Source organism: Asticcacaulis aquaticus, assembly GCF_028550415.1.
GTDB lineage: Bacteria > Pseudomonadota > Alphaproteobacteria > Caulobacterales > Caulobacteraceae > Asticcacaulis > Asticcacaulis aquaticus.
On sequence record NZ_JAQQKX010000013.1, the window covers coordinates 57,672 to 115,342 of the forward strand.

A 57,671-nucleotide genomic window follows, 5' to 3' on the forward strand; every position below is an offset into this window, starting at 1 on the left:
TAATGCTGTTGGACGTGCCCTGCCAGACCCACCCCGTGCTGAATATCTTGTTCGCCGGGGACGGGGTAACCGTATAGCTGAAGCGGTCGAGGTCACCGAAACCGGTGGTGATCGTGCCGCTGAGGCCGTTGGTGCCGGTGGTCGCCGGATTGGTTTGCAGGTTCAGTTCGGTCTCGATCGACGAATTTTCCCCCTTGGACAGGGCCAGCACGGCATCGAGTTTCCAGCCTTCGTGGCTCCATTCAGCATTGGCGACGATACCGCCCGCCTTCTGGTGCTGACCGTACTGGCGCGTCGAGATCTTGCCCGGGAAGTTATTGTGGGTCACCGTCTCATAGACCCAGCGACCGTCCGACGTCTGGACCGGGGCGCCCGACGGCGTCATGGTGCCCGCGCCCGCCCATACGGCATTGATCAGGAAGTGCTGGGTAGTCTTCGGCAGATCGCGATCGGTATAGTAGCCGACAAGGCCCACCTTGGTGTTGGCGTTCGGCTTCCATTCGACACCGCCGGACGCGGTCCACAGATCGCCTTCGTTGGTACGGGTATATTGACGGATGGAATCGAGCGCATAGACGCCGGTATTGCCCTTCGAGCCGGTCGTGGATGTATTGAAGGCTGTGGTGCCGAGCACGCCGGACAGCGTCTGACAGAACGAACCCGAGGTCGGGCAGGCCGCTGCCGAATAATAGTCGCCATAGGTGGCGGCGAACTGTGCATTGGTCAGGCCGGTCAGGGTCGGCGTCAGGCGGCTGTAGCCGTTGAAGCGCAAGGTGTCGCGGCGGAAGTTTTCTTTCTTGTAAGCGATGGTGCCGAACACGGCCAGGGTATCGCTGAAATGTTTGTTGTAGCCGACGGTGAACGCCGGGGCGACCTTGCCGCCCAGCTCGTTATATTCGTAAGACGCCTTGAAAATACCGCCATCCTTGCGGCTGAGCGCCGGGGCGATCTGCATATCGACATTCCCGCTCAGGCCACCCGACGGCGCATTGGCCATCGGTGATTTCTCAACCACAAAGGCCGAAAAGATATCCGAGTTGAACGCACCCAGCGGCGTACCCTGATCGTTGGCCAGCGACGGCGGCGGGGCAAAAGCGACGCCGTTCAGGGTCGTTTGCGCATAGGAACCCGGCATGCCGCGGACGTTGATCGTAGCGTTGCGACCTTCGGCTTCGCGGTTGATCTGCACGCCCGGTATGCGTTGCAGCGCCTCGCCCACATTCAGGTCGGGAAAGCGGCCCAGACCGTCCGACGAGATGCCGTCGGTGATTTCGATATTGTTCTTCTTGGCGCGCAGCGCGTCGGCATAGCTCTTCTTGAAGCCGGTGACGACGACGGTCGTGGCGTCGTCCTGAGCCGGGGCGGCTTCCTGCGCCAGAGCCGCAAACGGCAGGCCGCCGATGACGGTGGCGCCGAGCAGTGCAGCCTTCCAGGCGGCATGGGCACGGGGATTGAACGGGTACATCTAGGTTCCTTTCCTGATCGTCCGGCGGGGCCGGTTTTATAATTATGCCTGTCGGTCATGTGGGCGCCGACGGGTCTCGTTTTTCGAACTAACAGCGTCGCTTCACGCCGTCAATTTCAGCTAACCTACACGCATTTCTATTTTTGACAATGAGGCAAAAAAGCAACATAAATTACTTATACATTTGTTTTATAATGATTTTTATAATTACATTTAAAATATTTATTTTTAAGATATAAAAAATGACCTCGCCATCTTGAAGCGGGCGCAACCCTTCGTTACGCTGGCGTCAAAAATAGAATAACCGTCTTTCCCGCGTATCCGGGACAGGCCTACACGTCAGGAAACCGCGTTCCATGCTGTATATCGGTGTCGATTTCGGAGGCACGAAAATAGAGGCGGCCGCGCTCGATTCCAGCGGCGCGGTTCTGGCGCGTGAGCGAAGCCCGAACCCGGGCGCCTACGAAGCGGCTCTGACGGTGATTCGCGACCTCACCCTGTCGGTGGAACAACAGGCGCGCGCCCTGCCCGCCTGCCGCAACCTGCCGGTGCCGGGCATAGGCGTCGGGATTCCCGGTTCCCCCTCGCCGCGTACAGGCACGATCCGCAACGCCAATGCGGTATGGCTGAACGGCAAGCCTTTCCTGCGTGACCTCGAACGGACTCTGGGGCGTCCGGTCCGTCTGTCCAACGACGCCAATTGCCTCGCCCTTTCCGAAGCGCTCGATGGCGCCGCCGTCGGACACGACAGCGTGGCCGCCGTCATTATCGGCACCGGCGTCGGCGGAGGACTGGTTCTGGGCGGTCGTCTGATAGGCGGTGCCAATGGGATCGCCGGAGAAATAGGACACTTCGGTCTGCCCTGGGCGACCGCGGCGGAAACCCCCGGCCCGGCCTGCTGGTGCGGTCAACGGGGATGCGTCGAGACGTGGGTGTCCGGGACGGGCTTCGCGCGCGACCATGCCGCGCAAACCGGTCGCCACCTGACGGCGGAGGCCATCATCGACGACATGCGCGCTGGCAATCCCGACGCTCAGGCAACCTTTACGCGCTTCCTGTCGCGTCTCGGGCGGACCATAGCGGCCATCGCCAACCTCTACGATCCGGAGGTCTTCGTTTTCGGCGGTGGCTTGTCGAATGTGGCGGAAATCTATGAGCATCTGCCCGCGCAGGTCGCCGCGCATGTGTTTTCCGACGCCTGGGACGCCCTTCTGGTTCCGGCCCGCTGGGGCGATTCCTCCGGGGTGCGCGGCGCCGCCTATCTGTGGCGGGATATCCATGCCGACACGGTGCCGCACAGCCCCGCCCGCAAAACCATGGCGGGGTGAGAGCCCGATTGACTCAAGAGCCCCGATTGACTCAGGGGGCCCCGATTGACTCAGGGGACAAAGTCTGGCCATGACTTGTGACGATAAGGGGCGAATATGGACTGGGTGCAAAAAACCCCGGCTTCGGCAGACGGGCTATCGGGGACGAATCTCGAACGGGCGGGCGAGCATAATCAACGGGTCATCCTTCAGGGTATCCGCGCCAACGGTCCCGTTACGCGCACCGATCTGTCCGCATTGAGCGGGCTCACCCCCGCCGCTGTCGCCAAGATCACCAACCGCCTTCTGGATGAAAAGCTGATCAAGCGCGACGGCAAGATTCTCGGCGGGCGCGGCCAGCCGGCCAGCAAATTCGTCATCCGGCCCGACGGAGCCTATGCGCTGGGGCTGAATATCGACCGCGATCATACGACGCTGGTGACGATGGATTTCGACGGAGGCGTCGTCGATCGCACCGCCATGGAAACGCATTTCGCCCTGCCCGAAGACGTGCTCGACTTCGTCCTGAAAACCATCGAGCGCCTGAAACGCGAAAAGCCCTTCATCATGAAGCGCCTGAGCGGCATCGGTATCGGCATTCCGGACCGGCTGGGCGATATTCCCTTACCGAATAAACCCCCCAGCTACGAAGCCTGGTCGCGGATCGACGTGTGCGCCGTCTTTGCCGAGGCGCTGGGCCTGCCGGCCTTTTCCGAAAACGATGCCACCGCCGCGGCGATCGGCGAGCTTCATTTCGGCAGCGGTCGGATGCACCAGCATTTCATCTTCACCCTGATCAGCGCCGGTCTGGGGTGCGGTCTCATCATCGGCGGGCAACCCTACCGGGGTGCGGACGGGCGGAGCGGCGAAATCGCCTTTCTGAGCCGAAATCTGTTCAGCGACCTGCCTGGCGACGGCATCGTTCAGGACCATGTGTCGCTCTATGCCCTCTATGCCTATCTCGCCGAACAGGGCGTCAAGGTCGCCACTCCCGGTGAGATCAGCCCCGACGATCCGCGTCAGGCGGCGGCCATTGCGGCCTGGACCGATCGGGCGGCGACGGAACTGCTGGGCACGGCGGCGGTGATCAATGGCGTGCTGAACCCCGAAGCCCACATCATCGGCGGCCGTCTTCCGGCCGCGCTGGCCGAGCGCTTGTGCGAGCGACTGAACGCTCTCATGGCGGCGCGCCTGCCGCAGGCCCCCTGCATCGCGCCCTTCCGCCCGGCGAAAGCCTCAGAGGACGCGGCCCCCATGGGTGCCGCCATGCTCGTCTTTCAGAACCGCTTCCTGCCCAAGCCGGAAGTGCTGATGAAAACGGGCACCGTCTGAGCCTCCCCTTTGTTGCATTATATTCAGTCGGAACTGGACTCTCCGATCCGGACACCGGCGGGGGCACCGGAAAGCTGGGTGACAGGTTCGATGTCCCGCAACGGCGCCTTACCCGACAGGGTGGCCTGAAACAGCGGCAGGTCGAGCGACTTTTCCCAGCGCGAGACGACGACGGTGGCGACCGCATTGCCGATGAAGTTGGTCAGTGAACGGCATTCGGACATGAAACGGTCGACGCCCAGAATGATCGCCATTCCGGCCACCGGCACGCTCGGCACGACCGAGAGCGTCGCGGCCAGCGTGATAAAGCCGGCGCCGGTAACGCCCGCCGCCCCCTTGGACGACAGCATGGCGACCGACAGGAGCAACACCTGTTCCCCCAGCGACAGGTGGGTATTGGTCGCCTGTGCGATGAACAGCGCCGCCAGAGTCATGTAGATATTGGTGCCGTCGAGATTGAACGAATAGCCGGTCGGCACGACGAGGCCCACGACCGAGCGTTTGCAGCCTGCCGCCTCCATCTTCTCCATCAGGCTCGGCAGGGCCGATTCCGACGACGAGGTTCCAAGTACCAGCAGCAGCTCAGCCTTCAGATAGGCGATCAGCCTGAAGATCGAGAAGCCGTTGACAGCGCACACCGCCCCCAAAATGACGACCACGAACAGGGCCGAGGTAGCGTAAAACGTGCCGACCAGCGCCGCCAGATTGAGAATCGAAGCGATCCCGTACTTGCCGATCGTGAAGGCGAAAGCCCCAAACGCGCCGATGGGCGCGGCCTTCATCAGGATCGACACCATCCTGAAAATACCGTGGCTGACAATCTCCAGCATATTGACCAGCGGCTTCGCCTTCTCGCCGATCAGGACCAGCGAAATACCGAACAGGATAGCGATAAATAGCACCTGCAATATGTTCCCCTCGACGAAGGCCGAGGTGAAGGTGGTCGGTATGATGTCCATCACGAAGCCGGTCAGGGTCGAATCGTGGGCCTTGGCGGCGTATTCGGCCACCTTCGGGTCGTGCAGCGAGGCGGGATCGATATTCATGCCCCGACCCGGTTGTACGACATTGGCGACGATCAGCCCGACGATCAGGGCCAGGGTCGAAAAGGTCAGAAAATAGCCGAAGGCCTTGGCAGTGACCGAGCCTACGCCCCTGAGGCTGCCCATACCGGCGATGCCGGTGACGAGGGTGAGGAAGATAACCGGGGAAATGATCATCTTGACCAGCTTGATGAAGCCGTCGCCCAGCGGTTTCAGCGCCTCGCCTGTGGTCGGGTAAAAATGCCCGATGGCCGCGCCCAGTGTGATCGCCACCAGCACCTGAACATACAGATGGGTATAGACGGGGGATTTCCGGGGCGGGAGGGCGTCGTGAGATAGGGACATCGGTGCCTTCGGGGGCGTGGGATCAGGGACGGCCGACCATAACGCGCCCGACGATAACCGCAATATTTCAATCGCCGACAGGGCGATACCCAAGGGGACGACTGGATCGTCACAATGTTAACAAAAAGCAACTTGACGCCTGTCTGAGGCAAGGCGATGGTCTCAAACGAAACGGCGTCGGGGGCCTTAGCGGCGGACGCGGTGACCCTGTACTTTTTATTCCGCCTTCCATCATTCCGGAGACACGCCTTGCAAAGACGAGATTTCCTTGCCTTGACCGGCTTCACCGCGGGCAGCCTGCTGATCCCGTCATTCCAGGGGCGGGCCATCGCCGCCGAGGCGTTGCAGAGCACGCTGGACGTCAAGATCAAGAAGACTCTGGCCGATGCGGCGCTCGGTGCCGCCACCGGGTCGGGCGCTTCCTACTGCGACGTGCGCGTGGGCCGTTATCTGCGTCAGTTCGTCATCACCCGCGAAGACCGCGTGGAAAACGTCGTCAACACCGAATCGACCGGCGTCGGCATCCGCGTCATCGCCGATGGCGCGTGGGGCTTCGCCGCGACCAATGAACTGACCACCGATGCGGTCGCCAAGGCCGCCAAGCAGGCCGTCGCTATCGCCAAGGCCAATGCCACGATCCAGACCGCACCCGTGCAACTGGCCCCGGTCAAGGGCGTCGGCGAAGTGTCGTGGAAGACGCCGATCAAGAAAAACAGCATGACCGTGCCGATCAAGGAAAAGGCCGAGATGCTGATCGACGTCAATACTTCGGCGCTCAAGGCCGGGGCCGATTACGTCAATTCGATCCTGTTCCTAGTCAACGAGCAGAAATATTTCGCTTCGACCGACGGCTCATATATCGATCAGGACATCCACCGCATCTGGGCGCCGATGACGGCCACGGCCATCGACAAGACGACCGGCAAGTTCCGTACCCGTGACGGCCTGTCGGCGCCGATGGGTCTGGGCTACGAATATCTCGACGGCGACAAGGCGCAGAAGTTCACCTCGCCTAACGGTGTCGTCAATTACGGCCTCAGCTACGACCTCAAGGAAGACGCCATCGCGGCTGCCAAACAGGCGCGTGAAAAGCTGAAAGCGCCGTCGGTCAAGCCGGGCAAGTACGACCTCGTCCTCGACCCATCGCACACCTGGCTGACCATCCACGAATCGGTCGGTCACCCGCTCGAACTCGACCGCGTACTGGGGTACGAGGCCAACTATGCCGGGACGTCGTTCGCGACGCTCGACAAGCGTGAGGCGAAGTTCCAGTACGGCTCGGACAAGGTCAATATCGTCGCCGACAAGACCCAGTACGGCAGCCTCGGCGGCGTCGGCTACGACGACGAAGGCGTCAAGACCAAGGAATGGGACCTCATCAAGGACGGCAAGCTGGTCGACTATCAGGCCATCCGCGATCAGGCGCACATCCTCGGCAAGAAAGAATCTGACGGCTGCTGCTACGCCGACTCGTGGTCCAGCGTGCAGTTCCAGCGCATGGCCAATATCTCGCTCAAGCCCGGCAAGGAAAAGCTTTCCGTCGCCGACATGATCAGCAAGGTCGAAAACGGTATCTATATCGTCGGCGACGGCTCCTTCTCGATCGACCAGCAGCGCTATAACGCCCAGTTCGGTGGCCAGCTCTTCTACGAAATCAAGAACGGCAAGATCACCCAGATGATTGAGGATGTGGCCTATCAGATCCGCACGCCGGAATTCTGGAACGCCTGTACAGCCATTTGCGACGAAAGCGACTACCGCATGGGCGGCTCGTTCTTCGACGGCAAGGGCCAGCCGGGGCAGGTTTCGACCGTCTCGCACGGTTCGTCCACCGCCCGCTTCAACGGCATCAACGTCATCAACACCGCAAGGTCGTTGGGTTAATTGGCCCTCGGTTAAGATCAGGAATTTACATTATGAGCATGCTCACTGAAGCCGAAGCCAAGGCGATCCTCGACAAGGTCATCAAGCTGTCCACCGCCGACGAATGTACGGCGACGCTGGACGGTTCGATCAACGGCAATATCCGTTTCGCGCTGAACAACGTCTCGACCAGCGGCGTCATCACCAATACGCAACTGGGGGTGCAGGTCGCCTTTGGCAAGCGCGTCGGCATCGCCACGATCAACGAGTTCGATGACGCGGCGCTGGAACGCGTCGTCCGCCGCGCCGAAGATCTGGCCAAACTGGCACCGGAAAACCCGGAATTCATGCCGGCGGTCGCCAAGCAGACCTATACGCCGACCAAGACCTTCTCGGAAACGACCGCCGCCATCACACCGGAGATGCGCGCCAAGGTCGCCGCCGCCTCGATCACGCCGTGCAAGCAGGCCAAGCTGATCGCTGCGGGCTTCCTGTCGGATGGTCAAAGCTTTGCCGCCTTCGCCAATTCCAACGGCAATTTCGGGTACCAGAAGTCGACCGGCATGGACTATACCTGCACCGTGCGCACCGAAGACGGTCGCGGCTCGGGCTGGGTTGCGCGCAACCTTCAGGATGTCAGCGCCTTCAAGCCCGACAGCGAAATCCAGATCGCCATGAAAAAGGCCGCGGAATCAGCCGAAGCCAAGGCGCTGGAGCCCGGCAAATATACGGTCGTCATGGAACCGGCGGCCTCGGCGGGCCTGATTTCGTTCATGATGGGCTATTTCGATGCCCGCCAGGCCGACGAAGGCCGCAGCTTCCTGTCGAAAAAGGGTGGCGGCAACAAGCTGGGTGAACAGGTCTACGACCCGCGCGTCACCCTCTATGCCGACCCGAACCATCCGGAAGCCTCGGTCCTCCCGTGGGATGGCGAAGGCCTGCCGCGCAAACGCCTGCCGATCATCGATAAGGGCAAGGTCGTCAACCTGCAATATTCGCGTTTCTGGGCGCAAAAGCAGGGCAAGACCGCCGATGCGTCGCCCGGCAACCTGATCATGGAAGGCGGCACCAAGTCGACCATGGACCTTGTCAAATCGACTCAGAAGGGCATTCTGGTCACGCGGACCTGGTATATCCGTATGGTCGATCCGCAGACCGTGCTGCTGACCGGCCTGACGCGCGACGGCACCTTCTATATCGAAAACGGCGTCATCAAGCACCCGGTGAAGAACTTCCGCTTCAACGAGTCGCCGGTGATCATGCTCAACAATATCGAGGAACTGGGCAAGCCAGTGCGCGTCGGCGACGATGAATCGCCGTTCGTCATGATGATTCCGGCGATGAAACTGCGCGACTTTACGTTCACGTCGTTGTCGGATGCCGTCTGACGGCAATATACCTCCCCTCTCCCTTGAGGGAGAGGGTGGTCCGAAGGACCGGGTGAGGGGGAAATGTCTGCCGCGAGTACGCTGTAATAGTTCCCCCTCACCCCAACCCTCTCCCTCAAGGGAGAGGGAGTTTAGTCGCGCCACGTTTCTAAAGCTCCTTTTCGGTGGCCTGACCGGTCTGGCCCTCCCTGCCCGCGCTGCCGCCTACGATTTCTGGTTCACACGTCTGAAATATGACTCTGGTGACTGGGACGTCGATCAGCGCATGCCCGCCAATCTGATCACGTCGCTGATCGACTACACCACCCTGCGCGTCGATCCGAAAGAACACGTCCTCGATCTCTCGGACCCGAAGATGCTGACCGCGCCGTTCTGCTATCTGGCCGGACACAAGCTGGTCGAGTTCAATCCGGCGGAGCGGCGCAATTTCGAGACCTATGTCAGGAACGGCGGCTTCGTCTTTGTCGATGACTGCAACCACGATATCGACGGTCTGTTCGCCAAATCGTTCGAGCGGCAGATGGCGTCGATCTTCGGCCCGTCCGCGCTTAAGGTCCTGCCGAAAACGCACGGAATTTACAGAAGTTTCTTCACCTTCGATGGCCCACCCAATACGTCATTTGAGTTGAACGGCTGGGGTGACGACCTGATCCACGACTACCTGAAAGGGATCGAGATTAACGGTCGTCTGGGGGTGCTCTATTCCAACAAGGACTATGGCTGCGAGTGGGACTACGACTGGCGCAACAAGCGCTTTCTGGCCGAAGACAACACCAAGTTCGCCGTCAATATCGTTATCTATGCTTTAAGTAATTAGTCGCCTCATCTGATCCGAAAACCGCCGCGGCCCTGATACGGAGCTTGGCACTTTTCGGGATGAGGCTCCATTTAGGAGACGGGTCGCATGTCGATCACCGAAAGCGAAATCAAAGAATTGCTGTCGCGGCTGGGTCACCTGCGTCAAGCCATCGCTCAGGCCATCGTCGGTCAGGCCGATGTGGTCGAACAACTGCTGATCGGCTTGCTGGCGGGCGGGCACTGCTTGCTCGAAGGCGTGCCGGGGTTGGGCAAGACCCTGCTGGTGCGCTCGCTCAGCCAGGCGCTGGAACTGCAATTCCGCCGCGTGCAGTTCACCCCGGACCTGATGCCGAGCGATATCCTCGGCACCGAACTGCTCGAAGAAGACCACGGCACCGGTCATCGCCATTTCCGTTTTCAGCCGGGACCGGTCTTCACCAACCTGCTGCTGGCCGACGAACTGAACCGCACCCCGCCCAAGACTCAGGCCGCTCTGCTGGAGGCCATGCAGGAAAAGACGGTGTCCTATGCCGGGGTGACGCACACCCTGCCCGCGCCGTTCTTCGTGCTGGCGACGCAGAACCCCCTCGAACAGGCCGGCACCTATCCTTTGCCCGAGGCGCAGTTGGACCGCTTCCTGCTGCATATCCGCGTCGATTATCCGACCGAGGCCGAGGAACACGATATCCTGAAGCAAACCACGGGTGTGGCATCGGGCGTCGTTCCCAAGGTCATGCACGCCGAGGATATCTTGCTGCTGCAAAAGCTGGTTCGCGACGTGCACCTCGGCGAAGACTTGCTAATGTGGATCACGCGGCTGGTGCGTGCCACGCGGCCGTCGGATACGTCGCCGCAAGAGGTCAAATCCTACGTCAAATGGGGCGCCGGGCCGCGCGCCGGGCAGTCGCTGGTGCTGGCGGCCAAGGCCCGCGCCCTGTTGCAGGGGCGTCTGGCGGCGACGCGCGAGGACATCATGGCCCTGGCCGCGCCGGTCATGCGCCACCGCTTGCTGCTGTCGTTCGCCGCGGAGGCCGAACAGGTCAGCGCCGACACGGTCGTTGCAGCGCTTCTGCGGTCGGTAAAGCTGTAGAGAAATGATGTTCGACCCGATCCCGCCCGACGTGCGTCACAGGCTGAAAGGCCTGCGCCTCAGTGCGCGTCGGGCGTCGGGCGCGTCGGGCATCGGGCTGCACGCCAGCCGGTCGCGCGGCGCCGGGCTGGAGTTCGCCCAATACCGCGCTTATGAGCCGGGCGACGAATTGCGGCAAATCGACTGGAAGCTCTATGGCCGGTCGGACAAGTTTTTCGTCCGCGAATCCGAGCGCGAAAGCCCTCTGGCTGTGTGGATCATCGTCGATGCCTCGGCCTCGATGGGGCAATCGGACGCCGTTCGTGCGGCGTATTCACGCCTCGATGCCGCCAGGGCCATGGCCGCCTGTATCGGCGAACTGGCCCTGCGCCAAGGCGACCGGTTCGGCCTGATCAGCTTGAGCGACACCGGCATACGCGTGGCCGATCCAGCCACGGGTTTGCGGCAACGCGATCGACTGCGACTGGAACTCTACGGCCTCAAAGCCGCCGGTGAATTTCCCGCCGCGAATACCTTAGCGCCCGTGTGGGAACGCATCCGGGCGCAGGATCTGGTCATCGTCCTCAGCGACGGTTTCGACGAGGCGTGCATCGCCTTGATGGAACGGTTGTCATCGGCGGGCCGCGAAGTCCTGTTCATTCAGACCCTTACCGCCGAAGAGCGCGACTTCCCCTTCGACGGCGGCTATCGTTTCGAAGACCCGGAATCACGCGCCGAATTACTCGGCGACGGCAAGGCCCTGCGCACCGACTTTTTGCGTAAATTCGCCGCCGCCCGACAAGCGCTGGAAGCGCGTCTGACGGCGTCCGGCATTCGCCACACGCACTACTGGCTCGATGAGGCCGTCGATGCGCCGCTTGCGCGTCTGTTCGGCGGGGGCGCCTGATGCCGGGTTTGCTGTTCCCGCTCGGCCTGGCGGCGCTGACCGCCGTGATTTTGCCACTGGTGATCCACCTGATGCGGCGCGACGAAGCGCGCCCCGTGATGTTCGCAGCCCTGCGCTGGCTGCAAGCCAAACCGAAACCACGCCAGCGCATCCAGTTCAGCGAATGGCCCTTGCTGCTGATGCGGCTTGTGTTGCTGATCCTGCTGGCGCTCTTTCTGGCGCGTCCGGTATTGAATAGCGTGGTCGATCGCACGCCGTATGTCGCCGTCATGCCGGGTCTTGATCCGAAAACGATCGGGTCGGACAATGTGCGTCTGCACTGGCTGGCCCCGGATTTTCCCTCGACGGATAGTCCCGCGCCGAAAGCGCCTGCGGATTTTACCAGCCTGATCCGGCACCTGGATGCCGACCTGCCGAAGGGCGTCAAGCTGACCATTGTCGTGCCGGAAACCCCGCAAGGGGCGGATGCCGAGCGCCCGATCCTGTCGCGTGAGGTCGACTGGCGCGTCATGCCGGGGGCCATGCCCGCGCCGCAACCCGTGGCTGCCCGTCCTCTGGCTCTGTCCATGCGCGCCGCAACTGATCAGCCGGGTGCGCGTTATTTCCGCGCCGCAGCCGCCGCGTGGGAAGGCAATGCAACAACGGGCACATTGACCGATCCGTTGCCGCCGAAAGATACGGTACTGGTCTGGCTGAACAGCGGGCCGTTGCCGGACGCGGTGACAGGCTGGATCAAAACCGGCGGGACGATCATCGTCTCAAAAGACGTGCAAACGCCGAAATCCAATGCGCAAACCGTCCTGTGGCGTGACGATGTTGGCGGCCCGCTGATCGACAGCGCATCGCTGGGCAAAGGCCGCTGGTTAAGGTTCACTCGCCCGCTGATCCCGGCTGAGATGCCGGAACTGCTTGAGCCCGACTTTCCCGATCAGTTGAAAGCTCTGCTAACCACCCCGCCCGCCCCGTCGCGGGTCGCCGCACGAGATTACGCGCCCTTGACCGGACGTCCGGCCTTTGCGCAGGCTGCCATCGACCTGCAACCGTGGTTAGCGGTTCTGGTGGCGCTGGTGTTCGGGCTTGAACGCTGGCTGGCGACATCGTCGCGCCGGAGGGCCGCGCCATGACCCACATCAGTCCGTCACGGTTTTCACGACCGGCGCAGGTACGCAGCCTGCTCAATGATGCCCTGATCTATGCACCCCTGGCGGGGTTTGTTTTTACAACCTTCGCCGTACTATACCCTCATATGCGCACCGCTATCGTGCTCGGGGGCGTCGGTCTTTATGGCGCGGCATTGCTCATCGAAGGGCTGCGCCTCGGACGTTTCAATCGCGACTGGGTGATCAGCGCTTTGAACGAATTTTATCCCGATCTTGAGGACAGCGCCGACCTTCTGTTCACGCCGGACGCCAATCTCAACAGCCTGCAGGTCTTGCAGCGTAGTCGTCTGATCGAGCGACTGCCGCCCGCCACCGCCCTGCGCGAACCGTGGCGCTGGGGCACGGTCATCATCAGCACGATTGTGGCCATTCTCATCGTCGTGGCCGGGCTTTGGGCCTCAACTCTGAACGATGCCGGAGAGCGTCGACCCGCCCCTAAGACCTCAGCCATCAGCGGGCCCGTAAAACTTGCCGAAGCCCGGATCGATGTTACGCCGCCCGCCTATACCGGCCAGACGCGACATACGGAATCGGCACTGGATATCAAGGCACCGCAGGGGACGCGACTGGTGTGGCGGCTGCGGTTTGCTCCGGAAACCGAAGCTGTCGATCTCGTCCTGCTCGACGGGCGCAAAATCGCCCTGACGCGAGATAATGGCATGTGGACGACGCAACTGACGCTCGACAAATCAATGCTTTACCGGATCGTGTTCAAGGGCATGACCGGCACAGTACCGCTGCACCGACTGGAAGCCACACCCGACCTGCCGCCGAAAGTCGAGGTCGTCACGCCGGATCGTTCGCTATCCATCGTCAGCGAAGGCCAGACCGTCTGGCCGTTGGTTTTCGCCGTCAGCGACGACTACGGCGTCAATGCGACCGCCGAACTGCGGCTGACGCTGGCGCAGGGCGAAGGCGAAAATATCACCGTGCGCGAAAAGGTCGTGACCCTAACCGGTTCCGGCAGTGCGCGGGAAAAGCGCTTTGCCACGCAACTGGATATCAAAGGCCTCGGATTTGCCAAGGGCGACGACCTGATCGCGCAATTGACGGTACGCGACAATCGCGTCCCCTCACCGCAAAGCGTGCGTTCGCCTAGCCTGATCCTGCGCTGGCCGTCGGATCTCGGTAACGAAAGTACCGGCCTCGAAGGCCTGGCGCGCAAGACCCTGCCCGCCTATTTCCGCAGCCAGCGTCAGATCATCATCGATATCGAAGCTCTGCTAAAAGAAAAGAAAAAGCTGTCACCCGACGCCTATCTGGCGCGCTCCGACTCCATCGGCGTCGATCAGCGGCTGCTGCGTCTGCGTTACGGACAGTTTCTGGGCGAAAGCGCCGAGGGCGAACCTGAAAACCCGACCGGCGACGGCGAAGCGCATCACGCCAACGACGGGCACGACCACGGCGACGATAGCTCAGCCGCCTTCGGTGACGGCGCCAACATAACCGCCACCTACGGCCACGTGCATGATGAGGCCGAGGCCGCGACCCTGCTCGATCCGGAAACGCGCGCCCTGCTCAAAAAGGCGCTCGATGCCATGTGGCAGTCGGAACTGCACCTGCGTCAAGGGCGACCGGACCTCGCCCTGCCCTACGCCTATACAGCGCTCAACTATATCAAGCAGGTCCAGCAGGCGACGCGTATCTTCCTGTCGCGCGTCGGACCGGAACTGCCACCGATCGACGACACCCGGCGCATGACCGGCAAGCGCGAGGGCATCATCGGCAACCGTCTGAGCCTCGATCCCGTCCCCGGTCCCGATGCCCCCGTGGTCGCGGCGTGGAGCGCTTTGGCCGAGGTGCCGGGCCGCCCGGTTGACGTGCCGCTGGGGCCTCTGGACACATGGATAGGCGCAAACGAAGCCCGGATTGGCGATCCTCTGGCCCTGTCCGCCGCCATCGACGCCGTACGCGGCGATTCCGCCTGCGCCAAATGCCGCCGCACCCTGCGCGGCCTGTTGTGGGGCGTGCTGGCGAAACCGCCCGCGCAGGTGATGCGGCGTGACGCGGCAACGGCTTCCGGCGGGCGCTATCTGGATGCCCTGGAGCGTCAGCCATGACCCCCTCGCTGATCACCGCGTCTGTTTTGGGCCTGATCGTTCTGATCGGGATGGGGCGCTTGCTGTGGTGGTGGCACACCGCGCCGCGCGACCGGCGATCCAGTGTGCGGCTAGGCGTGCTGCTGATTGGGCAGCCGCTGTGCGCCGTATTGCTCTATCTGACCCTGTTTCCGCCGCCGCTGGCCTCGGCGCCCGGCACGCTGATCGTGGCGACCTACGGAGCGCGTCAGGTCTCTGCCCGTGCCGGAGACCGACTGATCGCCCTGCCCGAAGCCACGGTCAGCGGGGCGGAGCGCGTGCCCGATCTGGCCGCGGCCTTGCGCCAATACCCGGCGACACGGCTCCTGATCGTCGGCGACGGCCTGACGGCGCGGGACCGTGACGCCGCAAGCGGCCTTAAGATCGATTTCGAACCCGCCCCCCTGCCGCGCGGCCTGATCCGGCTCGACCTGCCTGAGCGCGTCTCCCCCGGCGGGAGGTTCCACATCGGTGGACAGGTGCACGACCTCAAGGGCGGCACGGTCGATCTGATCGACCCGGCGGGTAAGCTGGTCGAAACACAGCCTGTGCCCGCCGACGGCGCCTTCGTCCTCAGCGGCACGGCGCGCGCCGCCGGACCCGCCACCTTCACGCTCCGCCTGCGCGACGCCGGCAAATCGGTCATTCAGACGGTCGAGGCCCCCCTCTGGATCGCCGACGGCCCGCCGCCGCGTGTGCGCGTCATGGCCGGCGCGCCGGGACCGGAGATCAAGTATCTGCGTCGCTGGGCGACCGACGCTGGCGTGACCTTGCATACGCAGACCATGCTCGGCGGTGGCATGGCGGCGGGCGACCCGCCTTTGCCCGTCACCGCCGCAGCCCTGCGCGAGGTCGATCTGCTGGTGCTCGACGAGCGCAGCTGGGAGACGATCGGCGCTTCGGGCCGTTCGGCGGTGCTTGAGGCCGTACACGGCGGCATGGGTCTGCTCCTGCGCCTCACGGCACCGCCGTCTCCTGATACGCGTACTCAGTGGGCGGCACTAGGCCTGCGCCTGTCCGGTAGCGGCGAGGCGAAACCAGTCATTTTGCCGCCCACCGGCACAGAAACCGTAAAACCCGTACCGCTCACACGGCTCGACTATCGTATCGAGGGGGCGGATGCCGTTCCCATTGTGCCCAGTGCCCCCGCGGTCGGTCTATGGCGCGCCGAAGGCCGCGGTCGTGTCGGTGTCTGGACGGTCACCGACAGCTTCGGCCTGACGCTCAGCGGGCAGGACGGGCACGATATCCTGTGGGCCGGGGTGTTTACGACTCTGACGCGCCCGCCCGCCGGGGCACCGCCGGTCAGGCACGCCATGGCACGGGTCAATGAACGCCTAACCCTGTGCGGCCTCAACGGAACGCTGGAATGGCTGGATGCTGAAGGCGGTTCGGTAACGCCGCTGATCGATCCGGCGACCGGAGCGGAACGCTGCGCCGCCGTCTGGCCCCGTCAGGCAGGCTGGCACCTTCTGCGTCAGACCACGGACGCCGGTACGCAGCTACAGCCGGTATTTGTCCATGCCACCGACGCCTTGCCCGGTGTGGTGGCCGGGGAACGGCAGACGGCGACGCGGCGGCTGATGACAGATGCGCCTCAGACAGCTTCCCTTATGTCCGGTGAAAAGCGGCGCGGTGCGGCATGGCCGTGGTTCCTGGGGTGGCTGACGGTCGCAGCGGGTCTATGGTGGTTCGAACGCGCGCGACCCGCCATTCGTACACCATCTTAGAACTTTACTTTCGAAACAAAAACTTATTTTAACATCATCAATAAATTGAATTATTTAACTTAATTTAAATTGCAAATAGCAACCATTGAAAATCATCATCATGATTTCAAAATGCAATTCACCCGGTTGAGGCCAACCGGGTGAACTGTCTACAGGGTATTTAGTTCTGCGACGATGTCTTGCGCGAGACGCTGGCATTGCCTGAGCCATTGGCATTGGCCGAGACCTTGCCGTCCTTGGCCGAAGCGCCGCCATTGCCGGAACCGCTGACCGAGGCATCGAGCGTGCCCGCCTCATTGACCCGGTTTTTGGCGCGGTCGGCGGCCGAGCGTACCTTGTCGCTACCGGCGTCCGCCGTATTACCGGCTTTTTGCGCCGCGTCGCGGACCTTGCCCTTGGCCGCACCGGTAGCCTGCGCCCCATCGATCGTCGCGCTGCCACCCAGATTGCCATTGCCGTTACCATTGGCCGTGTTGCCCAACAGCGAACCGTTCAGATCGCCGTTGCCCGACGCATTGCCGCCGATGTTACGCGGCTGGCTGGCCTGCTCGCGCACAGTCCCGGCCGCGCCCTTCACCTTGCCGACGCCATTGCCCGCGAGGGTTTGGGCATCCCCCTTCGCATCGGCAGCCTTGTCACGCGCCATGGAAGCCGTATCGCGCGCCTTACCGGTGGCCCGATCGGTCACCTGAGCGCTGTCGAACGCCGCGCCGCCGGTCAGGTCGGCATTACCCGCCGCATTACCGTTCAGGGTGCGTCCGGTCAGGCTGCCATCGGCATTCCCGGACCCCGAGCCGGTCAGCGACCCGGCCAGATTGCCACGTTCCGAGGCTTGATTACGCAGATTTTCGGACGCACCCCCTGCCTTTTCGCGAGCTTTTTCGGCGGCGCGCGCGGCCTTGTCGGCCTGACGCTGAGTACGTTCGGCGTCGCGCTGAGCGCGCAGCGCGGCGCGGTCCACCGTACCGAGTGTGTCGGGTGCACCGAACGCCCCATTGCCACTGCCGTTCAGAGTGCCGCCGATATTACCGGCGCCCATGCCATTACCGAGGCCGCCGCCCAACCCGCCGTTACCGGTCAGACCGCCGCCACCGCCCAGCAACTGGGCATTGGCGCCGAAGGCGACGAAGGAAATGAGGGCGGTCGTGGTCAGAAAGGTCTTGATCTTCATGTCGGTATCTCCTGTGCGTTATGGCCAGATTAGCGGCCTCACTGGAAACAACGACGCGTCCGGCAGGTTTTCTCCCGCGGGTATGAAATTTTTTGAACTATTTTTTCAAACCATTATTTTTATTGAAAATATTTTCACCGACGAGCCCGACACCATAGATCGTGTCGCGCCCCGCCTTGCCCAGATCGACGGCTTGCGCGCCGAGATCGTTGACGGCCTGAGCCGCCTTTGCCGGGTCGGGGGTGGTCAGTCGCCGCGACAGGAGACCGGCCACCAACGGGGCGGCGAACGAGGTGCCGCGCACCGCGTCGATGCGTCCGCCCAGGGCGGCGGAGGTAATGTCCGATCCCGGCGCAGCGAAATCGACCTGAGGTCCGCGCCCGGCTTCGATCAGCACCTTCTGGCGCGCATCCACGCCCGTCACGCCGATAACGCCATCGAACGACGCCGGATACAGCGGTTTGGCGGCCGGGCCATCATTGCCCACCGCTGCCACGATCAGGTGCCCGCGTTTGACCAGAGCCCCAATGGCTGCCCTGAGCGGGCCGTTGGCGGGCCCAACGAGGCTGATGCTGATCACCGCCACCTTTTCGCGCGACATCCAGGCCAGCGCCCCGATGATGGCTTCGGTCGAACCGCCGGTGGGCCGGTTGCCATAGACATCGGCGACCCAAAGCTCTGCGCCCGAAGCGGCACCGCCACCATCCGCGCGTGCGATCAGCAACGCCGCCGTCGCCGTGCCATGCGGGCTGGGGATGGCATTGCCGCCGAAACCCTTCTGTGTCAGTCGAATGCCGCGAAACAGCGGATGCGCCTGATCCACCCCGCCGTCGATCAGGCCGACGCGGCCTGCGCCCGCACCGCGCACCACGCTGGGATCACCGGTGGCCGCGCCGCCGGACCCCAGATAGATATGATTATAGTCATAGATGCCGTCGGGATCGAGGCTCATCAGGCGCTTCAGGGCCTCACGGCCCGACATACCCTTCGGCGGCGACAGGATGACCACTTCGGCGTCGAGATCCTCCAGCGGCGTGGTGCGCAAAACCGTAAACCCCTGCGCCTGCGCCGCCTTTATCGTCTCGGGCGACGGGGCCCAGACGACGACCTCGCCGCGCACGGCGACATCGCCCTGAGGCGTCCGTTCCAGCACATCGCGATTCCGCCGCAACAAATCCCGCGCCTGATCTAGCCGCTGTTGCGTCAAATCGGTTACCCGATCGGTGACGTCGCCCACACGACCGATGACATTGTCCAGCGGCTCGACGACGGGCAGATCGGCCTGCGGCAAAGGCAGGCCGCGCAGTTGCGCCGACGCCGGACAGGCCAGCACCAGAAACGCGAAAGCCAGAACGTGTCGCATGTCAAATCTCCACTCGTTTCCTATCTAACGCGCCGACGGGGCAACTTGCTGCAATTTTTTTTACAGGCTACGAAGAAAAGTCCGTCGGCCGTTCGTTGACACAGACAGGAGCCCTGAGATCGATCCTCATGCCACCCGCGCCGGAATCGTTGCGCTGCTGCCGCGCCTGCGGCGGTTCGCGCGCGCCTTGACCGGCAATGTCGCCGACGCGGACGATCTCGTCCAGACCGGCGTCGAGCGGGCCTTGCGCCATCTGGATCAGTATCAGGCAGGCACGCGCCTCGACAGCTGGTTGTTCCGGATCGTGAAGAACCAGTGGATCGACGAGACGCGCAGCCGCCAGCGACGTGGACGCCTGTTCGCGCCGGAAGAGGACGGCGAACATATCGCCGGAATGGATGCCGCCACCATCGAGGCCCGGCGGGAATTACAGGAGGTCGAAATCGCCATGCAAGCCCTGCCCGAAGACCAGAGACTGGCCATCGCGCTCATCTGCGTGGAAGGCCTGTCCTATACCGAGGCCTCGGCGATTCTGGATGTGCCGGTCGGCACCCTGTCCAGCCGCCTGACCCGGGGCCGCGAAGCGCTGATGCTGGCGCTCGGAGGACGGCCATGACCGTATCCGAAAAAATCGTCGCTTATGTCGATGGCGAACTGAATGCCAGCGACCGCGCCGAAATCGAGACGCTGGCGGCAAGTGACTCGGATATCGCGGCGCAGATCGAGGCGCATCGTGCCCTGTCGGCGCGGCTGTCGGCGGCGTTCGCACCCGTGGGCGATGAGCCCGTGTCCGCCGGTTTGGCGGCCTTGCTAAACGCGCCTGAAGCCCCGCCAGAAGCCTTGAAGCCCGCCGATAATGTCGTGGCCTTTGCGCCGCGCAAGCTGCGTCCGATCTATATGCAGGCGGCAGCTATGGCCGCCTGTCTGGTTGCCGGAATCGCAATGACGCTCGCGCTGACGCCGCAGGGCGATTTCCGTCAGACGAACGACGGCCTGATCGCGCGCGGCGGGCTGGACAGGGCCTTGTCGACGCAACTGGCTGCCGATGCGAACGGTCCGACGCGTATCGGCCTGACCTTCGCCGATAAGGCAGGCGCTTTGTGCCGCACCTTTGCCACCGCTTCGAACGAAGGCATGGCCTGCCGGACGGACGGTAAATGGCATATCGAGGTCGCCGCCCGCGCTACGACGCGCACCGAATTTACCCAGGCGGGATCGCCCCTGATCCTTCAGGCGGTCGATGCGCGGCTGGATGGCGATGTCTTCGACGCCGATCAGGAACGCAGCGCCCGCGACAGCGGGTGGAAATAGAGCGCATGCCAAAAAGTGTGCAGCGGTACAGCAAGGCTTTCGTTACGGGGCCGACACACTGTGGAGGGCGCGACATTTAAGCGTCCAACTTCCTTCTCACTCTCCCTTTACCTGCTTGACGACATTCTTCCCGCCGAAAGTCGATCATGCGCCATTCCCACCTGCTGACCTCCGCCGCATTGGGCATTATCTTTGCAAGCGCGCCTGCGTTTGCCGATACGACCATCTCCACCGCCACGACGACCCCGGTCAAGTCGGCGACCATCAATAGTGGCTCTGCGGACAATATCGACATCACCGCCGACGGTTCGATCACCCTGACCAGCGGCACGGCGATCACGGTCAATTCCGACAATACCCTCATCATGAACGGCACGATCGAGATGTCGGGAGCCGAAAGCGGCGCGACCGGCATCCTTATCGACGGGGCGCGCACGACGAAGCTGGAACTGGCCGGGACCATCACCGTCACCGACGACTACACCGCCGAAGATACGGACGACGACGATATCGTGGACGGCCCTTTCGCCGAAGGGACCGGCCGATATGGCGTCCGTGCCACGGGCCTGCTCACCGGCGACGCCGACATCAGCTCGACCATCACCGTCCACGGTAACCAGTCGAGCGCCATCGCCTTCGAAAACGGTCAGGTCGGCGACTTCCTGTTCGACGGCACGATCAGCGTGCTGGGTGAAGACAGCACCGGCATCGCCCTGAGCGGCTTGCAGACCGGACAGGTCTATATCAGCGGCAGTATCGGCGTGTCGGGCAAGAATTCGCAGGCCGTCACTCTGTCGGGCGGCATCGACGGTGCCCTGATCATCGACGCGGCCATATCGGGGACGGGTTACCGCTATACCAGCATTTCGGACGATTATCTCGATCTGCTCGACGAAGACGACCTCTATCAGAACAAGGCCCTGGTCAGCGTCTCGTCGAATGTGACGCAAGGCATACTGATCGGCGCGGCCATCACCGGCGAAGACGACGACAATGACGACGAAAACGGCAACGGCATCGACGATTCCGAAGAAAGCACCGCGGCCCTGACCCAGTATGGCAGCGCTGCGGCCCTGCTGATCGGATCGGACTCGAAGGCCATCACCATCGGTTCGATCGTCGTCAATGACAGCGCCATCGACCCGGACGAAATAAATCACGCCCTCGATATCCGCGGCACCATCACAAGCTACGGCCTCTACGAAGGCATTGACGCCACGGCGGTTCAGATCGCCGGGCTCGGCTATACGACGACGCTCGTCAACGGCATCAGCCTGTCGGGCAGCGTGGCGGCGACGTCATGGGAAGGGACGGCGCGCGGCCTGTCGCTACTGAGCGGTGCCGAGGTCGGGCGGCTCGATCTGTCCGGCGCCCTCACCGCCAGCACGACGACGACCGATTCCGACACGGCCTACGGGCTCGATATCGCGTCGGGGGCCAATCTGTCGACACTCACCGTGCGCACCGGCGGCAGCGTGTCGGCCTATGGCTACGGCACGACGGCCAATGCCACGGCGGTACGCGATCAGTCCAATACCCTTAGCCAAATCACCGTCAATGGCGCGATCTTCGCCAGCCTGACCGCCGGCGACGAAGACGATGACGATGTCACCGACACCCTGATCAACCGTCCCGTTGCCATCGACCTCAGCGCCAACACCATCGGCACGACGCTGGACCTGACCGACCTCTATCCGGACGATGACGACTACGCGACGCCCTATATCAGCGGCGACATCAAGTTCGGCTCCGGCAATGACGTTGTCAATCTGAGCGGCGGCTATATCTATGGCAATATCGATTTCGGCGCGGGCGCCAACAGCCTGAACATCGACGATGGCGGCATCGTCATCGGCAAGCTGAACGGGGCCGGTACGGTCGCCGTCGATGTCGAAGACGGCCGCCTCGGCCTCGCCGCCGGGTCGCTGCTCAATGTCACCTCCCTGCATCTGGGCAGCGAGGCCGAACTCTACATGGTCTTGCAAACCGCCAGCCCGACCTCGGCCCTGCTCGTCAATTCCGGTACGACGACCTTCGATAACGGCGCCAGCATCTACCTGTCGCTGGACAAGATCATCCAGTCACCGACGCGCTTCACCCTGATCAGCGGCAGCAATATCAATTACGGCAATCTCGACCTCAACAATCTCGACGGCAATGTGCCGTGGATCTACAAGGCGACCCTGGCCACCGGCACCGGCAACACCAATCTTTACGCCGATTTCCGTCTGCGGACCCAGGCCGAGTCCGGCCTGTCGGTCAACGAATATACGGCCCTGTCGGCGGTACTGACGGCGGCGGCGACCAACAGCTATACCACGGCGACGATTCTCAACACGACGGTGCAGGCCGATTTCATTCAGGCCTATGCCGCCTTCCTGCCCGACTATTCCGGCGAAAACCTGCTCAGCCTGTCGCGCGGTCATGAGGCGCTGGGGCGGACGCTGGAGCGTCAGGCCTATCTGCCGGTCAATGGCGATACCCAGTTCTGGCTTCAGGAATTCGGCTATCAGACGTCGCGCGGCCGCGGCGTGACCACGGGCTTCGATGCCACCGGCTTCAGCTTCGCCGGCGGGGCCGAACGCGCGGTCGGCGCGCATCAGGCCACCGGCATCTATGTGTCCTATACCTCCACAGCCCCCAAGGATACCTACGCTACCGCCTATGAGACCACGACGGCGCAGGATATCACCTTCGGCGGGTACTGGCGTCTTCAGGCCGGGGATTTCCGCGGCTGGGCCACCGCCGGGGCGGGCAAGACCCTGTTCAGCAGCGACCGGCAGCTTATTTCGTCGTCTGTCGCCCTGATCTCCAAAAGCAAATGGGACGGCTACAGCCTCAGCGGCAGCGCGGGCGCCTCCTATCGAGTCGGCCTCGGCCCGATCAGTCTCAAGCCGTTGATCTCGGTCGACTATTACGGGCTCAAGGAAAGCGACCGCAACGAGTCCGGCGGCGGCACGGCCTACGATCTGACCATTGCCGAACGCACCAGCCATATCGCCACCGGCAGCGCCCTTCTCTATATCGGGCGCGGCGACAAGACCGGCCTGTTCCAGCCCGAAGTCTGGGTCGGCTACAAGAACAATTTCTCGGTCAAGGCGGACGATACGACGGCCAGCTTCACCGGCGGGACGCCGTTCACACTCAATGCCGGTAATCTCAAAGGCGGCGCGCCAGTGCTGGGTCTACGCATGTCGGCAGGCAACGAATACGGCTACCTGTCGCTGGAGGCCGAGGGCGAGAAATACAGCGATTATTCCAACTATTCGCTCAGCCTGCGCACTGGTTTCCGGTTTTAACCTCCGCCTTAAAATACGGCGGTACCATGAGACTTATGGTGTGAACCAGGACTCGCTCCTTACGGCTGAGATAATGACATTCGCACCTAAAGCGAAGTATCAGCCCCATTTTAGCCACGTCTTGCCCGCAAAGGGCGAGACGTGTTAAGGTCACATTAATAAACGGCGACCTATAAAAATCGTACCGCCAATTTTACAGACGCACGAAAAGCCTCAGACCTCGATCCGGAGACATTCTGAGCGCTTGCGCGGTGGCGGAGGCCTACCCAGACTTCCCACTTACAAACGACGCCTGCCTCTACAATCGATTCCCTCCCGCGTTCCCGACACACGCGGCCTACTCAGGAAAAGTAATGTATTCTTCGCGTAGCAGAAGCCCTCGCCCGGCCATCGTCCGGCGTGTGTCGAATCTTTTTGTCATAGTCTCGCTCGTCTTGCTCTCCGCCTGTGGCGGCGGAGGCAGTGGAGGTGGCGGAAGCTCCGGGGGCGGTACGACGGCACCACCCGTCGTGGTCAAACCGACCGCCGCTGAGGCTAGCCGATTTCTGGCTCAGGCGACGTTCGGGGCCAATGATGCCGATATAGCCGCCGTCAGCGCGGCTGGCTATGCCGACTGGATCAACGCGCAGATGGCTCTACCGATCGGTACAACGCATCTGGAACAGATGGATACACGTCTGATCGACCTGCGCACGACCAATGCGACGGCCACCCTGTCTTCGACGCAGTTTTACGAATCCTTCTGGATGCAGACGGCGACCTCGCCCGATCAGTTGCGTCAGCGCGTGAAATTCGCCCTGTCCGAAATCTTCGTCGTCTCCTTTACCAGCAGCATCGATGCCCGGGGTCTCGCCTCCTATTACGACATGCTGGGTCGCGATGCTTTCGGCAATTTCCGCACCCTGCTGGAGGACGTAACCTACCACCCGGCCATGGGGTTGTACCTGACCTATCTCGCCAACCAGAAGGAAAATACGGCGACGGGCCGTAACCCGGACGAAAACTATGCCCGCGAAGTGATGCAGTTGTTTACGCTCGGTCTTTATCAGCTCAATACCGACGGCACGGTCAAGACCGACCTGCTCGGTAATACGACACCGACCTATGCGACCGCTGATATTCAGGGACTGGCCAAGGTGTTTACGGGCCTCAGCTATTATCACCCGACGCCCACTAACTCGACTTTCGGGGGCGGCAGCCGCGACACTGAGGCCTATACCAAGCCCATGATCGGCTATAATAATTACCACTCGATCTCGGCCAAGACGTTTTTGGGGACGACCATCCCGGCTTCGACGGTCGCCGATACTAATGGCGACGTGAAGGCGGCGCTCGACGCCCTGTTTAACCACCCGAATGTCGGGCCGTTCATCGCCAAACAACTGATCCAGCGTCTGATCACCTCCAACCCGACGCCGGCCTATGTCGGACGTGTGGCGGCGGTATTCAACAATAATGGTTCGGGTGTACGCGGTGACATGGGTGCGGTCGTTCGCGCCATCCTGCTCGATTCCGAGGCCCGCACCGCCGCCGACGGCGATTATGGTAAACTACGCGAGCCCGTCGTGCGTCTGGCCCACTGGATGCGCGCGTTCGAGGCCACCTCGACCAGCGGCAAGTGGCTGATGGGATCGACCAGCGCCAACACCTCGCTGAACCAGTCGCCTCTGACCTCGGGCTCGGTGTTCAACTTCTTCCGCCCCGGATATGTGCCGCCCAACACCCTGATCGGCAATAAGAACAAGGTCGCGCCGGAAATGCAGATCACCGACGAGGTGACGACGGCCAGCTATATCAACACCATGAACACGACGATCAATACCGGAATCGGCACCAGTTCGGACATCAAGGCGACCTACCCCAAGGAGTTGGCGCTTGCCGCCGATCCGGCGGCTCTGGTCGATCGTCTGGACCTGTTGTTGTTCGGCGGAAGGATGTCGGCGACGCTGAAAAGCAAGATCGTCACGGCGGTCAGCACGGTAACCATCCCCGGCGGCACAGCCACTCAGGCGCAGATCGACGCCGCCAAGCTCAACCGCGTCAAACTGGCCGTCCTGCTCAGCATGGCTTCCCCCGAATATATAGCCCAGCGTTAGTAGGAGTAACTGATATGACCGTTTCTCTCGACAGACGTCAGTTTCTCCGTTTCGGTGCCGGCCTCGCCGGCATGACCACAGCCGGTTCGTTCGGCCTGCAATTGGCCGCCGCCGGTTCCGCCGCCGGGCAAAGCGCCTCGGACTACAAGGCCATTGTCTGCGTCTTCCTGTTCGGCGGGAACGACGCCAACAACATGGTGCTGGCGACCGACACGGATTCGTGGGGCCGCTACTTCTCGGCGCGCAATCAGGGGGCTGATCCGATCGCCCTGATGCCGGTAGGTACGCCCGCTACGCCGATAGGCGCGATCAATCCGGTCACGGGCCGCGCGTCGGCGCTCGGTAAGCCTGAACATTGGGGCGGCGTCTTGCCCATCGCGCCGAAAACCACTCAGGCCATTCCGGCTGGCACCACGGCGTCGAACCGCACCTTCGCCCTGCACCCGCTGATGGCGCCGTGCAAGACCCTGTTCGATCAGGGCCGCCTGGCGGTTATGGCCAATGTCGGCACCCTGATCCAGCCGGTGACCAAGGCGCAGTACAATGCCCGCAGTGTGTCGCTACCCGCTAACCTCTATTCGCACAATGACCAGCAATCGACCTGGCAGGCAGGGGCCGCCGAAGGGGCGCGCATCGGCTGGGGCGGTCAGATGGGCGATCTGCTGATGTCGATGAATGGGACCAACACCATTTTCACTGCCATCACAGCGGGCGGCACGGCGGTCTATCTGTCCGGGCGTAATGTGGTGCAATACCCGCTGTCGACCAATAATTCGCCCGCCATCATCGTCAACGGCACCGCCTCGACCTCGCTTTACGGTTCGACTGCGGCCCCCGCCGCCCTGAAAGAGATCATCAGCAACACCGCCTCGACCAGCGACTTCGCCAACGACTTCGGCAGCGTCGTCAACCGCTCGGTCGGTGCGGCCAGCGTGGTCAACGAGGTCTTTGGCCGCAGTGTGGTGACCAGCGTCCCCTCACCGGCCAACTATACCAATCCGGCAACCAATGCGGTGGAAACCAACAGCCTCGCCCTGCAACTCCGGACCGTGGCGCGGATGATCGCGGCGGGCCCGTCCTTCGGTCTCAAGCGTCAGGTGTTTATGGTGTCATTAGGCGGCTTCGACAGCCACGACACCCAGAACCGCGATCAGTCGAACAACCTCGCCAAGATCGCCCACGCCTTCGCCTATTTCGACCAGACGCTTTCCAATATCGGCGGCGTCGATATGCGCAACAGCGTGACAACCTTTACAGCGTCGGACTTCTCGCGCACGTTCTCGACCAATGGCGACGGCACCGACCACGCCTGGGGCGGCCACCACCTGATCATGGGCGGTGCGGTCAAGGGCGGTGACATGTACGGGCAGTTCCCGACCGTCGGCATGGATGTCAATGGCTTCAGCAATCCCGGCATGGTCGGCGCATCCTTTATCCCGACGACCTCGGTCGATCAGTACGCAGCGACCATGGGGGCGTGGTTCGGCGTCGGCAATTCCGATCTCAACACCATCTTCCCCAACCTGCGCAACTTCTCGACAGCCAATCTCGGCTTCGTCTGATCCCTTTCGTTTGTGTTCTATTGTGACAGTGGGTAGAATCCGGGCATAACCTCCGTATTCGGATCACCGGCGTACGGGCTGTAACAAATCTGACAAGATTAGCTGTTAGAGCCCCTGTCATTGTCATAAAGCGGCGCACGACGCCGTGGTGGGAAAGAGGAGTTACCCGTGCGGGTCGGTGTGGCGACAGCGGCAATAATGGCGACGGTCCTGCCGGGTCTGGCACAGGCGCAGGTCATGGAACGCGGCGCCGACGGCGAATATCGCACGGTCTGCGCGTCTCTGGCGCCCGTCGTCGTGACCGCTCGCGCCACCGCCAAGACGCCCTATGCCGCTGAAATCCAGCGCGCCGCCGACACCTATGGCCTCAGCCCCGACCTTTTGATCAGCGTCATCCGTCAGGAATCGGGCTTTAACCCGAACGCCGTATCGCCGCGCGGGGCCATCGGCCTGATGCAGCTTCTGCCCTCGACAGCCGCCGAACTAGGCGTCGATCCCTACGACCCGGCGGCCAATATCATGGGTGGCGCGGCCTATCTGCGCCGTCAGCTCGATCGTTTCGACGGACGTATCGATCTGGCGCTCGCGGCCTATAATGCCGGAGCCGGGGCCGTCGCCCGTCACAAGGGCGTCCCGCCCTATGATGAGACCCGTACCTATGTCGCCCGCAACCTCGATCGCCTAAGCGACGGGGCGGGTGTGCCCGCCGATCCCCTGCCGACCCAGACCTGTGGTTAAGGATAAAACCGAATGAAAACCGATCGTTTCACCGCATTCTTCGCCGCCCTGCCTGCGCTTCTTCTGGCCGCCCCCGTCTCGGCCCAGACCGCCGGTCAGAACCCCGCCGGGTCCGGCCCCATCGTCAACGCCTTGAGCTGGATTCAGGGCACGCTGCTGGGCAATGTCGCCACCGCCGTCGCCGTCATCGCGGTCGCCTGCGTCGGCTTCATGATGCTATCGGGCCGGATGAACTGGCGCTTCGGGGCGACCGTCATCCTCGGCGTCTTCATCCTGTTCGGCGCCGCGACCATCGTCGCCGGCATCCAGTCGGCGGTGTAGCCTATGGCCGAGCTGGTCAAGGCACCGGTGTTTCGCGCATTGACGCAGCCGCAGATGTTCGCGGGGGTGACCTATTCGTATTTCATCATCAACGGGGTGATTACGACCGAGGCCTTCCTGATTACACGGTCCTTCTGGGCCTTCGGCGTGGCGCTGCTGGTCCACATAATCGGCTATCTGGCCTGTTTGCGTGAACCGCGTCTGTTCGACCTGTGGTTCACCAAGGTGAGCCGCTGCCCCCGCATCCGGAACTTCAAGTTCTGGCGCTGCAACTCCTACCAGCCGTAAGGGCGTTTATTGCATGAGTGGTTTTCTGGGCTTGGGTGCGAAAGAACAAAGGATCGGCGATCGCCTGCCCTATGCGCACCTGTATAACGACCACACGGTGACGCTGCGCGACGGCTCGCTGATGCAGGCCCTCTATATCGACGGCTTCGGCTTCGAGACGGCCGACACGACCGATCTCAACAGCCTCCATGCTTTGCGTGAGAGCGCGCTGCGCGCCATCGGTGACTCGCGTCTGGTCCTGCACCACCATATCCTGCGCCGCAAGGTGTCGGTCGCGACGGCAGGCAGCTTCGACGACCCCGCCGCCTCCCATATCGACGCGCGCTGGCAGGCGCGGTTGTCGTCGCGCGAACTGTTCGTCAACGACCTGTTCATCACCATCGTCCGCCGCCCGGCGCGCGGCAAGGCCGGTCTGGCCGAAGTGCTCGGCAATCTGTTCGGCGGCAAGTCGGGCGCGGATCGCGAAGGTCTTGGGGCAGAACTGCGTGAACTCGATGCGGCGCGCGATGCCCTGATGGCGGCGCTGGGCCTTTATGGCCCGCGTCTGCTCGGTGGCTACGACAGCCGCGACGGACGCTGTTCCGAGCCGCTCGAACTGCTCTCGGCCCTGTTCCACGGTGAGATGCGCCCGGTCCTGCGCCCCGATCCGCTGGCCAAGGACGATGCCGGTCATTACCTCCCCTATCAGCGCCTGAGCGTCGGGGTCGATGCGCTGGAACTGAAAAGCGCCGGTGCATCCAAGTCCTTCGGGGCCATGATTTCGGTCAAAGAATACCCGCCGCAAGCCGCACCCGGCATGCTCGATGCCCTGCTGCACCTGCCTTACGAGATGACCCTGTCGCAGAGTTTCCAGTTCGTCGATCGTCAGATCGGGCTGGAGCGCGTCAATCTGGCGCTACGTCGTCTGCGCGCCGCCGATGATGACGGGATTACGCTGCGGGCCGGGTTGATGAACGCCAAGGACGAACTGGCCTCGGGCCAGACGGCGCTTGGCGAACATCATCTGACGGTTCTGGTGCGTGCGTCGGGTCTCAGCCAGCTCGATCAGGCCGCCGCTCAGGTCGCCTCGACTCTGGCCGATACGGGGGCGGTGTCGGTACGCGAGGACATCAATCTCGAACCGGCCTTCTGGGCGCAGTTCCCCGGCAACGAATCCTATATCGCGCGCAAGGCCCTGATCTCGGTCTCGGCCTTCGCCGGGATGGCCAGCCTGCACGGTTTCGCACTCGGCCGAGCCACCGGCAACCACTGGGGCGAGGCGATCACGGTTCTGGAGACGACCGCCGCGACGCCGTATTTCTTCAATTTCCATTCCGGCGACCTCGGCAACTTTACCCTGATCGGGCCGTCGGGCTCGGGTAAGACCGTCGTGCTCAACTTCCTTGCCGCTCAGGCGCAGAAGGCCAAACCGCGCACGGTCATCTTCGACAAGGACCGCGGGTCTGAGCTGTTTGTGCGCGCCATCGGCGGCCACTATGCCGCCCTGCGCGCCGGAGAGCCGACCGGCTTCAACCCGCTGCAACTGCCCGACAACGCGATCAACCGCGCTTTCCTGCGCGACCTGATCAGCCGCCTGATTTCCGGCGACGGTCCGGCGCTGGCGCCCGAAGACGAGGCCATCCTCACCGAGGCCATCGACGCCATGTACGCTCAGGCCCCGGCCTATCGTCGCCTGCGTTATTTCCAGGAATTGCTCGGCGGTCTGCGCCGGCCCAGCCATACCGACCTGGCCGCGCGTCTGGCCCCGTGGTGCGGGCGTGGCGAATGGGCATGGCTGTTCGACAACGAGGCCGATCAGCTCGATCTGTCGGCGCGCGTCCTCGGCTTCGACATGACGCAGTTCCTCGATACGCCGATCCTGCGTACGCCGATTATGATGTACCTCTTCCACCGCATCGAAGAGCGTCTGGACGGCACGCCCGCCATGATCCTTATCGACGAAGGCTGGAAGGCGCTCGACGACGAGTCCTTCTCGGCGCGCATCCGCGACTGGATGAAGACCCTGCGCAAGCGCAACGCCATCCTCGGGTTTGGCACCCAGAGCGCCAGCGACGCCCTCGACAGCCGCATCGCTTCGGCGATCATCGAACAGGCCGCGACGCAGATCTTCATGGCCAATCCGCGCGCCCGCATGGAAGATTACGGCGACGGTTTCGGCCTGAGCGAGCACGAGGTCGGCCTTGTCCGTGCCCTGCCGCCGCACGCGCATGCTTTCCTCGTCAAGCACGGCAACCATTCGGTCGTCGCGCGCCTCGACCTGTCGGCCATGCCGGACCTGCTCAACATCCTGTCGGGCCGCGAATCGAGCGTACGCAAGCTGGACGAGTTGCGCGCCGAGGTCGGCGACGCGCCCGAAGCGTGGTGGCCCGAAATCGCAGGGACTCCGTGGCCCGGCAACGTCACGCGTCAAAAGCTCAAGGTGAGCGCATGACGCCTTGCCCGTCCATGCCCCTCGACGGCAATTCCGGCATTTCCGGCGCCCTTCTGAGCGTCGATTGCCAGATCAGTAGCGTCGTTGAAGACAGCTTCGGCCGTCTGTTCGGTACGGACGGCTATCTCGGCGCAGCCCTGACCATCTGTCTGACGTTGTATATCGCGTTTCTCGCCTTCGGTCTGATTACCGGGCGGACGCGCCTGACCCTGACGACCATGACGCCCAAGGTGCTGGCCATAGGGCTGGTCCTGACCTTCGTCACGGCGTGGCCCGCCTATCAGACCGTGGTCTATAACCTGCTGACCAAGGGCCCGGACGAGATCGCCGCCGCCCTCACCGGTTCGGGCGAAGGGGCAAGCGTGGCGTTTGCCAAGCGCCTCGACACCCTGTTCGTCCACTTCGCCGACGCAGCCACCGCGTTCGAAAATACGACGGCGCAGGTGGCCCAGAATAATCAAGCCCAAGCTGTCGCCATGCCGATGCGCAACGGCAAGTCTTCGGCGTCGGACATGTTATGGAGTTCGGGCCTGATCCTGCTGCTGTCGACCGTCGGCGTGCTGGTCCTGTCGCGCCTGATCCTGACCCTGCTGCTGGCGCTCGGGCCTCTGTTCGTGGTCTTCGCCCTGTTTTCACAGACGCGCGGCCTGTTCGAAGGCTGGCTGCGTACCTCGATCGGGTTCGCGTTTATACCCATGCTGGTGACACTGGGCGGATCGGCGGCGCTGGCGTTGCTTACCCCGCCCATTCTGGCCATTTCCGGAGACCCGTTGCAAACGGTGAAGGACATTCAGCCCATCGTCATTTTGTTCATGGGATCCGTGATTTACGCCGCTTTCCTCATCATGTTGATGGTGGTCGCGTTCAATATCGTCAAGAACTGGAACCCGCTCAAGGCCCGCCCCGACGCGCCCTCGACCGAAACCCAGGTCGCCGCTACCTCCGCCGCGCTTCTGGCCTCCAGCCGCAGCGTCACCACGGTTCAGGGCAGCAATGCCACAGCTTCGGCCAATGTCTCTGCCGCCCGCGACGGGCGCGCCCAGACGATCGCTACGACGCTCAGCGCCGCCCCCTCCGCGCTCGGCGGCAACACCGCCATCTCCGCCACTGCGCGCCGTCAGGGTCTGGGACAAAGGTTCCGCCCTGCCACCGCCGCGCAAACGACGAAACCCCTGTCAAAGACCGTAGGTTCATGAAGTCCGTTCTGCTCTCCGCCCTGATGCTTACCGCCGCCGGATCGGCGTTCGCCGATGGCCGTATCCGCACCATCGACTATACCGACGGCGCGGTCGTGCGTCTGGATACCTGTCTCGGCTTCCAGACTATGATCACCTTCGGCGACAGCGAGAAGATCGAGAACGTCGCCATCGGCGACGCTGCCCAGTGGCAAGCGACGCCGAACAAGCGCGGCAATCTGATCTTCATCAAGCCTTTCACCAAAAGCGCCTATACCAACCTGTCGGTCGTCACCGACCGCCGCGCCTATGCCTTCGAACTGAGCGCCAAGGATACGGCGGCGTGCAAGCGCGGCGAAGTCCTCTACGACCTGCGGTTCCGGTATCCGAATGATCCGGTCGAGAACCCGGCCCCGCCGCCACCCGAAGACATCGCCTCTACCCTGCCGGAAAAGCGCAACACCGCCTATACCTATGCCGGGGAACAGACTCTGGTGCCGCTACGCATGTTCGACGACGGGCAATCGACCTATCTGATGTGGGCCGAAGGCGTCGCCTTTCCGGCCATCTATGCCCTGACCGACGGTAAGGAAAGCCTGATCAATTTCGGCTATCGCGAGGGCTATATCGTCATCGAGCAGGTCGGTCCGGCCTTCATCCTGCGCCGTGGCGACCTCAAGGCGACGGTGTTTAATGACGCCTTCGTGCCACCGGCGCTCGACGCCTTGTCGCCGCAGCCACGTCCCGTCGAACAACAGCCCAAGCCGAAGAAATCCGGCTGGTTCGGCCGGAAGGAACAGTAAGATGCGTAACACCTTCGATGCCGACCCGAAGTCGCAGAAAGACCCGCGCACCACCTTGCCGCCATCGGACCTCGATGCCGCCACGACGCGTGCCCTGCCCGCCGTCGCCGCCACCTCGACGCTGAAAGATAGCCTCGTGCTGGCGGGCGGCATCATGGGCGCGGTGTTCCTCGGTGCCCTGACCCTGATCTTCATGGGCAATAATCGCCGCGATGTGGCGCAGGTCGCGGCCAATACGCCGCCGGTTCAGCAACAACAAGTGCCGCCGCCGGGCCAAAACCCGCCCGGCACCGTCATGGAACTGCCGCCCGTCGCGCTTCCTGAAGGTCCGATCCAGCCCGTCCCGCCGCAACCCGGTGCACCGCCGCCGGTCGCCGCGCCTGACAACAGCATGCGCGCCAATGCGCTGGTCTATGATGTCAGCGCGCCGGACCCGGCGCCCGCCGATGCCGCCAACGCCGCCGCCAACAAGGTCGCGCCAAAGGAAAACGTCTTTGACGCCAATAATCTGGCCGACGCCACCGGCTTCGACGCTTCACGTCAGGTCCGCGCCACGCGTATCGCCAACCCCGCCTCGACCGTATCGCAAGGCACCCTGATCCCCGCCGTACTGGAAACCGCGCTCAATTCCGATCTGCCGGGCTATACCCGCGCTCTGGTCGCACGCGATGTAAAAAGTTTCGACGGCCGCCGCGTCCTCATCCCGCGCGGCTCGCGCCTGATCGGTTCCTATCGTTCGGGCCTGCAAAGCGGGCAGAAACGCCTGTTCATCACCTGGGCGCGCCTGATCCGTCCGGACGGCACCGCGATCACCCTCAGCGACCCCTCGACCGACAATCTCGGTCAGGCGGGGCAGACCGGCGAGGTCGACAGCCACTTCTTCAAGCGCTTCGGCTCGGCCATGCTGCTGTCGATCGTCGGCGGCCTGTCCAATTCGCTCGGCGACGGCAATAATTCGACCATCGTCATCGGTACGGCGGCGGGCGCCAACAGCGCGGCGACCGGCGCTCTGTCCAGCGACTCGAAGATCTCCCCCACCGTCAAGGTGGCGCAGGGCACGCCGATTCAGGTCTTCGTCTCCCGCGACCTCGATTTCTCGCTGTAAGCCATGGCCGACCTGCTCCCCACCGAAGGCGTCTATCTCAAGGCCTACCTCCAGCCGTTCCGCCAGTGGCTGGACCGCGCCGAAGTGACCGAAGTCATGGTCAACCGCCCCGGTGAGGTCTGGGTCGAGATCAGCGGTCAGGCCCGGATGCAGCGCTTCGACGCGCCCGATATCGATGATGGCCTCCTTAGCCGTCTGGCCGCACAGATCGCCCGCATCAGCCATCAGGGCATCAACCGTGAAAACCCTCTGCTGGCGGCCACCCTGCCGACCGGTGAACGCGTGCAGATCGTCGGCCCGCCCGCCACACGCCGTCACTGGGCCATCGCCATCCGTCGCCATCTGATGGTCAATCGCCCGCTCGCCTCCTACGATCGCGGCCCAATCGCGCCGCCCGCCTACGCCAATATGGCCGACGAACAGGCCGCCGCCCGCGCCAACCCGGTCGCCTTCCTCACGGCGGCGGTCGCGGCGCGCAAAACGATCCTTATTTCCGGCGGCACCTCGTCGGGCAAGACCACCTTCCTCAATGCGCTGCTGGGGGCCGTACCGGAATATGAGCGCGTCATCCTGGTCGAGGATACCCCCGAAATCGCCGTCACCCAGCCGAATGCACTGGGCCTTGTCGCCGTCAAGGGTGAGCTGGGCGAGGCCAAGGTCGCGGTCAACGATCTGCTTCAGGCCTCGCTCCGTCTGCGGCCCGACCGCATTATCGTCGGCGAAATCCGCGGTGCCGAGGCCGTGACCTTTCTACGCGCCATCAATACCGGCCATCCGGGCTCCTTCACCACGGTCCACGCCAACACCCCTCAGGGCGCGTTGGAACAGATTGCCCTGATGGTCATGCAGTCGGGCATGAGCCTCTCGCGGCAGGAAACCATCGCCTATGCCTGCGGCCTGATCGACGTGGTGGTGCAGCTATCCAAGGCGGGCGGTGAACGCGGCATCAGTGACATCTGCCTGCCGCGCACCCTGCTCTGATCATTTCAATTTTGACATACACATAACGCGCGCGACATAACCGCGTTACCATATCCGCCGTATTCGGTCTCTACCTCTCATCTTGTTCCCCAACAAGAAAGTAACCGAGGACCGCGTATGCCCCATCCCCATTCCCCTGAAGAACCGTTCCACAAAGACGAAGGCAGCCTTCAGGATCTCATCGCCTCGCTGTCGCGACGCCGGACCCTGGCCATGCTGGGAACCATGGCCTTTGGATCGAGTTTCGTCGCGGCCTGCGGTGGCGGAGGCGGCGGCAGTTCCAGTACAACCGCCGTCGCCTCATCTTCTTCCACATCCAGCAGTAGCGCCTCGTCGTCCAGTTCATCGACATCTTCGGCGGCTTCATCCAGTTCCGGAACCTGCACCACCTACCCGACCGAAACCGAAGGGCCCTATCCCGGCGACGGCTCCAACACCGTGTCGGGCAGCGTCGTCAATGCCCTGACCCTGTCCGGCATCAACCGCTCGGATATTCGTACCTCGGTCGGCAGCGCGTCTGGCACGGCACCGGGTCTGCCGGTGCAACTGACCATTACGCTGGTCAATTCGGGGACGGGCTGCACCCCGATGGCGGGCTACGTCATCTATCTTTGGCACTGTACGCGCGACGGGCTCTATTCGCTCTATTCCAGCGGCGTGACGGCGCAAAACTATCTACGCGGTATCCAGGTGACCGACTCCAGCGGCAAGGTGACCTTCACGACGATCTTCCCGGGCTGCTATTCGGGGCGGATGCCGCACATCCACGTCGAGGTCTATCCCAGCCTGTCGAGCGCAACCAGCTACGCCAACAAGATCAAGACGTCGCAGTTTGCGCTGGATCGCAGCATATGCTCGACGGTTTATAATACCGTCACCGGCTACAGCGCCTCGGTGTCCAATCTGGCCGCGATCAGCTTTGCCACGGACAATGTGTTCGGCGACAACACATCGTCGCAACTGGCAGCCCAGACCATTGCCCTGACCGGCGACACAACCAACGGCTACACCGGTACGGTGACTTTGGGCATGACGCTTTAATAAACCGCACTTCATGCAAAACTTTTAAAGCATTGCATTAAGCGCGGTTTTAAGTTTTTAATTCAGAAAACAAATGCAACATGTTGATTGTATAAATTAAACCTCTCTGTATCGATATATCATCAATCCTGGCACCAGCATAAACAGGGTCGAAGCCAGCCCGAACAATCCCGCGCGCCACAGGTCTTCGCGGATAAAGAAACTCAGAAAACCGACGATCATCCATCCGGCGGCGGGCCACAGCAACCAGGTCCGCGCGCTCGACGCCCCCATAACAGCGGTCACCAGACTGAAAATCATGGCGCTGAATACGATATTATAGGTCGCATTGGCCTCACCGCTCAGGGCTGCGCCCACGCCGATCACCAGAAAGACCAAACCGGCAAACCCCCAGGCCATCGAAATGGCGTGCGACCGCCACGATTTGAGCAAGGGTTGCGGATTGAGCCAGCGATCGATGGCAAAGCTACCCACGCAGCCGAAAATCGTCGGCAGAGGCCCCAGCGTATCCGGCAGCCACGGCGGCAGCAGATTGCCGAGCAGCGCCACGTGCCAGTAAGACATGATGCCCATCATCAGCCCCCACCACGCCAGCACCGGCCCGGCAGCCGCCGCCAGCACGTCGCCACGCCGCGCCAGTTGCCTCAGACGCGTCAGTTCGTCATCCATCAGCCGCACGTCTTCGGGCGTCACCGGCGGCAACAGATCATCATATTTCACAGGCTGCCCCTTCCCTCGAATACGGCCTTCAACTGCCCATAGGGCGTTTGCCAGTCGGCACCGCGCGCCGTCAGCCACGTATCGTCGTAATAGGTATCGGTGTAGCGTTCGCCGCCGTCGCACAGGATGGTGACGATCGCGCCCGCTTCGCCGCGCGCCGCCATCTCTTCCATCAGGACCGCACAGGCCCAGATATTGGTGCCCGTCGAGCCCCCCACGCGCCGCCCCAGCCGTTCCGATATCAGGCGCGCCGCGGCGATGGACTGCGCATCGCTGATGGCTTCCATACGGTCGATCAGCGACGGCAGGAAACTGGGCTCGACGCGCGGGCGGCCGATACCCTCGATGAATGAGGCGCAACGGTCCAGCGTGGTGACGGAGCGGTCGGCGAAATGGCGATGAAAGACCGAGCCTTCCGGGTCGGCCACGCAGAGCCGTGTCGGCAGGCGGCGATAGCGGATATACCGCCCCAGTGTCGCCGAAGTGCCTCCGGTCCCTGCCCCGGTAACGATCCACGCCGGGACCGGATGCGGCTCCTCGGACATCTGCGCAAACAGGCTTTCGGCGATATTATTATTGCCGCGCCAGTCGGTCGCCCGTTCGGCGTAGGTGAACTGATCGAGATAATGACCGCCGGTTTCCGTCGCCAGCCGATGCGCGGCCTCATAGACGCTCGACGGGTCATCGACGGCGTGGATTTCGCCGCCATGAAAGCGGATAGCGTCGATCTTGGCTTGCGCGACGGACTTCGGCACGACGGCGATGAAGCGCAGACCCAGCAGTTTGGCGAAATAGGCCTCCGATACCGCCGTCGAGCCCGACGAGGCCTCGATCACCGTCGTGTCAGGCCCGATCCATTCGTTGCATAGGGCGTAAAGAAACAGCGACCTTGCCAGACGATGCTTGAGGCTGCCTGTTGGATGCGACGATTCATCCTTAAGATACAAAGGGATTCCGGGAAATCCTTCGACTTCGTGGTGGATGAGGTGTGTGTCGGACGAGCGGTTGAAATCCGCCTCGATACGGCGCACGGCCTCTATCAGCCAGCTACGGGAAACAGACGACATAACAAACCCTCAAACTCTTTACAGTCGCGATATTGATGCCGAAAACCGCTGACACTTTTGGCTGCGCCGAACTTCGTTTCGGCATATCGCTTTCCCCGACAGAAACCGCCGGGGAGAGTCGAGTCAAGCTATTCCGCCTTGAGCGTGAAGCTGTAGGTTACCGGTTGCAGTTTCACGCGGTACTTGGCCAAGGGACGCCCGTCGAGGCTCCAGCCGGTGTCGCCGCCGACGCCGGCCTGCGCGATGTCGATCAGCAGCGACCCGTCGCCGTGCGGGGCGATCTCCGCCGTCGACCAGGTGCCGCGCGCCCGCAGATAGAGGTCTTCATACGGAAAGGCCAAGGCATTGACTGACAGTGGTTGCGCCCCGGTGACTTTCAGCGACGCGCCCTTGCCGTCCGACAGGGTCAGCCACCGCACATCGGTCTTGTTGCCGGTCTCCTGAGGTCGCGCATAGTCGTGGAACTGGTCTGCGACCGATGAGCGATAGAGGCCGATAGCCGCCCCGGTCTGACGATCGATATAGCTTTCGTGCGGCCCGCGCCCATACCATTCAACGAAGCCCAGCGACGGGTCGTTATCGAAGCGCAACCCGACGCGCAGAGGATCGGGCATATCGTCTTTCAGCGGGGTAAAGGTGGCCGTCACGTCGATCGAACCGTCACCGCGCATTCTATAGGTTGTCTGGAAATGAGCATATCCGGCGCCAAAATTATAAAGGACCGTCACGCTGTCCGCCGTGGTCTCCACAGAGCGCACCTTTCTGGTTTCCGTGAAATTTTTCCAGATGTTATGCGACTTGGCTACACCGGAACCTTCATCATTGTCCATAAGACCGCGCCAGAAGTTTGGCGCACCATTTTTAAGGCGATTTTTTCCTTTAAAATCAAAATTAACAAGGCCTGTTTTCACGTTAAGTGTCAGCTTTGAATCCGCCGCTTGTAACGTGACGGCATCGGCGGTTCTGGCCGTCGTCACCTTGCCGTCAATAGTGGCATCGACGGCCTGAGGCGCGGCGATGACGAACTGCGAGAAGCCCAGAACCTGCCCGGCCGCTACGCCCTTAACGGCATCCTTTTTAGCCTTGGCACGGATCGTCAGCAGCAATTCCGACTCTGGACGTTTCTTGACAGCCGGAAGCGTTATGGGCACGGTCTGCGTTTTTCCGGCGGCGACACTGACATCATTTAGCGCGCCCGTAGTTACGACCTGCCCGTCATTGGTCAGCACCCATTCGAAGTCGAATCCCGACAGGTCGGCGAAGTCGTAGCGATTGACAACCGTCACCTTGCCCGTCGCTGGATCGCCTTCGAAGACGACAGGCGAATAGACCTTCTGCAGTTCCCAATATTCCGGATCGACGGTGCGGTCGGCCTGAATGACGCCGTCGCCGACAACCGAGTTGTCGCCCCGTGCCGGATTGATGTCGAAACCCGACCCCCAGAAGGTACGGCCCTTGGCATCCTTCGCCGTGACGAACTGATCGACCCAGTCCCAGACAAAACCGCCCTGAAGCTTTTTGTGGGCGCGGATGGTCTGCCAGTAGTCTTCCAGATTGCCGAGGCTGTTGCCCATGGCGTGCGCGTATTCGCACTGGATAAGCGGCTGGGTATAGTTCGGATCCTCGGCATAGTCGGTGATGCGGTCCATGTCGTCGTACATTGGTGCGTAGATATCGACATAGGCGTTGGGCTTATGCTCGCCCGTCAAAGTCCCCTGCCCCAGATAGGAGATCAGGCGCGTCGAGTCGTTCTGGCGAATCCATTTGGCGGCATTTTCGAAATTCGGCCCCGTCCCGGCCTCGTTACCCAGCGACCAGAAGATGATCGACGGATGGTTCTTGTCGCGTTCGACCATTCTACTGATGCGATCGAGGTGCGCGGCCTCCCAGTGCTTTTTATAGCCAAGCTGCATCTCTTCGCGCCTGGGACTGCCGGCCTTGTCGGCCTTGTCCATATATTCGTGCGACTCGATATTGGCTTCGTCATAGACATACAAGCCATATTCGTCGGCCAGATCGTACCAGCGGGGGTCGTTGGGATAGTGAGAGGTGCGCACCGCATTGACATTGGCCTGCTTCATCAGCTCGATGTCCTTGCGCATCGTCTCTTCGGACATGACGCGGTAGGTGATCGGATCGTGTTCGTGGCGGTTGACGCCCTTGATCATGACGCGCTTGCCGTTGACCTGCACCTCGCCATTGCGGATTTCCACCGTCCGGAAGCCGATCTTGCGCGCCGTTGCCGAGATCAGATTGCCCTTGGCATCCTTGACCTCGATGACCAGCCGGTAGAGGTTCGGCGCTTCTGCCGACCATGGTTTGACGCCCTTGATCGTGCCGGTGAGTTTCGCCGGTTTGCCGGTTGCGGCCTTGCCTGTGGCCGTCAGCACCGCCGTTTCGCCGTCATAGACTGTGGCGGTCACGCTTGCCGCGCCCTTGGCCCCGGCCAAATCGGCCTCCAGTGCGAAGACGCCATCGGTGTAGGTCTTGTCCAGCCCCGCGGTCACCGTATAGTCGCGCAGTCGCGTCTTCGGCTCGGCATAGACATAGACGCTGCGCTCGATCCCCGACAGCCGCCAGAAGTCCTGATCCTCAAGGTAAGACCCATCGGCGTAACGATAAATCTCGATGGCGATGCTGTTCTTGCCCGCCTTGACGAACTTCGTCAGGTCGAACTCCGACGGCAGTTTGGAGTCCTCGGAATAGCCGACCTTTTCGCCATTGACCCAGATATAATAGGCCGCCCCCGCCGCGCCGATGTGCAGAAACACTTCGCGACCATTCCAATCCGCAGGCACATCGAAATCGCGCTTGTACGACCCCACCTCGATCATGTCGTGCGGGATGAAGGGTTCGTTCATCGGGAACGGATATTTGATATTGTAGAACTCCGGCAGGCCGAACTTGCCGCCGCCCTGCGCCTGAATCATGCCCGGAACGGCAATCTTGTCCCAGCCGGTCAGGTCGGCACCGGGTATGTAGAAATCCTTCGGGCGGTTTTCGGTGCCTTTGGAGAATTTAAAATCCCACGTCCCGTCGAGCGAACGGTAATATCTCGACGCCGCCATGTCGCCTTTAAGCGCCAGATCGCGGCGCTCATAGTTGAAAAAGGTTGCCTTCATCGGTTCGCGGTTAACCGCCACCACCTCGGGCTGCTCCCATTCCGCAACCGCAGCCGGTTGCGCGAAAACGGGAGTCGCACCGCACGTCAGAATAAGGGCAAGCGCGGTAAGACACGGACGCGTTCGGAACATGATAAATCTCCCGGAATCATTATTGTATGAGTAATTATCATACATTTGGCCCAGTTTTCGTCGTGACGCAAGCTTGCGCCGACATCAAAACACCCCAGATAAGATTCACCTAAAGGAGCCTCAGCATGACCCCACCCAATGCCGCCCGTTCGGGCACTTTCGCCATCGGTGGCGATCTGAGCGTCAACCGCCTCGGCTTCGGGGCGATGCGCGTCACCGGCCGCGGCGTCTGGGGCCCGCCCGCCGACGAAGCCGAGGCTCTGCGCACTTTGCAGCGTCTGCCGGAACTGGGGGTCAATTTTATCGACACCGCCGATTCTTACGGCCCTGAAACGTCCGAAAAGCTAATTCGTCGGGCGCTGCATCCCTATGCGGATGATCTGGTTATCGCCACCAAGGGCGGCCTCACCCGCTCCGGCCCGGACCAGTGGCACATGAAGGGCGATCCGGCCTATCTGATCCAGCAGGCTCATCGCAGCCGCGACCTTCTGGGCGTCGAACACATCGATCTGTGGCAACTGCACCGCATCGACCCGCGGGTGCCGCGCGACGAACAATTCGCCGCCATCCGCCAATTGCTCGACGACGGCGTCATCCGTCACGCGGGCCTGAGCGAGGTTTCCGTTGCCGACATCGACGCCGCGTCCAGGGTCTTTCCGGTGGCCACCGTACAAAACCGTTACAACCTGATCGACCGGTCGAGCGAGGACGTGCTCGATCATTGCGAGGCGCACGGCATCGGTTTCATTCCGTGGTATCCGCTGGCGGCAGGCGATCTGGCGCGGCCCGGCGGGATACTGGATCAACTGGTCACGAAATACGCCGCCTCGCCGTCGCAGATTGCCCTGGCGTGGGTGTTGAAACGCAGTCCCGTCATGCTGCCCATTCCCGGTACGGGCAAGGTCAAACATCTGGAAGACAATGTCGCCGCCGCCGGGATCGATCTCAGCGACGACGATTTCGCCGCGCTGGATAAGGCCGCACGCAGTCAACGCAGATAGAGATCGACGAGAGCGCGAACGCGGTCAAAGGCCGCCCGCGCCCCGGCGACGGCTCTTGCCTCGTCGGCCTCGGTCAGGTCCGCGCCGTCCAGCGCCGCCGTAAAGGTGCGCCAATGCAGACCGCGGCCTTCCGTTGCCCCGGCCAGATGCCGCGCACCATGTTCGGCGCTCAGCCCCAGCCCCTGCGCGTCCTTGAACAGAAAGGCCGCCCCAAGGTTCGAGCCTTCGGCCACATAGAGCCAGCCCAACCTTTCGGCAAGGTCATCCGGTATGGTTGCCCGATCGGCGTCCGGAGGATCGCACCCCAGGTCCCGCAGGTCGTCGGCCACCTTTTGCCACCGCCGCCGCGTGGCCATATCCGGCAACAGCGCCGTCAGGCGCGGGTCGTCATAAAGACCGTCGATATCGCGATGAAAGACATACTGCATCCGCAGAAATTTCGCGTAATTGTCCCGTGAGCCGAACGGATTGCCCGCCATTACCGCCGTGTCGAGGCGATCGTGAATCTGGGTCGTGGCGGCTTTCAGGCGCCTGGCGCGGCTGGGGTCGGGTGTCATGCAGGTACTCGCTACAATATCGCGTCTGTACTGTGACGCGAAACGCAAACGGTTTCAAACCCGGAAATAAAAAAGACCCGGGGCACCACTCCCGGGTCTTCTGAGCGATGCGTCGCAGGGGCAACGTCACCGCCTTAAACGGCGTCGGTCACTGAGGGGGATAGGTCTCAGGCGACGACGTTTAATCGCTTGTATTTCTCCTTTATATCCGTCGGTTGGGCAAAGATGTTGAGTACATCGGTGCGCTGCCACGGCGTGAGGTTCAGGCTGTCATCCACCGCGTGACGCAGCTTCAGCCAGTCGAGCAGGACCTGCAGATCCCTGAGCCGCCAGTCTTCCGCACCGAGCGCGGCGCCGGCGTTGATCAGCGGACCGTAGGCCTGCGCCGCGTCCGCGACCTCGACCTTGCCTTCCAGCGCGATGTGATTGAGCGCTTCTTTTGGAAATTGCGCGGCCCAGTCCGCTGCCGAGGTCAGTTGGCGCAACAGCCGGGCAACCACGGCTTCGTTGGCCTCCAGAAACGGGTAGTCGACCGTCAGGGTCCGCAGTTCGACCAGACCCGACAGGGCCGGATCGTTACGAATGACCTCGGGCGTAAAGCTATGGATAACCTTCAGCCCCGCCGCACGAGCCAGTTCGAGGCCCTTGGCACCGAACAGCAGACCGGCGTCGGCCTGCCCGCTGAGGACGGCTTCGATTTCGCGCCGCGCGATGTCGCCGAACGGCGTCGAGGGATGATCGGCGACGATATTGTGGAATTCGATATCCGAGGCGCGGAGGCCGACCGTATCGAGGATAGTTTCCCACGCCCTCAGCGACCGGACACGGGCCGGGGAAAAGGCCCCCGCTTCGCGCGGCAGGGCCAGGGTACGGCCTTTCAGGTCGTTCAGGCGACCGATACCGCTGCGGCCGGATGCCACCACCAGAACGGTGTGCCAGGTATGGCCGACGGCCAGCAGACGCGACCGCTGATTGAGGCCGTAGGACCACAGGGCCGTCGCCGCATCGCCTTCGCGAATCAGGTTCGGCAGCGAGTGATCGAGATAGCCCTGACGCACGCTGGGTGTCGAATTTTCACGCACCGAGACCAGATTGATCGGTTCCCGCAGGAATTCCCGCTGCAACGCCCCCCGGTTGGCCAAAAGGCCCATGGCCGTCAGGGTCGGGCAGCGCGCATACCATACGAGCTGCGACGGCATGGTCGCGGTCGAGGTATCGGTGCCGGGTCTGACGGTCATGGAAGTTATCCTTCTGAGGGAGGATAGAAACAAGGGACAGATGCACCATTGGATGGGCGCCTCATATTCCTACTAAATAGATTTTATATTGTCCAAGCCGAATTCGCTTTTCACGTGTGATTTATTCTCAACAGTCAAATCAGAAAGAGTAATGAAAAAGGGCGCCGCTGGTGCGACGCCCTTTGTATAACCGATAAATTCTGTTGGATTTAATGTGCGGCCCCTGATGCTGCCAGCATATTGCCGATCCCGATGATGACCGTCGAGCCGACAAGGGTCGCGATACCGCCCCACACATAGGCACGGGTCTTGACCGAAGTCCCGGCCCATTCCTTGAGCGCGAAGCCCCACAGCGTCGAGAAGAGGATGATCGAGGCCATGTGCAGGGTCCACGACGAGAAGCCGTATTCGCCCATCTGGCTTTCGCCCATGGTGTAAAAGAAGAACTGGAAGTACCACAGGGTCCCGCCTAGCGCCGCCAGACCATAGTTCAGCAGCAGCGGAATCTTGCCCTTGGACTCATTGCCAGGCTTCGGCTTACCGACCCACTCGGAAGCCGATTTGTTCTTGAGGATCAGATAGCCCGACCAGATCAGGTTGGTCGTCAGGCCGCCCAGCAACACCATGCACAGGACCGGAAGGCCGACCCATAACGGGCCCGTCCCGGCCGCCGCCGAAGCTTCACGCACCGGCGCACCGGCGGCCAGCCCGAAGGCAAAGCACGACGACATGACGCCGCAGAAAATGGCGACCAGAATGCCCTTGGTCAGGTTGAACTCGCTCAGGGATTCGGAAACCTCGGTCACCTCCTCTTCCTTGGCGTGACCGGCCTTGGCGACCAGAACGATCCCGACCAGAACGACCAGAACGCCGACCAGAGTCACCTGACCGCTCAGGGTCTGAACCAGTTGCACGATCTTGCCGGTGAAGATGGGCTCACCCAGCGTGCCGATGACCGTGGTCAGACCGAGCGCCACGGCCATGCCGAGACTCAGGCCCAGATAGCGCATGGTGAGGCCGAAGGTCAGACCGCCGAGGCCCCACAACAGGCCCCAGAACACGCACCAGAACCAAACCGAACCCGACGCGCCGCCCAAAACCCCGAACAGATCCGAGGTTTGAAAATAGGCGAAAATCCACGGCGCGATCAGCCACGAAAAAATCCCGCCGGTCAGCCAGAAGATTTCCCACGACCATAGCTTGATCTTTTTATAGGGCACATAGAACGAGGCCGAGGCGAGACCGCCCAGCCAGTGAAAAAAGACGCCGATCAGCGGGTTGGGTGTCATGAAGGGTTCCCTGAATGTGATATGTATTTCAAATAGTGGTAACCGTAATGCCGGGTTTGCGCAATCGCGTTTTATGGTGATTGTTTATGCGCGATTGCCTCTCGCCCCCCTTACGGCGTCACCTTGAAATATTCGAACTCCACAAAGCCGACGCGTGTCGCGGTATTCGATGGCGTACCTGTGGGCGACTGCGCGAAAACGCCGATCTGCGCGCCGACCCAGCGTCCTGGCTGCGAGGTGAAACCGGCTCCGATCGGGGTAAAGGTCACGCCGTCGAGGCTGTAGCTGAACGTCACCGTCGCATGGGTCGAACGCAGCATGGACGGCCAGTAGAAGGGCTGGTTCGGCGGTGAATCGACGACGGTGACCGGTTCGAGGTGCGCCCGCACCCATACCGGGCCGGTGATCTTTTCCGGTGCGGCCATGACGGTTTCCGCCCCGCCTGCGCTGGCTTTCAGCCGCGTCACCTGCACCAGTCGGACACCCTCGGCGGTATTTTCCAGTCCGACCCAGCCGTAATTATAGCCCAGCACCACCAGTCCGGCGCGCTCACCAGCCAGATTCGGCATCAGGCTCAGCTTCGTCGTGGCGCTGAACGTCATGCCGGGGAGTTTCTGCGTCAGCAAATTCCCCGCTTCCCACAGATTGACCGAGGACGAGATCGACTTCAGGCGCAACTTGCCTTTAATGCTGGCATCGGCCCAGTCCTCGTTGGGATTGGCGTTCCATTGCCACCCAAGGTGATAGCCGTTGCGGAAATCGTCATCGACGACCGGCACGGCCACGGGCTGGGCTGGCACATTCGGCTTTTTGTGTCGCCAGACGGGCTGTCCATAGACCTGTCCCTTCTGGCGTTCGCCGATGATCGGCCAGCCATCCTTGCCCCAGGTCATCGGTTGCAGCATGACGCGGCGGCCATAGGAATCGGCGTCCTGAAAATGCAGGAACCAATCCTCGCCCGGTTTTCCGTTTTTGGGGGCTGTATCGACCCACGCGCCCTGATGCGGGCCGTTCATCTCCGTCGTCCCCTGATCGATAACGCTGCGGCCTTCATAGGGGCCGTCGATGGTCTTTGCGCGGAAAACGCCCTGCCAGCCGCCCTTGACCGAACCCGACGGCACGAAGACGTAATAATAGCCGGCGCGCTTATAGAGCTTCGGCCCTTCGGTGGTGAACCAGGACACCAGCCCCTGCGAGGTCTGCACCTTGGGCAATTTGTCGCCTTCGATGATATATTTGCCCGAATCCAGCGTCTTCGTGCCGTCCGGGCTCATCTTTTTAAGGGTGATGATGTTCTTGATCCCGGCGCGCGACCCCGCGAAGCCGTGCACCAGATAAGCTTGCCCGTCCTCATCCCAGAACGGCGCCGGATCGATCGCGCCTTTGGTATTGTCCACCAGCACCGGTTTGGTCCACGGCCCTTTTGGATCCGTGGCGGTGACGAGAAAAATCCCGAAATCCGGATCGGGATAATAGATCATGAACTTGCCGTCGTGGTGACGGATCGCCGGAGCCCACACCCCGCCGCCGCGCCGGGGCGTCGTATGATGACCGTCGGGTACATTGCGTTCCAGCGCGTAACCGATCAGGGTCCAGTTCACGAGGTCCTTCGAATGCAGGATCGGTAGGCCCGGTATGTTGGTGAAACTCGACGCCGTCAGGTAATAATCGTCACCGACCCGGATTGCGTCAGGGTCGGAATAGTCACCCTGAAGCACCGGATTGATATAGGTGCCGTCGCCCTGATCCGGCACCCAGATGCCGGCGGGCATCGATGATTCGGGAGACTTCTGGCTGACTTTCGGGGCTTCGGCGGCGAAGGCGGCGACCGGCAAAACCACGCTCGCCGCCAGGGCGAACGACCGCATCGTCATCATAATGGGCATCAGGCATTTCTCTCTGTTAATGGGCGTAGGCGCCCTGTCCTTGTTAAGCGCACTTAAGCAACTGTTAGCGGTAACGTCAATTCCACACCTTGCCCCGGTGTGGTTTGCGAGCGAAGAACGATGTCATTCGGCATTGTCATACCTTATCCGCCCTTCTATACTCGCGGCAGGAGAATTCGGGGGATCAAGCGGCGTGGGCTCATCCAATCGCATCGACGGCTGGAAAGCGATCGGCGGCCATTTCGGGCGCGACCGGACGACCGTCATGCGCTGGGCGCAGCAGCGTGGTCTGCCGGTGCGACGCCTGCCGGGCGGCAAGACCGGCACCGTCTATGCCCTCAGAGACGAACTGGATCGCTGGGCGGCCAATCAGACTAATCTGAACGAGGAGGTGCCAGACGGCCTGACGGAGACTCAGGCTCTCCCGGTCGCCACGCCGGAACGATCGTTCTGGGCGCGAAACTGGCGGCGTCTGGCCGTCGTGGGGCTGATGGGACTGGCCATCGCCTTTGCGGCAGGCACGATCCTCATGTCGCGTGTCGCCTCGCCCGCCCAAACCCCGGCCCTGCCGTCCGATCCGGCGGTCAGCGCCCTCTATCTCGAAGCGCGCGACGCCTGGGCCCAGCGTACGCCGGCCTCGCTCACACGGGCCATCAGCCTGCTCACCACCATTACCCGGAAAGACCCGGGCTTCGCCCCCGCCTGGGCCGGGCTGGCCGACGCCTATCTGCTGTCGCGTGAATTCGGCATCACCCCCGATGCCGAAGCGTTCCCAAAGGCGAAAGCCGCCGCCGAAACCGCCCTGCAGCGCAACCCGGAACTGGGGGCGGCCCACCGGGCGCTGGGCTTTATCGCCTACTGGTGGCAGGACGATCCGCAAACGGCGGGCCGGTTCTTCCGTAAGGCTCTGACGCTGTCGCCGCGCGATGCTCAGACGCATTTCTGGTACGGCAATATCCTTTCGGACAACGGACAGCACGTGGCCGGATTGCGCGAACTGAACACGGCCCGCCTGATCGAGCCGGGTTCGGTCGCCATTCAGACCGATCTCGCCTGGGCGCAGTGGTCGGCGGGCGAAGACGCCGAAGCGCGGCAGGCGCTCAGCCAGCTCATGCAGGTTCGGGCCGACTTTCCCGTCGTCCACGACTGTACCAGCCTGATCAAGCTGGCCGATGGCGACTATGTCGGTTACGTGCAGGATCTGGGCGAATTCGCCCGCCTGCGCGGCGATCCTGAACTGATCCGCCATGCCACGGCCCTGCGCGACGATCTGAAAACCGGTGCGGACGCCGTTCAGCGTCGCCTGATGCAATATGCGCTGGCTGAGATCGCCGCCAAGACCCGCCGCACGCATGTGTGGCCGGTATTTCTCGCCTCGGTCGCCCAGAACCGTCAGCAGGTGGTCAATCTGCTCAAAGCCGCCGAGACGCGCGGCGAAAAATGGGGCGAGGCCGGTCTTACCGCCCGCATCGCCCGTCTGTGGATGGACGACGGCGAAATCGCCGCCAGCCTGCGTCGTCTGAAAGCCGCACCGGTCGAATAGGCGGCGGACGCGCCGAAAATGCGACACGGGCTGCGGCGCTATTCCACGCTTTGCAACAATTTGCGACATCGCCAATCCAGCGAAAACCTCCATGCTTTCCGAACATTAGGCGGCGCACCTTCCGATAGGGGAAAACGCGCCGAACCGGGGTTTCGGACATGGTGCACTTTACCCGCAGATCGGCGTTCAGCCTCCCCGTCATGGGTGTGGTCGGCGGTATGGCGGTTCTGTTGTGGCCGCGCGGTGGGCACGCCGCCCCCACCTTTGCACCGCGACCGGCCCTGAAGGGCCTGATGGCCGCCCGGCAAAGCGCCATCTGTCACGTGGCCGACTACGGCGGCAGCCAGACCCTGATCCTGCTGATTAATGGTATCCCGGTCGAAGCTCATCTCCGCCGCAACGGCCTCTATCAGCCCAAGGACCAGCGCCGGTCGCGCGCGGCCAAACCGGTCACCCCGGTCGATTTCAACCGCCTGATCGCCGCGGCGGGCGGGCTGGACAAGGGCGTCAACGGCACCCCCAGAGCGGCCGAATTTTTCGCGCTTTATAACAGCCTGATGCCCGCCGTCACGGCACCGGACCCCTGCCCGGCCGATTTCGCCCACCGGACCACCAGCGAGCGCGCCACGATCCGTCAGGGACTGGGGACGGCGGCATATACGCGCTACGCCCCCTGCTTCACCCTCGATGGCGACGCGGTGCGCCTCGATTTCAGCGACGATCCCTTTTTCGATACCTGGACGTTCGAACGCGACGCCCAGGGGCATTTTTACGGCCTGAGCGCACCCGGCGTGCGGGCCATATGGTCATTGGAGGCCTGAACGCTATGACGCCCAAACCCCTGATCCGCGCCACCCTGATGGCCGCTCTGCTGTGCAGCGTATCCGCCTGCGCGACCGCCCCTTCCGGCCCGTCGGCGACCGCCGATATACCCCGCGCCATCGGTATCGATCAGGCGGCGCTGGCCCTGCAAACCGGCGATCATGCCACGGCGCTCAAAGGGTTCGGCGACGCGGCGGCGCGCGATCCGTCCGACGCCGCGCGGCAGACCCTGCTGGGTATGACCTATCAGGCAGCGGCACAGGGCGACCCGGAACAGCTCGATCTGGCGCTGGCCGGTTACGATCTGGCGCTGCGCAGCGGTCAGGATGCCTTCTGGGCCGCGGCGCTGGCGGGCAAGGCGGCGTTCGACCGCGGCCGCTACGCCCAGGCCCAGAGCTACTATGCGCGGGCCGTCATGATGCGTCCCGACGATGCGCGTGCCCTGCTGGGGCTGGCGATGAGCGCCTATATGGCGGGCGATCCGCAACTGGCCGCGCTGAGTGCCGAACGCGCTGCCGCCCTAAGTAGCGATCCGGCCCTGATGAGCGGGGCGCTGAAAATCGGCGCCCTGTCCTATGCCGCCACAGGCCGCCGCGATCAGGCCGCCGCCCGATACCAGAAGCTTATCCTTGTCGCGCCGGAACAGGCCGCGCCGGTCAAGGCGCGCATGGAGGAACTGACCCGGACCGAGGCCACCGACCCGGTACCGGAGGCCGCGACGCGCGATCCCGGCACGCCTGATCAGGTCTCGGTCGATGTCGCGATCATCCTGTCGCAGAACGCCCAGCGCGACTCCATAGGCCTGAACCTGCTCGACGGCCTGCAAATTCAGTATGGCCGTCAGGACCAGCAGACCCATGCCGGCAGCGATACCGGTGTATCACGCACCATCACCGATACTATCACCCTGCCCCAACTGACCTATAACCTCAATCTCTTCAACCGGTTCGGTCAATATTATCAGGTGGTTGCCCGCCCCATGCTCACCGCCTATCGCGGCGAGCCCTCGGACTTTTTCGTCGGCCGTTCGACCAAGGTCGCCGTCAAGGGCGTCAACTTCTCGCAACTGGAAAACATCGACATCGGCACCCAGGTCAAGGTGACGCCGCTGGAGATCACCGCCGAGGGCACGCGTCTGAAGATCGAGGTCACCCGTTCCTTCCTGTCCGGCGAACCGGCGGGGAATTTCAATGAGGCGCTGAATACCTGGCGGCAGACGGTCTCGACCACCGTCGAGGTAAAGTTCGGCACAACGCTGATCCTGTCCGGCCTGTCCGAAAGCGTTCGCGACTCCTCGGTCACCAAAACCCCTCTGCTGGGCGATGCGCCGGTCATCGGTTCTGCCTTCAATCGCCGGGTGACCAATGAACGCCGCGATGCGGTGCTGGTCCTTGTCACGCCCGCCCCGGCTCAGGCCATCCAAAGCACACCGTGGGCGCGTCCGGCCGATGTGGAGCGCCTGATCGGCCTGTGGGGCACGACGGTCGCACCGGGTTCGGATCTGGGCGCGATCACGGGAAACCTGTCGCGCTCGCGCCTGTTCACCCGCGCCCGCAAGACCGATGCCCAATTGTCGTGGCCCAGCCTGCCGCACGATCAGGGTGAAATCCTCAAAGACCTTATCCTGCCGTAAGACCGCCCATATTTTCAGAGGTTTACATCATGACCCGCGCCTTCGTTTCACGTACCGCCGCCGCCCTGTGCCTGATCGCCGCCCCCCTTGCCGCCTCAGCGCAGACGCCACAGCCGCGCTCCGACCTGACGGTCGCTGCCGACATCAAACCCATGATCAGCGCCCAGCAGATGACCCGACTCAAAGCGGTCAGCAGCCGCTACGATCAGCGGATCGCCACCGCTTTCAAGGGCAAAGAGACATTGCGTCAGACGATGGAGACCGATCTGCGTGCCATCGAGGCCGAGGCGGCCCCTGCGCGGCGCAAGGCCCTGATCCAGACCTATCGCAGTAAGCACGGCGCCGCTTACAAGCAGGTTCTCCGCGAAGGCGGCGTTGATCTTAAGGTCGTCTCCGGTGAATTCAGCGCCATCGTCCCGGAACTGGACTTTGAGGTCGTCGACGGGCTGAACCTGAGGGCCGTCCCGCGCACCGACGCGACCCGCAAAAAGGCCGCTGCCAAAACCTCGGCACCGCGCCCGACGACTCAGGTCAAGGCTCTGATGGGGGCCGACTATAGCATCGACAAGGATCTGAGTTGCGGAGCGATCGCCGGAAGCTCCGTCACCACCTCCGGCGGCTATATGCGCAATTCGACCTGGGCAGCCGAAGCGGGCGGTTGCGAAAACGAAGGCACGTTCCGCCACCGCTTCACCACCACGGCGAACCAAACGGTACGGGTGGAGATGACCGCCGATCTGGAGACCGAAGCCTATGCGGTCGCCATCCTTGCCGAAGCCATTGGACGCGCCCACGCTTCGCTCGACGTAACCTCGGCAAGCGGTCGAAGCCTGAGTGAAATCGATGGTTACGATTACGAAGTGCCGTCGGTGAATTGCTACGCCTTCGCGATGTTCATGTGGGCGACATCGGAAACCTGTGAACGGCAGAACGTCGTCCTTTCGGTCGAGCTGAAATCACCCGGCACCTATGTGGTGCGTGGTCACACGGTGACCCGCACCATCGCCGGAGGTGTCGTCACAGGCACCACGGCGGAGGCCCGCATCAAGCAACTGCGCACCACCATCACCACGGAACCGAAATAATCATCCGCGCGAAAGGACATTCAGTATGTTCAGATATTTAGCCCCCGCCTTTATCATGGCCGCCTGCGCCGGACAGGCTGTCGCCCTGTGTCCCGGAACTGATGTGCCCGGCGCACCGCTGCTTCCTGCCGTAACTGCAGTCGAATTCTACAATGCCGCTGTTCCGGCCAAACCGCTAAAAGCCGTCGCCACCACGGAAACCGACCGTATGCAGGTCACCGGCGGCGTAGTCGGTAAGGGCAGCCTGACCCTCAACCTGACGCTTTCATCTGAGGTTGCGGCGGGGTGCGAACTCAGCTTCAGCCTGTTCGATGCCGCCACGCCTATTAATGGCCAGCGACAGACAGCAACGGAGCAAGTGTTTCCGGCCATTAATGTCCACAGAAACTACCTCCGTGTGATGTCTAACGGCACCAACAAGGTTCAGGTGACGCTTCCGGTAGGCATACGGCTGGGTAACTCCGCGATCCACCGTCATCGCATCGGCCTGAGTTCGCTTCGGGTGAACCAGACCCCTGAAACACCGCAGACATTTGAATTTCGCAACAACCCCATCCAGATCAAAGAGATACGACGCATCAGCCCAACCGCCGCTTCCGTGCGCGATGGCGATCGCGTCGAGATGGCCGTCTATCTGCAGGAACCGCTGGATGTCGCCACCTACGAGTATGACCTTCTGCCTTCCCTGAGCAGTGAGTACCGCAGCAACAGCCTGCGCGTCGAATTCACCATAAGCCCGTCGGACGCCGCTTATCTGCTGCCGCGTGAGACACGGAGCTATGTGTATTTCCGCCCGGAATTCGCCGACGGCAGTTCCCGCACCGGCCTGATGATCGATGTCCCCGAGGCCCCCGCGAGCAAGGAACTGAAGAAGAAGACAGAAACACCGCTGGCTCTGCCCGGACGACTGACTCTGCCAAAGAGCGATCAAACGCCCACGACCATCACCATCACGGCCCAGCTATCGACCTATTTTTCCGGCCCCGGTGGCCAAACCCTTACCCTGCAAATTCCCGTCAACTAAATCCCCGAAAGGAGCCACCATGCGTACCTTACCGCTGATTGCCGCTGCCCTGTTGATCGCCACGCCCATAGCGGCACAGGAATCCAAAACGGTTGCCAAAACGCCTGCCGCGTCTGATGATACCAAGGAACAGACCGCCAAGGTTCAGGCCGTCCTTGCCGATTTCGATAAGAAGGTCATGGCGGGCTTCCAAGGCGAAGATAAACTGCTTGCGGCTATGCAGGCCGACCTCAAAGCCATCGAGACTCAGAAAGACCCCAAGGCCCGCGCCGCCGCCATCACCGCCTATCAGAAGAAATATGCCGACTCCTACCGCAACGCGCTGAAAAAGGGCGGAGCGGATATCGGCAGTCTGGCGTCTGTCCTGTCGCAAATTCTGGGGGGGCGCACCTTCAAGGTGGTGGATGGCACGCATCTGGTAGCCGTAACCGACAACGGTGAGACGCCGCCCGCCCCGCCGCCGGCGCCCGCCAAACAAACGATTACGCTGGGCAGCAGCGACTTTACCTTCAGCCAGTCCGGATCATGCGCCGGCATCCGCGACTCCGACAGTTCCTATGCGAACTTTCGCGTGCGAACCTATACCTGGGCCGGAGTCGCCGGGGGCTGCGAAGAAAAAGGCACGCTCAACTATATCTTCGCGGTTGTCGACGGCCTGAACCCCACGGCACGCGTGAAGTTCGATCTGACCGCCGAAGCCAGCGCCGCGGCGGCAGGCGGTGCGGCGTGGTCGAAGGGCATCAGCAGCATGACTGTTTTCGGCGGCCCGACACCGCTTGTCCGTTCCCTCACCATCGACGTGGTCGCCGCTGTCATGTGGGCCGCCGAAGACGACGGAGAAGTGCAGAACGCCGTCATGACCGTGACCGCCGGGCGCAACAGGGGCCTCATGATTCAGGGCCAGTCGATCAGTCGCGCCAATGCCGTCGGCCTGGCGGCCGGTACGGAATCGTCCAGCTCCGTGAAGATACAGGAAGCCTCGGTCGTGGCAAATCCCTGAGTCTCTATAACCACATCTCGAACGGTCCCAGGGTTTCCGGCGTTAGTCGCTGTCCCTGATAAAGCGCCGTCAGTTTGTCGCCCAGACGGTCGGCGGGCCCTGCCTTGAAGCGCGGCCCGCCGAAGGTTTCGATATTGTCGCGCAGGTGTTTCAAGGCTTCTGCGTCCTGTTCAATGACCTTGAATAAGAACAAGCGGATCAGAACTTCGGTCAGCCACGCCGGGCCGCGTTTTTTCGGCGTCGAAAAGCGCGCGAAGGGCCGCATAACGCCCTCGGCCTCAGGCACGAACCAGATGGTGACACACAGGGTCAGTCCGGACGGGCTTTCCCAGCGCCCCTGAAAGGCCACCGGCGGATAGTAGCTGCCGGTCGAACGCGCGCGCGGCCCTTCGAGCGCCCGCGACATCCAGCCATGATCGGTGTCCTGCGCATAGACGGCCTCGAACCGGTCCTCGAAAACGTGCAGGGTCTGCTCGACGCGCTGCCGCCGCGATTTCACGCGGATATAGCCATCGTGGATGAAGTTGGTGTGGAAGGGATCGAGGACATTGTCCAGCGCATCGTAGACCCTCGCTGCCTGTGGCCGGATCGCCCACCAGAAATGGTGATGCTCCGCCGCATCGGGCATCGGCGGCAAGGCGGTTGTGAAATCGTCCGGCCCGCTTTGCAGACGCACGAAGATGACACCGAAGGCTTCGCGCGCATCAACCGTCTCGGCGCTCAGGCGGCGCGTGTCGGGATCGACGCACCCCGGTACGTCGCGGCAGGCGCCTTCGGCGTCGAAGGCCCAGCCGTGATAGGGGCAAACCAGCCGCCCGGCCTCGACCCGACCTTCCGACAGTGGATAGTTGCGATGCGGGCAACGGTCACGGAAGGCCACGATGCCCTCGGCGGTGCGCCACAGGACAACGGGATGCCCCGCCACCACGCGCTTGAGCGGCTTACGGCGCACCTGACGGCTGAGGGCGACCGGCAGCCACGAGGTCTCGATTCCAGCAGGCAGACTCATGCGGCACTCCTCAGGAGGTGGGGTTCGGCGCGACCCAGGACAAAGGCGAGCAGGCTATAGCCCGTCCGACGCCATAGCGGCAGGTGCGCATCGATGACGATCATATATTCGACATAGGGTTTCGCGCCGCGATGGGCCTTGAACCGCCCGGCCCCCGCCGACAAATTCAACGCCACCCCCTTCGCACAGGCGGCTTCGAAAGCCACGGTCATGATGCTGCGATAAAGGCCGTCGCCGGCCGGACGCGTCCGGTCGTAACCGACCATCGGCACGGTCAGCATATCGTCATTGCCATGCAGGGCGCAGACGGCGACAATGCCCGTTGCATCCGACAGGGTATGGATTTCCAGACAACCCTCCGCCAGAAGCGATTGTATATATTCGAGTTCATAGTCGGGATTGAACCGGCTATAGGCGTCGATATAGAGGCTGCGATAGAGGCTCAGACAGCGCGTCAGCATGACCTCAGGCAAACCGTTGCGATGGATGTCGTGCCGCAACCCGGATTGCGCCAACCGCACCCGGTCGCGCCGGGCATCGCGGCGGTCGCACCAGTCGCGCTTAGGGTCGCCGACGATCCACACCACGCGGAACGGCCAGCGTTTGTAAGCTTGCGCCAAGATGTCGCGATGCGAAAAGGCGTTGAGCGAACGGATCAGCACCGCCCGGTCCGCAAAACGCACCTCTTCGGCCAGAACCGCCGTCAGACGGTCTGGGGTGTATAGCGAGGTGCTCAATAATCTGTGGTCGGGATAGATGGCCTGGTCGATGCGAAAAAGTCGCCCCACCCTCTCGGCCAGATGGCTGATCATGACCGCCACCCACGCGGACGGCCCGTGCATCACTCGACCTATTTCCTCGCGCGCTACGGGGCCGATGGCCGTCGTCAGCGACGTCAGCCAGCAGCGGTTCGGCGCCTCCGGCACCGCCACCGCGCCATCGAACCGGACACGGGCATTACGCAGACCCATAGCGGCCTCCGTTATATTCGATGTCGGCGGTCATCCCGGCGGCCAGGCTCTGCCCTTGTCTCACGGCACGCCAGCCGTAACCGAGGGTGTCGCGCAAAGCCGCGATGCTCAGTCCGGCAAGGACATCCCGGCCCCGCGCCCGATCGTCCCGCCATGGCGTCAGACGCCCTTCGCGCAGGGCTTTCGGCAAGCCATAGAGCCACATGGCCGGGCCGACAAAGGCAGGCGTGCCGTCCGTTCGCAGGACCGGCCCAGCTCCCATAAACGCCGCTGCCAGCCCCGCCGGATCGTGGGCCAGCAGGTGCAGGCCGGACGTGGCGCGCGGGTTGCATTCCAGCAGCCACAACCGTCCGTCGGCGTCCTGCCGCAGGTCGCAGGCTACCTGCCCGGTGAGGCCCAGCCCTCCGATCAGGGTCCGGGCCACATCTTCGAGCCTTCCCGACAGGACCGGCTCGACCGGGTCGATATAGTAGCTGGCACCGCCGCGGGTTCGCCATCCCGACCGGTAGGCGCAAAAGGCCGAGACCTCCCCCGCGTGGGCCAGAGCATAGAAACTCAGGTCTTCGCCATCGATACAGGCCTGCATCAGCCAGGGATTGGCCGGGTCATGACGCAGCGATTCAAGGCGGGATACGGCCGGGCGGATCAGAACCTGCGTACCGAAGCGCGAAAACTCAGGCTTGAATACGGACCGAGCGGCGGCGTGGCGCGCCCCTTCATCCGTACCGGTCAGGCGGCGCGTGGCGGGCACAGCGATCCCCAGACCTCCGGCCAGTTCGAGAGCGTCGAACTTGGAATGCAGGGCGAGCAGCCGGTCAGGCTCAGGCGCAAAGAGCGGCAGGTCCAGAGCCGACCAATGGAAAATTTCCTCGCACAGACAGATGATTACATCCATCTTTTCGCCAATTTTCAAAGCCTCTGTCCGGAACCGCGATGCGGCGAAGACCGGCGAGGCATGCGTCTGGAACGCCTGCACCGGCAATCGGTCGACAATCGCGCTGCGGTGAACATCGGCGGCGTGGACCTCGTGCCCCTGTCCGCTCAGGGCGCGGATCAGGTCGACCGCCACGGGGGCGCGGACACCGGTGACCAGAATTCGGCTCATGACATCCACCGAACATGCCGCCGCTTGGGGTAGCCCTGAGCCGGGTCCCACGCCGTTCGCTGCACGGGCTGTCCGAACCTTGCCAAGGCCGCCGCCACGGCGCTGGCGTCATCATCATGGGCGCAGGCAAAGACGATACCGTTCGGCCTGCCGGTCGCCGTCCAGCCTTGATCGGACGGTAAACCGGGCGATACCCGTGCCTCGACCTCGCCCGGAAAAACGGTCTGCGCGCCCCAGCGCCAGATATCCTGAACCCGCCCTTCGACGGGCCTGACGGCACGCAGGGCCGAACCGCAG

46 protein-coding genes (2 of these 46 cut by a window edge) are annotated in these 57,671 nt (G+C 62.7%); 31 read left to right on the forward strand and 15 right to left on the reverse strand.

The features are described 5' to 3' along the window. Nucleotides 1–1,465: the start of a TonB-dependent receptor gene (locus tag PQU92_RS14805; protein ID WP_272749025.1), read on the reverse strand. It extends 1,571 nt beyond the left edge of the window; only the first 1,465 of its 3,036 coding nucleotides appear in the window; it begins with the start codon at nt 1,463–1,465; the stop codon falls past the left edge of the window. Nucleotides 1,466–1,821: 356 nt separating this feature from the next. On the opposite strand from PQU92_RS14805, the gene PQU92_RS14810 reads away from it, so the two are divergent. After that, a complete protein-coding gene (locus PQU92_RS14810) occupies nt 1,822–2,793 on the forward strand; it encodes an ROK family protein (RefSeq protein WP_272749026.1) in 972 nt (323 codons plus the stop codon). A gap of 96 nt (nt 2,794–2,889) precedes the next feature. Continuing rightward, complete coding sequence (locus PQU92_RS14815; protein WP_272749027.1) at nt 2,890–4,104, forward strand: ROK family transcriptional regulator; 1,215 nt, start codon at nt 2,890–2,892, stop codon at nt 4,102–4,104. A gap of 23 nt (nt 4,105–4,127) precedes the next feature. On the opposite strand, the gene PQU92_RS14820 is transcribed toward PQU92_RS14815, so the two are convergent. Then, nucleotides 4,128–5,492, reverse strand: coding sequence for a dicarboxylate/amino acid:cation symporter (locus PQU92_RS14820; protein ID WP_272749028.1), 1,365 nt, complete (start codon nt 5,490–5,492; stop codon nt 4,128–4,130). A 273-nt stretch (nt 5,493–5,765) separates the two neighbouring features. Between PQU92_RS14820 and PQU92_RS14825 the strand changes: the two genes are divergently transcribed. From PQU92_RS14825 to PQU92_RS14860, 8 genes are all read left to right on the forward strand, one after another. Beyond that, nucleotides 5,766–7,376, forward strand: a complete 1,611-nt coding sequence (locus PQU92_RS14825; RefSeq protein WP_272749029.1) for a TldD/PmbA family protein — start codon at nt 5,766–5,768, stop codon at nt 7,374–7,376. Between the two features lie 32 nt (nt 7,377–7,408). Beyond that, nucleotides 7,409–8,743: a TldD/PmbA family protein gene (locus PQU92_RS14830; protein WP_272749030.1), complete on the forward strand. Its 1,335-nt coding sequence runs from the start codon at nt 7,409–7,411 to the stop codon at nt 8,741–8,743. Nucleotides 8,744–8,912: 169 nt separating this feature from the next. Beyond that, a complete protein-coding gene (locus PQU92_RS14835) occupies nt 8,913–9,560 on the forward strand; it encodes a DUF4159 domain-containing protein (RefSeq protein WP_272749093.1) in 648 nt (215 codons plus the stop codon). Nucleotides 9,561–9,647: 87 nt separating this feature from the next. Continuing rightward, nucleotides 9,648–10,631, forward strand: a complete 984-nt coding sequence (locus PQU92_RS14840) for an AAA family ATPase (protein ID WP_272749031.1) — start codon at nt 9,648–9,650, stop codon at nt 10,629–10,631. A 4-nt stretch (nt 10,632–10,635) separates the two neighbouring features. After that, entirely contained in the window at nt 10,636–11,517 is an 882-nt protein-coding gene (locus tag PQU92_RS14845) for a DUF58 domain-containing protein (RefSeq protein WP_272749032.1), read from the forward strand. After that, entirely contained in the window at nt 11,517–12,641 is a 1,125-nt protein-coding gene (locus tag PQU92_RS14850; protein ID WP_272749033.1) for a BatA domain-containing protein, read from the forward strand. Before PQU92_RS14845 ends, PQU92_RS14850 begins: the two co-directional genes overlap by 1 nt. Continuing rightward, on the forward strand, nt 12,638–14,737 hold the full coding sequence (locus PQU92_RS14855; protein WP_272749034.1) for a DUF4175 family protein: 2,100 nt from the start codon (nt 12,638–12,640) through the stop codon (nt 14,735–14,737). Before PQU92_RS14850 ends, PQU92_RS14855 begins: the two co-directional genes overlap by 4 nt. Next, nucleotides 14,734–16,485: a hypothetical protein gene (locus PQU92_RS14860; RefSeq protein WP_272749035.1), complete on the forward strand. Its 1,752-nt coding sequence runs from the start codon at nt 14,734–14,736 to the stop codon at nt 16,483–16,485. The genes PQU92_RS14855 and PQU92_RS14860 overlap by 4 nt, the downstream gene beginning before the upstream one ends. 160 nt (nt 16,486–16,645) lie before the next feature. On the opposite strand, the gene PQU92_RS14865 is transcribed toward PQU92_RS14860, so the two are convergent. Together PQU92_RS14865 and PQU92_RS14870 are read right to left on the reverse strand one after the other, a co-directional pair. Beyond that, the gene (locus PQU92_RS14865) at nt 16,646–17,656 is read right to left on the reverse strand and encodes a hypothetical protein (RefSeq protein WP_272749036.1); all 1,011 of its coding nucleotides are present in this window, start codon (nt 17,654–17,656) and stop codon (nt 16,646–16,648) included. A gap of 97 nt (nt 17,657–17,753) precedes the next feature. After that, nucleotides 17,754–19,019 (reverse strand): S8 family serine peptidase, encoded by a 1,266-nt coding sequence (locus tag PQU92_RS14870; protein ID WP_272749037.1) that lies wholly within the window; start codon nt 19,017–19,019, stop codon nt 17,754–17,756. Between the two features lie 157 nt (nt 19,020–19,176). Here PQU92_RS14870 and PQU92_RS14875 point away from each other — a divergent pair, with 157 nt between their 5' ends. From PQU92_RS14875 to PQU92_RS14940, 14 genes are all read left to right on the forward strand, one after another. Beyond that, nucleotides 19,177–19,635, forward strand: a complete 459-nt coding sequence (locus PQU92_RS14875) for an RNA polymerase sigma factor (protein WP_272749094.1) — start codon at nt 19,177–19,179, stop codon at nt 19,633–19,635. After that, on the forward strand, nt 19,632–20,330 hold the full coding sequence (locus PQU92_RS14880) for an anti-sigma factor family protein (RefSeq protein ID WP_272749038.1): 699 nt from the start codon (nt 19,632–19,634) through the stop codon (nt 20,328–20,330). Before PQU92_RS14875 ends, PQU92_RS14880 begins: the two co-directional genes overlap by 4 nt. Nucleotides 20,331–20,476: 146 nt before the next feature. Further along, on the forward strand, nt 20,477–23,629 hold the full coding sequence (locus PQU92_RS14885) for an autotransporter outer membrane beta-barrel domain-containing protein (protein ID WP_272749039.1): 3,153 nt from the start codon (nt 20,477–20,479) through the stop codon (nt 23,627–23,629). Between the two features lie 509 nt (nt 23,630–24,138). After that, nucleotides 24,139–25,725: a DUF1800 domain-containing protein gene (locus PQU92_RS14890; protein ID WP_272749040.1), complete on the forward strand. Its 1,587-nt coding sequence runs from the start codon at nt 24,139–24,141 to the stop codon at nt 25,723–25,725. A gap of 14 nt (nt 25,726–25,739) precedes the next feature. Further along, nucleotides 25,740–27,287: a DUF1501 domain-containing protein gene (locus PQU92_RS14895; RefSeq protein ID WP_272749041.1), complete on the forward strand. Its 1,548-nt coding sequence runs from the start codon at nt 25,740–25,742 to the stop codon at nt 27,285–27,287. 198 nt (nt 27,288–27,485) lie between these two features. Then, complete coding sequence (locus PQU92_RS14900; protein ID WP_272749042.1) at nt 27,486–28,025, forward strand: lytic transglycosylase domain-containing protein; 540 nt, start codon at nt 27,486–27,488, stop codon at nt 28,023–28,025. 12 nt (nt 28,026–28,037) lie between these two features. After that, nucleotides 28,038–28,346: a TrbC/VirB2 family protein gene (locus tag PQU92_RS14905; protein ID WP_272749043.1), complete on the forward strand. Its 309-nt coding sequence runs from the start codon at nt 28,038–28,040 to the stop codon at nt 28,344–28,346. A gap of 3 nt (nt 28,347–28,349) precedes the next feature. Continuing rightward, nucleotides 28,350–28,634: a VirB3 family type IV secretion system protein gene (locus PQU92_RS14910; protein WP_272749044.1), complete on the forward strand. Its 285-nt coding sequence runs from the start codon at nt 28,350–28,352 to the stop codon at nt 28,632–28,634. Nucleotides 28,635–28,647: 13 nt separating this feature from the next. Continuing rightward, a complete protein-coding gene (locus tag PQU92_RS14915) occupies nt 28,648–31,065 on the forward strand; it encodes a VirB4 family type IV secretion/conjugal transfer ATPase (protein ID WP_272749045.1) in 2,418 nt (805 codons plus the stop codon). After that, the gene (locus PQU92_RS14920; protein ID WP_272749046.1) at nt 31,062–32,261 is read left to right on the forward strand and encodes a TrbL/VirB6 family protein; all 1,200 of its coding nucleotides are present in this window, start codon (nt 31,062–31,064) and stop codon (nt 32,259–32,261) included. The genes PQU92_RS14915 and PQU92_RS14920 overlap by 4 nt, the downstream gene beginning before the upstream one ends. Beyond that, nucleotides 32,258–33,043: a TrbG/VirB9 family P-type conjugative transfer protein gene (locus PQU92_RS14925; protein WP_272749047.1), complete on the forward strand. Its 786-nt coding sequence runs from the start codon at nt 32,258–32,260 to the stop codon at nt 33,041–33,043. The genes PQU92_RS14920 and PQU92_RS14925 overlap by 4 nt, the downstream gene beginning before the upstream one ends. A gap of 1 nt (nt 33,044) precedes the next feature. Next, the gene (locus PQU92_RS14930; RefSeq protein ID WP_272749048.1) at nt 33,045–34,148 is read left to right on the forward strand and encodes a TraB/TrbI/VirB10 family type IV secretion system protein; all 1,104 of its coding nucleotides are present in this window, start codon (nt 33,045–33,047) and stop codon (nt 34,146–34,148) included. 3 nt (nt 34,149–34,151) lie between these two features. After that, a complete protein-coding gene (gene virB11 / locus PQU92_RS14935; protein ID WP_272749049.1) occupies nt 34,152–35,129 on the forward strand; it encodes a P-type DNA transfer ATPase VirB11 in 978 nt (325 codons plus the stop codon). Nucleotides 35,130–35,246: 117 nt separating this feature from the next. Beyond that, nucleotides 35,247–36,170: a dioxygenase family protein gene (locus PQU92_RS14940; RefSeq protein WP_272749050.1), complete on the forward strand. Its 924-nt coding sequence runs from the start codon at nt 35,247–35,249 to the stop codon at nt 36,168–36,170. Nucleotides 36,171–36,266: 96 nt separating this feature from the next. Here the strand turns inward: PQU92_RS14940 and PQU92_RS14945 are convergent, their stop codons facing one another. The 3 genes from PQU92_RS14945 to PQU92_RS14955 form a co-directional block, all read right to left on the reverse strand. Beyond that, nucleotides 36,267–36,890: a hypothetical protein gene (locus PQU92_RS14945; protein WP_272749051.1), complete on the reverse strand. Its 624-nt coding sequence runs from the start codon at nt 36,888–36,890 to the stop codon at nt 36,267–36,269. Beyond that, a complete protein-coding gene (locus PQU92_RS14950; protein ID WP_272749052.1) occupies nt 36,887–37,957 on the reverse strand; it encodes a PLP-dependent cysteine synthase family protein in 1,071 nt (356 codons plus the stop codon). The genes PQU92_RS14945 and PQU92_RS14950 overlap by 4 nt, the downstream gene beginning before the upstream one ends. 128 nt (nt 37,958–38,085) lie before the next feature. Beyond that, nucleotides 38,086–41,211 carry a glycoside hydrolase family 2 TIM barrel-domain containing protein gene (locus PQU92_RS14955; protein WP_272749053.1) on the reverse strand — a complete coding sequence of 1,042 codons (3,126 nt, stop codon included), beginning with the start codon at nt 41,209–41,211 and terminating at the stop codon, nt 38,086–38,088. A 125-nt stretch (nt 41,212–41,336) separates the two neighbouring features. Here PQU92_RS14955 and PQU92_RS14960 point away from each other — a divergent pair, with 125 nt between their 5' ends. Further along, nucleotides 41,337–42,212 (forward strand): aldo/keto reductase, encoded by an 876-nt coding sequence (locus PQU92_RS14960; protein ID WP_272749054.1) that lies wholly within the window; start codon nt 41,337–41,339, stop codon nt 42,210–42,212. On the opposite strand, the gene PQU92_RS14965 is transcribed toward PQU92_RS14960, so the two are convergent. The 4 genes from PQU92_RS14965 to PQU92_RS14980 form a co-directional block, all read right to left on the reverse strand. Continuing rightward, nucleotides 42,200–42,769: a biliverdin-producing heme oxygenase gene (locus PQU92_RS14965; RefSeq protein ID WP_272749055.1), complete on the reverse strand. Its 570-nt coding sequence runs from the start codon at nt 42,767–42,769 to the stop codon at nt 42,200–42,202. The two genes, PQU92_RS14960 and PQU92_RS14965, sit on opposite strands and share 13 nt — an antisense overlap. A gap of 167 nt (nt 42,770–42,936) precedes the next feature. Further along, the gene (locus tag PQU92_RS14970; protein ID WP_272749056.1) at nt 42,937–44,007 is read right to left on the reverse strand and encodes an ABC transporter substrate-binding protein; all 1,071 of its coding nucleotides are present in this window, start codon (nt 44,005–44,007) and stop codon (nt 42,937–42,939) included. Between the two features lie 209 nt (nt 44,008–44,216). Next, nucleotides 44,217–45,296 carry an L-rhamnose/proton symporter RhaT gene (gene rhaT, locus PQU92_RS14975; RefSeq protein WP_272749057.1) on the reverse strand — a complete coding sequence of 360 codons (1,080 nt, stop codon included), beginning with the start codon at nt 45,294–45,296 and terminating at the stop codon, nt 44,217–44,219. Nucleotides 45,297–45,406: 110 nt separating this feature from the next. Continuing rightward, the gene (locus PQU92_RS14980; protein WP_272749058.1) at nt 45,407–47,182 is read right to left on the reverse strand and encodes a glycoside hydrolase family 43 protein; all 1,776 of its coding nucleotides are present in this window, start codon (nt 47,180–47,182) and stop codon (nt 45,407–45,409) included. 193 nt (nt 47,183–47,375) lie between these two features. Here PQU92_RS14980 and PQU92_RS14985 point away from each other — a divergent pair, with 193 nt between their 5' ends. The 6 genes from PQU92_RS14985 to PQU92_RS15010 all read left to right on the forward strand — a co-directional run bounded on the left by PQU92_RS14985 (nt 47,376) and on the right by PQU92_RS15010 (nt 54,289). Beyond that, on the forward strand, nt 47,376–48,725 hold the full coding sequence (locus PQU92_RS14985; protein WP_272749059.1) for a tetratricopeptide repeat protein: 1,350 nt from the start codon (nt 47,376–47,378) through the stop codon (nt 48,723–48,725). Nucleotides 48,726–48,883: 158 nt separating this feature from the next. Beyond that, on the forward strand, nt 48,884–49,546 hold the full coding sequence (locus PQU92_RS14990) for a hypothetical protein (RefSeq protein ID WP_272749060.1): 663 nt from the start codon (nt 48,884–48,886) through the stop codon (nt 49,544–49,546). A 5-nt stretch (nt 49,547–49,551) separates the two neighbouring features. Beyond that, a complete protein-coding gene (locus tag PQU92_RS14995; RefSeq protein WP_272749061.1) occupies nt 49,552–51,180 on the forward strand; it encodes a secretin GspD/PilQ domain-containing protein in 1,629 nt (542 codons plus the stop codon). Between the two features lie 29 nt (nt 51,181–51,209). After that, the gene (locus PQU92_RS15000) at nt 51,210–52,265 is read left to right on the forward strand and encodes a hypothetical protein (protein ID WP_272749062.1); all 1,056 of its coding nucleotides are present in this window, start codon (nt 51,210–51,212) and stop codon (nt 52,263–52,265) included. Between the two features lie 25 nt (nt 52,266–52,290). After that, complete coding sequence (locus PQU92_RS15005) at nt 52,291–53,289, forward strand: hypothetical protein (protein ID WP_272749063.1); 999 nt, start codon at nt 52,291–52,293, stop codon at nt 53,287–53,289. 19 nt (nt 53,290–53,308) lie between these two features. Next, nucleotides 53,309–54,289, forward strand: a complete 981-nt coding sequence (locus PQU92_RS15010) for a hypothetical protein (protein WP_272749064.1) — start codon at nt 53,309–53,311, stop codon at nt 54,287–54,289. A 4-nt stretch (nt 54,290–54,293) separates the two neighbouring features. Here the strand turns inward: PQU92_RS15010 and PQU92_RS15015 are convergent, their stop codons facing one another. The 4 genes in view from PQU92_RS15015 to PQU92_RS15030 are tightly spaced (each overlapping or abutting the next) and all read right to left on the reverse strand, a layout consistent with a single transcriptional unit that may run on beyond the window. Further along, nucleotides 54,294–55,298 (reverse strand): Rieske 2Fe-2S domain-containing protein, encoded by a 1,005-nt coding sequence (locus PQU92_RS15015; RefSeq protein ID WP_272749065.1) that lies wholly within the window; start codon nt 55,296–55,298, stop codon nt 54,294–54,296. Beyond that, entirely contained in the window at nt 55,295–56,269 is a 975-nt protein-coding gene (locus PQU92_RS15020) for a GNAT family N-acetyltransferase (protein WP_272749066.1), read from the reverse strand. Before PQU92_RS15020 ends, PQU92_RS15015 begins: the two co-directional genes overlap by 4 nt. Continuing rightward, nucleotides 56,256–57,374, reverse strand: a complete 1,119-nt coding sequence (locus PQU92_RS15025; protein ID WP_272749067.1) for an ATP-grasp domain-containing protein — start codon at nt 57,372–57,374, stop codon at nt 56,256–56,258. The genes PQU92_RS15020 and PQU92_RS15025 overlap by 14 nt, the downstream gene beginning before the upstream one ends. After that, nucleotides 57,371–57,671, reverse strand: partial view of a cell division protein FtsA gene (locus tag PQU92_RS15030; RefSeq protein ID WP_272749068.1) — the 3' end only. The gene runs 878 nt beyond the window's last position; the window shows 301 of its 1,179 coding nt (coding positions 879–1,179); its start codon lies off the right edge, out of view; its stop codon occupies nt 57,371–57,373. Before PQU92_RS15030 ends, PQU92_RS15025 begins: the two co-directional genes overlap by 4 nt.

Bases quoted from the DNA above. Each gene is read 5' to 3' on its own strand.
- PQU92_RS14810 (WP_272749026.1), top strand. From the start codon at position 1,822: ATGCTGTATATCGGTGTCGATTTCGGAGGCACGAAAATAGAGGCGGCC.
- PQU92_RS14815 (WP_272749027.1), top strand. From the start codon at position 2,890: ATGGACTGGGTGCAAAAAACCCCGGCTTCGGCAGACGGGCTATCGGGG.
- PQU92_RS14820 (WP_272749028.1), bottom strand. From the start codon at position 5,492: ATGTCCCTATCTCACGACGCCCTCCCGCCCCGGAAATCCCCCGTCTAT.
- PQU92_RS14830 (WP_272749030.1), top strand. From the start codon at position 7,409: ATGAGCATGCTCACTGAAGCCGAAGCCAAGGCGATCCTCGACAAGGTC.
- PQU92_RS14840 (WP_272749031.1), top strand. From the start codon at position 9,648: ATGTCGATCACCGAAAGCGAAATCAAAGAATTGCTGTCGCGGCTGGGT.
- PQU92_RS14845 (WP_272749032.1), top strand. From the start codon at position 10,636: ATGATGTTCGACCCGATCCCGCCCGACGTGCGTCACAGGCTGAAAGGC.
- PQU92_RS14850 (WP_272749033.1), top strand. From the start codon at position 11,517: ATGCCGGGTTTGCTGTTCCCGCTCGGCCTGGCGGCGCTGACCGCCGTG.
- PQU92_RS14855 (WP_272749034.1), top strand. From the start codon at position 12,638: ATGACCCACATCAGTCCGTCACGGTTTTCACGACCGGCGCAGGTACGC.
- PQU92_RS14860 (WP_272749035.1), top strand. From the start codon at position 14,734: ATGACCCCCTCGCTGATCACCGCGTCTGTTTTGGGCCTGATCGTTCTG.
- PQU92_RS14865 (WP_272749036.1), bottom strand. From the start codon at position 17,656: ATGAAGATCAAGACCTTTCTGACCACGACCGCCCTCATTTCCTTCGTC.
- PQU92_RS14870 (WP_272749037.1), bottom strand. From the start codon at position 19,019: ATGCGACACGTTCTGGCTTTCGCGTTTCTGGTGCTGGCCTGTCCGGCG.
- PQU92_RS14880 (WP_272749038.1), top strand. From the start codon at position 19,632: ATGACCGTATCCGAAAAAATCGTCGCTTATGTCGATGGCGAACTGAAT.
- PQU92_RS14885 (WP_272749039.1), top strand. From the start codon at position 20,477: ATGCGCCATTCCCACCTGCTGACCTCCGCCGCATTGGGCATTATCTTT.
- PQU92_RS14895 (WP_272749041.1), top strand. From the start codon at position 25,740: ATGACCGTTTCTCTCGACAGACGTCAGTTTCTCCGTTTCGGTGCCGGC.
- PQU92_RS14900 (WP_272749042.1), top strand. From the start codon at position 27,486: ATGGCGACGGTCCTGCCGGGTCTGGCACAGGCGCAGGTCATGGAACGC.
- PQU92_RS14905 (WP_272749043.1), top strand. From the start codon at position 28,038: ATGAAAACCGATCGTTTCACCGCATTCTTCGCCGCCCTGCCTGCGCTT.
- PQU92_RS14910 (WP_272749044.1), top strand. From the start codon at position 28,350: ATGGCCGAGCTGGTCAAGGCACCGGTGTTTCGCGCATTGACGCAGCCG.
- PQU92_RS14915 (WP_272749045.1), top strand. From the start codon at position 28,648: ATGAGTGGTTTTCTGGGCTTGGGTGCGAAAGAACAAAGGATCGGCGAT.
- PQU92_RS14920 (WP_272749046.1), top strand. From the start codon at position 31,062: ATGACGCCTTGCCCGTCCATGCCCCTCGACGGCAATTCCGGCATTTCC.
- PQU92_RS14925 (WP_272749047.1), top strand. From the start codon at position 32,258: ATGAAGTCCGTTCTGCTCTCCGCCCTGATGCTTACCGCCGCCGGATCG.
- PQU92_RS14930 (WP_272749048.1), top strand. From the start codon at position 33,045: ATGCGTAACACCTTCGATGCCGACCCGAAGTCGCAGAAAGACCCGCGC.
- virB11 (WP_272749049.1), top strand. From the start codon at position 34,152: ATGGCCGACCTGCTCCCCACCGAAGGCGTCTATCTCAAGGCCTACCTC.
- PQU92_RS14940 (WP_272749050.1), top strand. From the start codon at position 35,247: ATGCCCCATCCCCATTCCCCTGAAGAACCGTTCCACAAAGACGAAGGC.
- PQU92_RS14950 (WP_272749052.1), bottom strand. From the start codon at position 37,957: ATGTCGTCTGTTTCCCGTAGCTGGCTGATAGAGGCCGTGCGCCGTATC.
- PQU92_RS14955 (WP_272749053.1), bottom strand. From the start codon at position 41,211: ATGTTCCGAACGCGTCCGTGTCTTACCGCGCTTGCCCTTATTCTGACG.
- PQU92_RS14960 (WP_272749054.1), top strand. From the start codon at position 41,337: ATGACCCCACCCAATGCCGCCCGTTCGGGCACTTTCGCCATCGGTGGC.
- PQU92_RS14965 (WP_272749055.1), bottom strand. From the start codon at position 42,769: ATGACACCCGACCCCAGCCGCGCCAGGCGCCTGAAAGCCGCCACGACC.
- PQU92_RS14970 (WP_272749056.1), bottom strand. From the start codon at position 44,007: ATGACCGTCAGACCCGGCACCGATACCTCGACCGCGACCATGCCGTCG.
- rhaT (WP_272749057.1), bottom strand. From the start codon at position 45,296: ATGACACCCAACCCGCTGATCGGCGTCTTTTTTCACTGGCTGGGCGGT.
- PQU92_RS14980 (WP_272749058.1), bottom strand. From the start codon at position 47,182: ATGCCCATTATGATGACGATGCGGTCGTTCGCCCTGGCGGCGAGCGTG.
- PQU92_RS14990 (WP_272749060.1), top strand. From the start codon at position 48,884: ATGGTGCACTTTACCCGCAGATCGGCGTTCAGCCTCCCCGTCATGGGT.
- PQU92_RS14995 (WP_272749061.1), top strand. From the start codon at position 49,552: ATGACGCCCAAACCCCTGATCCGCGCCACCCTGATGGCCGCTCTGCTG.
- PQU92_RS15000 (WP_272749062.1), top strand. From the start codon at position 51,210: ATGACCCGCGCCTTCGTTTCACGTACCGCCGCCGCCCTGTGCCTGATC.
- PQU92_RS15005 (WP_272749063.1), top strand. From the start codon at position 52,291: ATGTTCAGATATTTAGCCCCCGCCTTTATCATGGCCGCCTGCGCCGGA.
- PQU92_RS15010 (WP_272749064.1), top strand. From the start codon at position 53,309: ATGCGTACCTTACCGCTGATTGCCGCTGCCCTGTTGATCGCCACGCCC.
- PQU92_RS15015 (WP_272749065.1), bottom strand. From the start codon at position 55,298: ATGAGTCTGCCTGCTGGAATCGAGACCTCGTGGCTGCCGGTCGCCCTC.
- PQU92_RS15020 (WP_272749066.1), bottom strand. From the start codon at position 56,269: ATGGGTCTGCGTAATGCCCGTGTCCGGTTCGATGGCGCGGTGGCGGTG.
- PQU92_RS15025 (WP_272749067.1), bottom strand. From the start codon at position 57,374: ATGAGCCGAATTCTGGTCACCGGTGTCCGCGCCCCCGTGGCGGTCGAC.